This is a genomic window from Paenibacillus mesotrionivorans (assembly GCF_046098205.1).
In the GTDB taxonomy this organism is placed as follows: Bacteria; Bacillota; Bacilli; order Paenibacillales; family NBRC-103111; genus Paenibacillus_AR; species Paenibacillus_AR mesotrionivorans.
The window spans coordinates 345,726-403,396 of the sequence record NZ_JBJURJ010000004.1; the positions used below are offsets into that span (position 1 = coordinate 345,726).

Sequence of the window (57,671 nt, forward strand, 5' to 3'; positions counted from 1 at the left end):
CACCAACGCCACCAACGCTACCATTGCCAACATATCGCTCACATCCCATCACCAACCCCACCACCCTTAGCTCTTATCACTCACACTATCGCCCAATACCGCCCAATATCGCTCCCACAGCCAACAAACCTCCATCCCATCCTCCCTGTCCTTCGGTGATCGCGTAAACGAAACTGCATCTGCTCCCTCACAACAGCCTTTACGAAGCTGACGACGGGTTGGAGGCTTTGCCCGCTCCTTCCTGCAATCGGATATTTACAGCCCCGCCCGGATGCGGAATAATGAAGAGGCGGAACCTGCAGTCAAGAAAGGGGCGACCTGCACATGATGCATTCCCTGCTGGAAAAGCTACTGCCCAACAGCCTGAAGAACCGGCTGGTTTCAGTTTTCCTGCTGTGCATTCTTTTGCCGCTGATTATGTTAAGCGTTTACATGTTCAACTCCGTGGAGCGGGTGCTCCAGGATAAGGCCAACGAGCGGGACCGGGAGCAGCTGTTTTCCCTGCGCCAGCGGCTGGAGGATCAAAGCGGTATCCTCGTCAAAACCTGGACGCTCATGGACCAGGATCCGGGTCTGGAGGACATGCTCCTGCACCCGGATAGCTACGAATGGAGCGAGCTCAAGAAACGGATTGAAGGCAAGTTTTACAGCATCTCCAACAGTTTTTTTCTCACCGGCTCCCAGGTGTATTACACGCTGCTGGACCGGAAGGGGAATATTTATACCTCGTTTTATCCTGAGGAGCCCATCCATTACGACAGGCAGATGAGCGAACCCGGCTTCCAGGGAGTGCTCCGGGGGAATCAGCGGTATCTTTGGGTTACCAACGATACCAACTACGTCAAGCGGGATGTGAACCGCAGCGCCAGAATGGTCTCCCTGTACACTGCCCTAACCAATGACTATGAAGAGCTATTCGCGGTGCTCCGCATCAGCATGGACTATGAGGAATGGTTCCAGCGGGCCATTGAAGCTTCGGACCATAATGCCGGAGGGGTGTATTACGCCATCGCCGACGGAAGCGGCAGCACGGTGTTGTCCTCGCTCCCCGACAAGAGCCTGCCGCAGGAAAGCTTCCTCCGGGCCACCGCCCGCACCGGGGAAGAATCCGGCATCAGCTGGCGGGATGAACAAGAGGGCATTCTCTACACCGCCGCCTATATTCCCTCCTTGGACTGGTACGTGGTCAAGGGCACCCCGCTTTCTCTTTTGTTCGCCGAGATTAACCAGATGAAGGGCCGGTTTTTTGTGCTTTTCGCAGTGTTCATGGGCCTGGCCATTGGGGTAACCGTGGTTCTGTCCTCAGGCATAACCCGTCCCTTGTTCCGGCTTCAGCGGAAAATGGAGATTGTGGCGGGAAGCGATCTGAAGGCGGTGCTGCCCGAAAGCAAAAGCACGGAGGAGGTCCAGTCTCTGACCCGCAGCTTCAACCGGATGGTCAAGGATATCCACGATCTGGTCAACCGGCTCAAGCTGGAGGAGCGGCAGAAGCAGGCGATCCGGTTCCAGGTGCTGCTGTCCCAGATGAACCCGCATTTTTTGCTGAATACGCTGAATACCATAAAAAGCATTGCCATGCAGCGGGACCAGGACGATATCCACGATATCTGTGTATCCTTGGGGAAACTCCTGGAATCCGGCCTGAATCTGGATGTGGATCTGATCCATCTCAAGGAGGAGCTGGGGCTGGTCAGCGCATATATGCAGATCCAGAACTCCCGGTTCGGCCACCGTTTCGGGATGGACCATGAGATGGATCCGTCCTTGCATTACGCTCTGATCCCGAAATCCTCTCTCCAGCCTCTGGTGGAAAATGCCATTGTACATGGCTTCGGACATTCTGCAGCGGAGTCGGGGAATATCCGCATCCGGGCTTACCGGGATGGGGAGCGGCTTGTTATTGAGGTGGCGGATGATGGAATCGGCCTGGAGGCGGCTGGAGCAAGACCTAAGCGCCGGGCCAATGCCGGGGTAGGTCTCTCCAACCTGAGAGAGCGCTTGAGTCTGCTGTACCAGGACAGGGCGGCGCTGTCCCTAGAGCCGCTCGAAGCAGGCACATTGGCGAAGCTGGAGCTGCCCCTGCTAATGGCTACACCATACCGGAAGGAGGACGAAGCCCATGCGGACCGTGCTGTTGGTGGAGGATGAGGATCAGGCCCGGGGGTATGTGCGCAAGGTTCTGGAAAAGCTGGACGCGGGTTTTGTGGTGGCCGGTGAGGCGGTGAACGGGCAGGAGGGACTGCGGCTTATCGGCAGTCTGCAGCCGGATCTGGTCATTGCGGATATCGACATGCCGGTGATGGATGGGGTGGAGCTTTTGAAGGCTGCCCGCCGTGAGGGGTTTCAGGGGCGTTTCCTGATGCTGACATGCCTCAGCGATTTCGAATATGCCCGGCAGGCGTTGGAATTCGGCGCATCCGGATATCTGTTGAAGCTGTCCATGGATCCTGAGGCGCTGAGGGCCAATCTGGACCGCATCGAGGCGGAGCTGGCCAGCCGGGACCAGCTGAAGAAGCTGGACCGGGTCTGGTCCACCCTCCCTGCCAAGGACCCCGGCCAAGGGGCAACGGACCATCCCGATATCAACAGGGTGATCGTGTATCTGGAGGAGCATTACCGGGAGGAATTCAGTCTGAAGCGGCTGGCGGAATTGGCCTGTATGGAAGCCAGCTACCTGAGCGATCTGTTCAAGAAAAAAACAGGCGCCACCCTGACCCAATACCACCAGCGACTGCGGGTGGAGGCTGCCGCTTTAATGCTGCGGGAAACTGCCCTGCCCGTGACCGAGATCGGGGAGCGGGTGGGTTTTTCCGGGGACAGCTATTTTATCAAAATCTTCAAACGCTGGACCGGCAAAACCCCCGCCGATTACCGCAGGAGCGCGGAGGTCTGAGCTTCCGTTATTTCACCCTTACTACATCCAAATATCGTTGCATCATTCTCCAAACCCCGTATCTGCCCTTCGTGTGGGGACAGATGATAAGATGAACTCAAGATGACCGAACCAAAAGGGGATGAAACCATGATAAAAGCAAAATGGTTGGCGGGTGGAATGGGTTTGGTAATGGTGTTGGGCATGGCGGCAGGATGCGGTGGAAGCGGGGACAGCAGCAGCAGCGGCGGGAAACAGTCGGCTCCAGCGGCAACGACAGGTGCCTCCCAAGCACCGGCGGCCTCCACCGCCTCCGGTAAAACCGTGAAGCTGAAGATGTGGGGAGGCGTGCCGGCGGAGTCTGGTCCCCAAGCAGTGGTAGAGGCATGGAACAAGCAGAATCCGGATATCCAGGTGACCTATGAGCGTTTTGTCAACGACGATCCGGGGAACCTGAAGCTGGATACGGCCCTGATGACCGGCCAGGATGCCGACCTCTTCGTCAACTATTCCTACTCCCGCCTGCAGAAGCGGAAGGATGCTGGGCTGGCCTTGGATTTAAGCGCTTACAGTGATTATAACGTGGATGACAAAATGGGTCCTGACGCCAAGCTATGGCAGATTAACGGCAAATATTACGGCATTCCCACCAAGAAGAATATGTCCTTCGTTTGGCTGAACAAGGATGCGCTGGATGCGGCAGGTCTTGCCGTTCCGGCTCTGGACTGGACCTGGGACGACATGAAGGAGTATGCCGCCAAGCTCAAAACCGACAAACGCTGGGGGCTCCTCCAGCATGAGGCCAACTACATGGAGCAGGTGGATTCCGGTACGGCTGCGCTTGGTTTCGTGAAGCCGGACGGCACCTCCAACCTGAACAATCCGCTGGCCGCCAAGGGGTATGAGGTGGCCTACGAGATGCAAAAGGCCAAAACCATGCCTGCCTACGGGGAGCAAATGACCTCCAAAATGCCCACGGATACCATGTTCCTGAAGGGTGAAACAGGGATGCTGTACGCAGGGGAGTATATTTTCCGCAACGCCAATAATCTCAAGGATAATCCCCGCAGCTTCAAAATCGCCTTCGCCACGGTGCCGAAGCTGAGCAAAAACGCCAATGAATTCAAATATCCGGCCGGTCTTGGGGACGTGGTGTCCGTCAATGCCAAATCCCCCAACAAGGAAGCCGCCTGGAAGTTCCTGAAGTGGTACGCCGACGGCGGAATGATGCCGATGGCCTCAGGGGGACGGATTCCCTCCTCCAAGGCGGTGAATGCCGATGACGCCATCAAGCTTCTCCTGAGCGGCGTGGACAGCACCTATGACCTGGATTCGCTGAAAAAGGTTGTCTTTGGCACCTTCCCCACCTATGTATCCAGCCTGGAGCAGCAGGTCATCGATCTGCGCAAGGAGGAGTACGAGAAGTACCTCCTGGGCAAGCAGGATCTGAAGACCACTCTTGAGACCATGGCCAAACGGCATAACGATTTCCTCAAACAAAACAAAAAATAAACCGGTTATCGCGTTAGGGAGGGCGTTCCCAGGTGGACCCTCCCTTTCCTTTACTCAAAAACCGGCTGCGGATGGAGGAGTTTCCCAATGGGTGGAAATTGGATGAAGCGGCAGCAGAGAATGGGATACCTGTTTATTCTGCCGAACATGCTGGGCATTATCGTGTTTTTTCTGATTCCGGCAGTGTTTTCCTTGGGTTTGACCATGACCAATTATCAGTTTGCCAACCCCAACTACCGGTTTATCGGCTTGGACAACTTCACGCGCTTGTTCCAGGACGAGAAGTTCATCATAGCCATCAAGAATACACTGCTTTATCTGGCGGCGGTACCGGTTTCCCTGATCGGGGCCTTCCTGGTGGCAGTGGCGCTGAACCGGAGCGTTTATTTGAAAAGTATGCTGCGCTCCATGTACTTCATGCCCTATATCACCAGCGGGGTAGCCGTAGGCTTCGTCTGGATGCTGCTGTTCCAGCCCAGCCAGGGCCCTATCAACGGGGTGCTGCGGGCATTGGGGATGACGAATCCGCCGGGCTGGTTTGCCTCCACGGATACGGCCATGCTGGCGCTGAACATCATCGCCGTGTGGGCCACTCTGGGCTACAACATGATCATCTACATGGCGGCTCTCCAGGAAATCTCGCCTGAGCTTTTGGAAGCGGCCCGGATGGACGGGGCCCGCACCTGGACCCTGGTCCGCCGGATCATCTGGCCTCTGGTCAGCCCTACCACCTTTCTTTTGCTCATCACCGGATTGATCGGCGCCATTAAATCCTTCGGGATTATCCAGGCGATTACCGGAGGGGGACCCGGCAGCAGCACCACCGTGATGTCCCTGTTCATCTATAAAACCGCCTTCAGCTATTATGAAATGGGCTATGCCTCCGCCATCTCCTGGATGCTATTCGCCTTCGTGCTGGTGATTACGCTTGTCCAGTGGTATGGCCAAAAAAAATGGGTCCATTATTAGGAGGGATGAGTTCATGACAAAGCAGGCTTCTTTGGCCAAAAAACTGGTGTTTACGCTGCTTCTGAGCATCCTGGGCCTGGGCATGGTGCTCCCTTTCCTGTGGATGATCAGCACCTCCTTCAAAACGCCCAATGAGGTGTTCGACTACAGCCGCTGGCTGCCCTCCACGCTGGAGCTGAAGCATCATATCAAGGTGTGGACCGGCGCCAACAGCTTCGGCACGTACTATCTGAACTCTCTGAAGATCGCTTCTATCAATACAGTAGGGGCCACCTTTCTGTCAGCCTTAGCCGCTTACGGTTTTTCACGCATCGAATTCAAGGGGCGCGATACACTGTTTCTGCTGTACCTGTCCATGATGATGATTCCGCCTCAGGTGCTGTTTGTGCCCAAGTTCATCATGTTCGATTGGATGGGCATCTACAACACCCATTGGGCGCTGATTCTGCCCGGCCTGTTCACCATCTTCGGCGTGTTTATGCTGCGGCAGTTTTTTATGGGCATTCCCAAGGAAATTACCGAGTCGGCTTTTATCGATGGGGCGGGGCATGGGCGGATCTTCTTCCGGCTGATGCTGCCTCTGGCCAAACCGGCGCTGGCGACGCTAGCCATACTGGACTTCTCGTGGAACTGGAACGACTTCGAGAATGCGCTGGTGTTCCTCACGGACCGCAGGCTGTACACCGTACCCCTGGGCCTGCAAAACTTCGTGCTGGAGTACAATGTAGATTACAACGGTATGATGGCGGCGGCTTCGGCGGGAATTCTGCCTATGCTGCTGGTGTTCCTGGCCGGGCAGCGATTCATTATCCAGGGGCTGTCGGGTACGGCGGTGAAGGGGTAGGGGGAGTAGCAGGAAGAAACGGGATTCTAACGGAAGCAGGAGCCGTTATTATGCCTGATTTTGGTCCTCTCCAGTTCTAACGGCGGTGAGCGCTCTTATTGATGGGCATTTTGGTCAAAACATACCGTTTTGCGCGAAATAGCGTCTCTCAACGCCGTTAGAATCTGGAAGCCCCGCTTTTGGAGGCAAATAGCGTCTCCTGCCGCCGTTAGATCTGGCGGTTTTTTTGTTTGTTGCTTTGCTGCGAGTAACAGCTCTAATTATTTTCAGTACCGAATTACAACTGTAGGGTGATAGAATGGGGGAAAGCATCATGCGTAAGACTCTCTGCTAAAGGAGGTGCCTGCAATGGCCGGCAGTTGTGCTGCTGAGTTTCAAACCAAGGACATCGGAGTCATGTGGAAGACCGTCTCGGAGGCGTGCAACCTGGCTTGCGATTATTGCTATTACAGCACCTGCGGCGGCAAGCCGGGGGCGGTAAACCGCATCGACTCCGCGCTTTTGGAGCGGTTTATAAGCCAATTTATGGCCCGGTCTAACGGCCAAGCTTCCTTTGCCTGGCAGGGAGGGGAGCCCTTACTGGCCGGATTGGATTTTTTTAGGGAGGTGGTATCCCTCCAGGCCAAATACGCTCCACCCGGCACCGTCATCAGCAATTCGCTGCAAACCAATGCCACATTAATCACGCCGGAATGGGCGCAATTTTTCAAACGCTATCACTTTCTGGTAGGGGTCAGTCTGGATGGGCCGCGGGAGATTCATGACGCCCGCAGGGTATATGCCTCCGGTGGGGGGAGCTTCGACCGGGTGATGCAGGGAATCGCTCATCTGCGGCGGGAGCAGGTGGATTTCAACATTTTGACGGTGATTCATGAGGGCAATGTAGACAAGGGCAAGGAACTGATGGACTTCTACAGGGAGCTTGGTTTTGGCTATGTTCAGTTTATCCCGGGCATGGATTTCCGGGCCCAGCAGGCGGACAAGCCGCCGTCCTTCCTGGTTACGCCGCAGCAGTATGGGCGGTTCCTGTGCCAGGTATTCGATCTGTGGTATAACGGAGGCCAGCCGGTGATTTCCGAGCGGTTTATGGACAATACCATGAGCGTTCACCTGGGTCGGCAGGCGGAGATGTGCACCCACAGCGCCACCTGCTCCAAAACGCTGATCCTCGAGCAGAATGGGGATGCGTATCCCTGCGATTTTTACATTCATGAGGATTACAAGCTGGGCAATGTGGGTACCCACTCTCTGGAGGAGCTGCTGGCAAGCCCGGTCTATCGGAGCTTTGCCACGTTGAAGCCCGAGCTGCCGGAGTCCTGCAAAAGCTGCGAATATCTGAGCTTCTGCTATGGAGGCTGTCCCCGGAACCGGCGGTGGGAGAAGGCGGACCCGGAGGGGCGGGGTGTGCCGCATCCGGATTATTTCTGCGCCAGCTACAAGGCCTTCTACCGACACTCCTTCCCGCGGATGGAGGAGTTGGCCCTTCAGCTGCGGAGGCAGTGGGCCAGGGAGTATGCGCAGACGGGCCTGAAGCTTCCCGGCCGCAACGACCTGTGCTTCTGCGGCAGCGGCAGGAAGTTCAAGGCCTGCTGCCAGCCGGCACTGGCCGGGGCGTAGCGGACGCGAAAAAACACTTCACCGTGCTGTGCGCAGGTGAAGTGTTTGTTGTGTGCGGGTGTGTGGATGTGCGGGGCGTCCATGCCGCTGGGGGGCGTGGTGAGCTGCCATATCCCTCGGTTTACCGCGTAACGGAACCCAGCGCCACTTAGAAGCTCAAAACCGGCGTTTTGGATTTGTAACGGAACTGGGCGACTCTTAGCAGGAGTTTTGGAGCGATAACGGCGCATTGTCCGCCTCTAAGCGACATATAGTTCCATTACATTTACCTGAGCCGCGTTTTGCGAGTTTAAGGGCTTCTGAGTTCCGTTACAGCAAAACGGCCCCTGTGCTGGCGCTGCCCACTCGTCTCCTCACTACTCCCCGATACTCACCGTCTTGCCGGTGGCCGCCGACAGGTTGGCCGCCTCCATCAGCTGGGTCAAGGCCCGGCCTTGGCCGATGCTGATGGTTGTCGGCGTGCCGTTTACCATATGATCGATCCATTGATCCACAGGCCGCGGCGGTGCCGGAGGAAGCTTGGCCGGGGACACCCAGCCCTCCTGGGCGCCAAGGCCCAACTTGGCGGAGCGGAAGCGGAACTGGAAGTCGTCCAGCATCAGGCAGCCCTCGGTGCCGCACACCTCCAGCGTAAAGGGACTGAGACGGCTGGCAAAACCCGCCTCCACCACAGCCAATGCGCCGTCCGGATACCGCAGCGTAACCACTGCGTTGTCCTCTACCTCCCGGCCGGTGACAAAGCCGAACTGGGCGCTGACCGCTTCCGGCATACCCAAGTAATAGTGGGCCAGGTACATGGGATGGCAGCCCAAATCAATCAGCGCGCCGCCGCCGCATTGCTCCTTATTGTAGAAATGGGGCGGAAGCCAGCCCTCCGCGGATTTTTGGTTAGGCAGACCGCCGTCATGGGCCAGTCTCACCCGCAGATACGTAATGTCGCCCAGCAGTCCGGCGTCGATGATATCCTTAACCTGCAAATTCGCTGCATGGGTAAGCCGGGGCAGAGAGATCATGAACGATTTGCCGGATTCCTCCACGGCTTGAATGATGCGGTCCGCCGCCTCCGTGGTAATGGCCAGAACCTTTTCGGTGAAAATATGCTTACCCGCCTTCGCGGCGGCGGTTAACACTTCCTCATGCATGGAGGACGGGGCATCCACGACAACAGCATCAATATCCGGATTGGCCAAAAGCGCTTCCAAGTCCTCATAAAAAGGCACTCCCAGCTTCTCCGCCTGCGCTCTGCCCCTCTCCGGAAGCTCATCCCACACGGCGGCAATGCGGCACTCGGGCCGGGCTTGTACCTGACGGGCGTAATCCTCCGCATGGACATGCCAATAGGACAGCATAGCAACTTGAATGGTCATAATTCCCTTTCCACCTTCCATTGATTATAGGCTGATTTTATCTTACCATGGGTGTTGCGGGGCGCACTATGACAGATGAAGTCTCATTTGTATGCGATCTTGCAACATGCTATGATATAGAGCGACAAAGCCGATGTACGTCGGACATTATCTGCAGGGAGTGTATACAAATGTGGAGTTGGATCATTCCAATCCTGACATTGATTGTAGGGGGAGCCGGAGGATTTGCCGGCGGTGTTTTTTATTTGAAGCGCCAAATGGAAAAAATGCAGTCGAACCCCGACATGCTGGCCAAAATGGCCAAGCAAATGGGCTATAACCTGAACAAGCAGCAGATGAACAAGGTCCAAAACATGATGAAGAACCAAAAATTCAGATAAATGAAATAGGACGGCACACAGCATGCCGCCGGCAAGACGGGAGAGTAAGCCTATGTCCACTGAATACAGAAATAAGAAGGTTGAGGAAAACCGCGAGCAGCTGGAGCACCATGTCCGGGAAATCCTGCGCCTGATTGGGGAGGATGTAGAACGGGAAGGACTTCTCGATACACCCGCCCGGGTGGTGCGGATGTATGAGGAAATCTTCGCCGGTTATTCCGCCGATCCTGCGGAGGTACTGGGTGTTACCTTCGACGAGCGCCACGAAGAGCTGGTTATCGTTAAGGACATTGTGTTTTACAGCCAATGCGAGCATCATATGGCGCCATTTTTCGGCAAAATCCATATCGGTTATATCCCCAGCGGCAAAATCGCAGGTTTGAGCAAATTTGCCCGTCTGGTGGAGGCGGTGTCCCGCAAGCTGCAGGTTCAGGAGCGGATCACCTCTGAAATCGCGGATGTGTTAAACCGGGAGCTGAAGCCCCATGGTGTGATGGTGGTGGTGGAGGCCGAGCATCTGTGTATGTGTGCGCGGGGCGTCAAAAAACCGGGCAGCAAAACCGTGACCTCTGCGGTCCGCGGTTATTTCCGCAACGATGCGCCTCTCCGGGCCGAATTTATGGCATTAATCAAGGAATAACACCACAGCTTTAGCGAGCTTCAGATGAGTCCAGGGGAGAGTGATCTCCTTCTGGGCTTTTTTTGATCCATCTGGGAAGATTTCCGACAAATTCCGACTTCCCTAGAAGGAAAATGGCCTGTATAATTAACAATCATTTATGCATTCTTGAACGAATCCGATAATCCGCAGAAGGGTGGGAGCTTAGTGACTGAATTGTCGAAGTCTGCAGCAGGCCAAAAGAAGACAAAGCTGCTGGAGCTGGACATTGTACGGGCCTTGGCTATTCTGGCGGTGGTGCTGATCCATGGCACATCCAGCGCAACGGTGGAGCCGACAGAAGGCAGTGCCTCACAGATTTTATTTTATATTCTGAACGTAGGCAGCTCGTTTGCGGTTCCGTTGTTTATTATGCTCAGCGGCATCGTGCTGTTTTATAGCTATGACGGCAGATGGAACGCCAGGACGGCTCTGGTTTTTTACCGGAGGCGGACCATCAGCCTGGTGATTCCGTATTTTATATGGGCCTTCTTCTATTATGGATTTAACCAATACATTAATACCGGGAAGATCGAGATGAATTGGCCGGATTTTTGGGGCAAAATAGGCTGGGCACAGTGGTCGTACCATTCCTATTTTATGCTGATTATTTTTCAGCTGTATCTTCTGTTCCCTCTATTTATGACTCTGGTAAACCGGGTGTCCTGGTTCCGGAAGTGGCTGCTTCCTTGTGGGCTTCTGATTCAGGAAGGGTTCTATGTGTACCGGCACTGGTTTAGTGATGGGGTTCCTTATTCCGACCGGATTGCGCCTACCTATATGGCATATTTCCTGATCGGCGGCGCCATCGGACTTTATTATCCCGTGGTCAAAAAATGGGTGGAGGAGCATAAGCTTCTGACGGGTGCCGCGTGGCTGCTTGCCGGCGTTTCCTATGTAAGCCTGTTTCTCTTCAGCCGGTATAAGCATATGTATGCGGAGAATACCTGGTATGAGGTGCTGTGGATGCTTTATGTTACGGCAGCGGCTTTATTCTTTATGCAGGTTGGCCGGTTTCTGCTGGCCCGGTTTCCCCGGTTGTCCAAGCCGATTGTGTCTATTGGGGTGTGCTCCTTCGGCATTTATCTGATCCATCCCGCTTTCCTGACACTTTTTACGGTGCATTGGAGCCATCCTACCACTATCCTGATGTATGATCTGTATACCTTCGGGCGGTACGCCGCCGTATTCGGTTCGTCTTGGCTGATTGTATATACGTATGGCAAGGTGGCGGGCCTATTCAAGCGGAGTCCGGAGGAGCAGGTAAACAAGGCTTATACACGCGGCAAGGCAACGGGATTATAAGCATCAAATTTTTTGGAGAAAAGGGTTGTCAAATGCTGGGGTAATTTAGTATAGTAAGACAAGGAAATATGCGGAAGAACCGCTCCGACGCAGCAGCAGGCTGCCAGGGGCGGTTTTTATTTTTTTATGGCATATTGGACGCTGTAAAAAGGTAGAAATATGGCGAAATATTGTCGGTTTGCATGAGACTGTAGACAACTCTCAGGATAAACGTGTCCAATAGAAAGAAGGGTTTACTGGGAAGAGATAAGGGAGGAATACATAGTGGAGCATGTGGGCAAATGGGCCGCGGGAATGACGGTTGCAGCGTTGTTGGCTGGAGGAAGTGCGGGGATTTGGCTGGGTAAGGATGCCGGAACCGCAACTGCGGCTGCTGCTGTGGCTGTGGAAGCTGCGGCTAACGTTGAGCTGCGGGATATCGCGGGACATTGGGCGGAAACGGCTATCCGCGGAGCGGTGAGCAAACAGTATGTGGATGGCTACCAGGACGGCAGCTTCTTGCCGGGCAGGGAGGTCAGCAGGGCGGAGTTCGTAAAGATGGCAGCAGCAGCGTTGAAGCTGTCTGTGGCCGAAAGCGCGGGCGGCAGTGATTGGTATCAGGTTTATGTAAACGCGGCTGTAGGGGCAGGGGTTCACCAATGGAGCGATTTTACCAGCGGGGACTGGAACACCCCCATGAAACGCTCCGAAATGGCCAGAATGGCCGTCCGCGCGTCGGGCCAGGACACGGAGGATAATCTGGAGTGGATGTACCTGGCCACCAAAGCCGGGCTCATCCAGGGAGTAGACGCAACAGGCAGCCTGGATGTAGACGGCACGACCACAAGGGCGCAGGCCGTGACCATCATCGAGCGCATACTGGCCGTCAAGGATGGCCGCGGCGACGAGATTGCGGCGCAGACTGATAAGCATGCGGTGAACCGGGCAGCGGTTCTGTGGCGGAAGACCAATATTTTTGAGGTGATGCCGCAATACTTCGGCAAGCTGCACCCCAGTAGCCAATGGGATCCGGACGATCTCTTTATTGAATCCGGAGACGGATTGTACCGGGCCGAACTGGACGCGATTTTGGCCATTGATCTGGAGGACACGGACGCGCCTTTCCTGGAGGAGCTACCGCCGGTGGAGACGCTGAAGTGGTACAACTACGAGACTTCGGCTAGCAGCCCGTATTTGACGAAGGGAATGCCTGCTTATCTTGTTTACTTTAAGGGTCGAACTGTATTCAATAAAGACCAGCATATTTATTACACACCGCTTGGTGATTTTGCATATGTAAGTGTTCTTGGTGCAGTTACAGATGATTTGGAAGCACGAAGCGCTGGCAATTTAGTCGGTTTGTCGAAAGTATTCAAAACCAAGTCAGGGGATATGCCGATTTCCATATTCCCTAAGAAGATGAAGACTGATGGAGGTCTTGAATTAAGGCTATACACGCCCAGTATTCCAGGTAATAAGGAATACCGGAAACAACTTCTATGGGCCGTGACGCCCGAATGGATAGGGCAATAGGAGGATATAGCATGCTTAGACGGGTGAAAAAGCATCCGAAAAAAGCAACGGCTCTTCTGGTTGTAGTGCTAGTGGTGACAATGCTGTCAGGCATTTTATGGCCCTCCGGCAGTGGCATTGTCCATGCCGAGAGCATCACCCTTGCGTACAGTGCCGACAGCTATTGGGATGGCTACGCCTACAGTAAATATTCTACCTTGGTCCCAAGCAATACTGTAGCCAAGGCTGGATATAAGATCAAATCCCTGAAAGTAATTAACTATCTAAATAGTCAGGTTGAGCAAACCCTCAGCCAAGCTGTTGGACAGAGCTCCTATATCCTCACCGAAAATCTTTTTGGCATCCGAACGAAGGTGACTTCTGTCCGGAATGAAACAACTAAGGGCTATTATGCTTGGTATCGGTATGCCAAGAGCGCCAACGGAGATAATTGGCATGCTAATTTTGCCCGGGTGGACGACAGCTACAACGAGTACGGAGACTCACGGACCAGTAAATCCACCGAACTGGATAGCTATGGGATGCCTAAGCATCCTGGTACAACGGATACAAACCTGAGCCTGACAGGCAGCCGAGAGAAGTCATTTTACACCGAAAGTGGCCAATGGGTGGACACGCCCTATATCAGCCATGAGGAGCTGACGGGGAAAGCTACGGTAAATGAAAACATTACCATTCCTGGTCCCGATGGAGAAGGTATTGTGGGGGAAGCAAAAGCAAATAAAATCTCCAACTATATTGTAGACGCCTTCCCAGATCTGAACCGGATCATTGTCCGGTTCGCCCAGGACTTCAATTACGTAGAAGACAACTTCAAACCTCTGGCCGCATACGGTGCAGCTCTCATGGTCTACTTCTCCGCCTTCACGGTAGACCTAGAGTCGTACACGTATCACTACCCGTACAAGCTGGACGTAGAATGGGAACCGATTGGTTCACCCACACCCAGCTCAAGTGCGACACCCACACCGACAACAGCGCCTACGCTGGATGATCTGGAAGTGGTATCTTTGTCATACGCTCCGACGGCCTTCACTGCCCGGGATGATGTGACTTTCACCTATGTTTTCAGAAACAACAGCAATCGGGGCTGGTCCAATTTTTACTATAGCATCAACGGAACTCATTATCTCTTTACCGGCACGTTGCCTGTGGGAAGCAGCCACACCGGTTCGCTCACCCGGAAAATAGACTCTCCCTTTACACTAACCGTGAAAATAGACAGCCGGAATGAAATCCCGGAATTTAACGAAACCAACAACGAAAAGACGGTAACGGCTGTTCCGAATGCGGTCGCGGATAATGATCCTCCCGAAGGCCGGCTCAAATGGTTTTACCAGGGGACGGACAGGGTTGCAGATACGGTGGTAGAGGGCACACCGGTTGATCTTAAGTATGTGGATGTGAAGGATCCGGATAATGATCCTGTTGGTTACCGGATGAACTTTAGCGACTGGAATTCGACCTTCTACAAAACGTATATGACCAATCGTTATACCTCGGGGGACGGCTACGATGTGTTCACCAATATCAGTACCGTTGGAGCAGTTGGTTATCATATTGCCCGCGGGCGGTTGGTGGATCCCTATGGGGGCTATACGGATCTAAGTGCCTCCTTGACGGTCATACCGCCGAATCCGGTTGCTATGTGTGAGGTACCATCCACGACGAAGTCCCGAAGGCCGCTGGCGGCTGGAGCCATTAACGCTAACAAGAGCTATAGCCCGTTAAACAGAACCATTGACCACAGCCGGGATGAATGGACCAACAACCTTCCCTTTTACATCAATGATACGGAAAGCGATACGATAGAGACCGTCATTCTGGAAAAGGTCTTTGACAATACCGGCTTGGCCTCCTTGAACCGTGATGCCTGCTCCATTACCGTAAAACCGGATCTGCCGCCCATTGCCAAGGTGGTTGCTCCCGCACTGGGGATTCGGGGTGAGGACTTTGAAATCATGAGCGAATCCCACAGTCCGGACGGAGATCCCATTGTGGAAGTGCTCTGGTATATGCGGTACGATGCCAATAATGACGGGGTGTTTAACAACAACACTGAACCCTGGACAGCCATCACCGGCACACCATCCAAATACATATTCCGCCCGACCAAAATCGGGAAGTACCAATTCAAGATTAAGGTGAAGGAGGATTATGGCAAGGAAGCCGAAGCGGTTTCGGGGATCATGGATGTGATTAACCTTGCTCCGGAGGTTAGCTTTGACTTAACCGGCTCTAATCCCAATCCGGACCAAAACATGCCGCAGGTGTTTACAGGGGACACCATCAAGAACACCTGGGAGCTATACCGCACCAACACCAATGTCCGGGTGAACCGGATTCCCACGTATCGGTGGCAAACTGCGAACGGTGCGCTTGTATCGGGAGCCGGCAAGAATAACGAGTCGTACAAATCGGATTATAATTTTGTGAATAATCCCAATGGTCCCGGAACCTATCAAAACTACACGACACCTTTGAATGATAATGGCTGGGGGCGAAATGGTCTATCCATTTATAAGGCTTTTACAGCACCCGAAAATGGGTATTCACAGCCCTTGTGGCTGCCGGATGCCAATGGAAAACCATCCACGTGGGTAGATGCGAAAACCACTCCCATTGTGAGCGATAAAACGTACCTGTTTGTCGGTAACACATTGGAGAAGCTGTATGCCCTGAACAAAAGTAAAATTGGCCGGTACGAAAGTAAATTGGAGATGGATTTTCAGTACAATACCGGTACCTACAAGGCGTACTGGCTGGATGGCAACCCGTATGATTATGTCATTGACCTTTCTAAAGTACCATCCTCCAGTATTGTCCAGACACGCACCATCCCCTTTTATAGGGATAGCGTCTATAGGTGGGAAACCACGGCCATGGATGCAATTCAAGCAGGGAATGCTTATGTGGCAGGTCCCTATATTTACTATGTATTTACAGTGAAAAAACCATATAAGGTGGTAGAGTCTGAGGATAGTGACGGATACTCCTATACGAATACGTTTTATGAGATCCAGCCCTACGGATGTTCCTTTAAGGCAGCCAATGCTGAACTGATCAGCTGCTTCCCGATGCCAGGTGAAACCTCGAATGGATCTTATGTATATAAACCCAAGGTAATCGTGAAGGGGCATAATCTGGTCACCCTTTTAAGCAATCCAACGGATGCAGCGGCAGTCCTTAATGGGTATTTCGGGCTCATTCAGCAAGAAACCGATGTAAAGGGGAACACGGTATCCACTACCTATAGTGATGGAAGCAATAACCCCACGGTGATGACGCCATACGAAAAGAAGACGGTACGTTGGCCAGCCACCGATACACCGGTCAGCTTTATCCCTCCGCAATATTCGGTAGCGGCTTGCAGCTTTACGGCAAAATTCGAAGATCCTTTCCGGGATGCCGAAGGAAATTTTTATATGTATGAAACAAAGTCATGTAGAGATGGAGATTCGGCAATTACACCCTTCGATTACAACATGCGGGCATATCCGGAATTGGGGTTGGGCTCGTATGTGGCGAAGTATGACCAGAATTACAAGCTGGTATGGCGGGCCCGGACCCGCGGCAATTTGTTCTCCTATACCCTCGTGGGATATGTCACGGATTACAGAGATAACGTCAGTACGATGGTGGTTAACTCCCTGAACCGGACTCTGGTGGCGAAAACGTTATATGTAACACCGGGTTCGTGGGGGGATAGCTACAGTGTCATTAATGATCTGATCGACTTGGATACGGGGGTTGTACAACCGTGGACCGGCCCCGTGTTAAATGGCATGTCCAGTACCCTGAAGGTGGACGCGTGGGGGAATTATACCTCTGCTAATGGCGCGTTCAATATTTTTGGTCAAAATGTGAATCTCAATCGGGCAGGGGGATCTAAATTAGCCGGGAATGTCAACCCATTTGCTCAGTCGTGGACGGAAATTGTGAGCCTCTCCAAATTTTATGAGGAGTTTGTAGGGGATGGATTGCTTCTTAGCGCCCATCAGACCAATAATTTAAGCTCCATGGGCTATAACAACCCGCCCAGCGGTTCAAGTGTATATTGGATCGACAAAGGGCCGGTTGCAGAGGCGGCAGCCATCCAGCCCCGGTACGATTACGGCCAGTTTATGTCCCCGGTTACCGCTGCGGATGCCGAGTTTTCGTTTGGCTTTACGACCGAACAAGTCAAGGTAGACAGCAGCCAGTTCGGATTTTCATTCCGGATGCAGGATCCTACCAATCGGCTTACGGTTGAGTTTGACGGGAACACGGTTTCCCTGAGTAAATACCAATGGGGGAACCGGTATGTACTCGCTTCTAATTCCTACAGCCTCCAGGATAACAAGGATTACAGCGTGAAGATCCGAACGGTGGGGAATAAGGTGAGTGTATGGGTGAACAAGGTGCCCTATTTCGTCGATGTGGCCGACAGTTCATTTTCTAGCGGGCGGTTTGGCCCCTTTTCGGATAAGTCCTTTGTCACGTTCCGGGGGATCTCCCATAAGGTTTACCAGGAAGCCAGCATCTGGGGATCGGACTTTGCGATTCTGGATGAAGCCGCCGGAGTGGCCCAACTGAACTATGACAACATTAACTTCATGGATCCGGAGCATGATCCCATGTCGGGCTCCTTCTTTTGGCAATACACCCATTCGCCGATGTTCTTGAATAATGGAGGCGTGTCGCCGTTAAATGGAAGCAGCTACAGCAGCGGTTTGCCCACTTTTGACCGGGTGGGACGTTGGGAGGTCAGTTTGATGGCCAAGGATGATCCGGCGCCTGAGCCGGGATATCGGTACCCGGACATGACCTTTGACGGCTACCGGAAAAACTCCAACAGCTTCAAACGAACCATCACCGTACACCGCAGACCTGTTAGTGTTCTCAACACGGCTCTAAATGGGAATACGGTGACCTGGAACGACAGCAGCTATGATCCGGACCGGTTCGATATCAACACGGGATATGCGGAGCCGGGGTATGCAGCCAACCGGGGGATTTTTGAAAGAAGGCATATTGCTATCTCTCCAAGTGGGGTCCAGTACAATTATATGGTGACCTCGTTGGATGAAAAGGGTACATGGACATTGGGGCTGCAGGTGAAGGATGAATTCGGGGCCTGGTCTTTCCTCGAAACAGCGCAAGTGGAGGTTGCCAAGAATGCCAACCGGAAACCGTCCGTTATTTTGACCAATCCAGCCGGTACGGAAGACTCGCCCACCTATCTGCCCGTAAATGTAAACCCCACGATCACGTGGACCCGGTCGGATTCGGACCCGGATACCTTGTATACGGCTTATGAGCTCGTAGCGGAAGCTATCTACACCGGAGGTTGGGGAGGGGTAAGCATCAGTGAGCGCATATCCGGTGCAAAAGCGGAGCTGACAAGAGAGGTTAATGGAAGCTTTTTTGCGTCACAGATCTGGGGGAATACGGCCACCAAGTATAGGGTGAAAATTCGGGTGAAGGACGAAACGGAATGGTCAGATTGGAGTAATGTGGGGTGGTTCAGCAGCATTCTGCCACCATCTGCTACCCTGACGTTCCCGTTGGGTACACAAGACAATCCCACTTACGTCCCCACCTTGAGGCCCACGATAACCTGGGACCAAAAAGACCCCAACTCCAACCAGGTTGTGGCACAAGAAATAAATGTATGGAATGAGAACGGGACGTTGTATTCCAATCAGGTGAGGAATGTAGCTTATGCGGATTATGCCAAAACCGCAGACAGCTGGCAGTTGAACACGGATGTACCCATGGGTGCAAAAATGCGTGTAACCGTGAGGGTGAAGAATTCCGCCAATGTGTGGTCGCCATGGTCCAATTCGGGATGGTTTATCACCAACCGGCCACCAGCCGCAAGTATGGCTGTGCCGGATGGATCGGAACATGCGCCGACGATGTTCAATACGCTGCGGCCAACCTTTGTCTGGTACCAAACCGATCCGGACCCGGGAACAGTGTTCACCTACTTCCAGATCCAGGTGACGAATGCGGCGAATACCGTTACGCTTTTGGACTCGGGTGAGTTTTGGCAAAATACATCCGCTGCAACCGGCAGCTGGCAAGCTTCAGCCGATTTACCAGCGGGGCAAAAGCTCCGGGTGCGGGTGAGGGTGTTTGATGGTCATGTGTGGTCGGATTGGTCTGCACAGACGTGGTTTTACATTAACCGGGCGCCGGTTGCAGATTTCGATTGGTCTCCTAAGCCGGTGTGGGAGGGGGATGCTGTCCGGCTGACCAGCCTCTCCTATGATCCCGACGGTGATGCTCTCACCTACCTGTGGCATATTGTGGGTCCGTCGGGCCAGGAGTTAACAGGCAGCTTGCCGGAATGGACAGGGGTGTGGACGGAGCCGGGAGGCTACAGGATAACCCTGACTGTGTCTGATGGCCTTGCGGAAGCATCAGCGCAGAAGACGGTGGAGGTGCTGCCCTTAACCATCGGAGCGGATATTCTTCATACCCCGGAGTGGCTTCAGTACCATGTGGAGCGGGGGCATGAGACTGCACATGCGCCTAAGGATTTTTATGCGGGGGAGAAGCTGCTGCTTCATGTCACCAGCGCTCCGGCGCCTGTCCGCATAGCGGAGGCGTACCTGGAAGCCACGGGGATCGGGGGAGACAGCATCCGGGTAGAGGTCCTGCTGGCCGCTGGGAGCACGCCTGTGTTGTTCCAGGGGGAGCTGTACGATCCGGTGATGGGTTCCTTGGATAACCGGCTGCCCGATGGTTTGCATGAGGTACATTTCCGCCTGGTTTACAGCAATGGAGTCGTGAAGGAAACCGCGGTGCCCTTCCGGATTATCGGGTCGGCATTGGGAGCAGTGGGGGTTCACCGGGTGCAATAAGCGGGTTGTAATTTCAGCACCAACCCTAAAACAAAACCATAAAAAAGGCCAGACCCTTACTTTCAGGGCCTGGCCTTTTTTACGATCCTATGCGGGTGTTTCGTCAATGTCCCATAGCCGGCATACCGTTGTCCTGGCCGTCCTTGGTGACCCGTAGGGTGGCTACTGCGCCTTTGGAGGCATGGTTGAACTGGTGGGTTACAATGGGGTAATCCCCTTCTTCCGTTACGGTTACCTCTACGACAGCTCCGCCACTGGCGGGAAGCATCACGGTTTGCATACCGTATTGGATGTTCCGCGGGTTGCCGTCCAGGTAGACGGTATCGAACATGGTGCCGACGATGTGGAAGGAGGAAACCTCATTAGGTCCGGCGTTGGAGACATAGAAGCGGACCTTGTCGCCTACCTTGGCCAGGAATGGCTTTTCCATCAACCCGTAGTCGTTGCCGTTGAATACCACATACGAAGGCACGCCGTCCTGCATATCGGTGAAGTCATGCTCCTTGTAGAACTCGCTTTGCACAATGGTGTAAGAGCGGTCGATTTCCTGATCCGTAGGATATCCGTCAGTGGGCTCCACGATAATGGTGCCGTACATGCCGTTGGCGATATGGGCCAGCACCGGCTTGGTGCCGCAGTGGTACATGAACACGCCGGGATTATTGGCCGGATAGGAGAAGCTGCCGGTTTCCCCGGGCATCACATCCACAAATTTGGAGCTGGGCGCCGCATGTACAGCATGATAATCCATGGAGTGGGCCAGGGAGGGGTCCAGGTTTTTCAGAGTCAAGTGGAGCATGTCACCCTGCTTGACCCGGAGCACCGGGCCGGGAACCGTTCCGTTGAAGGTCCAGGCATTGTAGTTTACACCCTTGGAGATTTCCACGTTGGTTACCTGGGTGGTCATTTCGATATAAACATCCTTGCCCTCACGGCGGATTACCGGCTCTACCGGAGGCTGGTTCACCTGGGCAGGCTCGACGTCCTGGGAATCGGAGGTGTCCGGGTCTGCGGACAGCCCGGGCCCGCCGACAATGGTGTACAGTCCCACCGACATAAGCAGCAGTCCCGCGGCAAGAAATAGGATTATGGGTTTCATGATTCGGCACATCCTTCCCAATGCCGCCTGTTTATGAGGCAGCCTGATACCTAGAATGTACGCTATTGGGGGCTCCGGCTTTGTGATTCGGGTCACAAGCCGGATAAAATTCTACTTTTCCCGGTCAGGTCTGCCCCATTGCCGCAGCGCCTCCGGATCAGGCAGCAGAAAACCCTTGCGGTCCGCCTCTAGCAGCCCTTCCTTTTTTAGCTGGGCCAGAAGCCGTGTGACGGTTTCACGGGTGGTGCCGATGGTATTGGCCAGCTCCTGATGGGTTACCGGCAGGGAGACGCGGATGCTTCCGTCGGGATGCTCCGCCCCCTGCTTCATGGCGATGCCGAACAGGAAGGAGGTCAGCCGCACTTGGATGTCCTGGCCCGTCAGCTCCTGGAGTTTGGTCTGCAGCTCCTGGATGGTCTGGCTCATCACCCGCAGTACCTTGATTGCCATAGCTGGGGTAGAGGCAATGACCTGCTCGAAGGAGGAGAGGGGCATGGCCAATACCCGGGTATCCATCACAGCCTCCGTTGTAGCCGGGTAGGTAGATAGCAAAAAGAACCCGGTATGCGGGAACATACTGCCGGGCCCCAAAAAATTCACGATCTGCTCGTGTCCCTCCGCATCCGTTTTGAAGGCTTTGACCAGCCCCTCCTGGATGATATAGATGCTTTCCCTGTCACTGCCCTCGTGGAAGATAATCGATTTTTTCTTGAAAAACCGGGGGATCAACAGCTCATCCAACAGACGCAGCTCGGCGTCATCCAATCCACGGAACAGCGGCACATCGGCCAGCTTACGGCGAGACGTTTCCATTACGCATGAACACTCCTTAGGTCCCCTAGAAACCGAGTTGTTGTTTTGCTTCCGGTTTCATTTTATCAGGTGTCCAGGCTGGTGACCAGACCAGATCCACATTTACGTCCGTTACACCGGGCAAACGGGATACGGCATTGCGCACGCCGCCTACGATGGTGTCATGCAGCGGGCAGCCTTGAGTGGTCAGGGTCATCTGGATATGGACCACACCGGCCTCATCCTGCTTCAAGTCATAGATCAGGCCCAAATCCAGCACGTTCACACCAAGCTCCGGATCATAAACGGTGCGAAGCGTCTCTTCTAGCGTTTCCAATGTTGTCATTTGTAAACCCTCCTTAAGGTTAAGATGGTGAACCATTTATCTGGTAAATACCCGCGCCAGGAGCAGCATATATCCCAGGGACAGCACGGACCATACACCTGCGGCAATCTGAACGGCCAGCTCGGAGCCGACGGCAGTACAGCCAAGCAGAGCCAAAGCGGCGGCGACCCAAAGGGATAGGAGTACCTTTACATGGTTTTCCTTCACCAGATCGGCCATCACCGGCGTTTTTTCCTTGCCGACCTTGTCCCCGTATTTCAGCGTCCACCAGAGGAACGGAACAATCTTGGACATATACCCGAGAATCACGGGAGCCAGCCAGTTCCACAGGTACAAGGAAATGACGAAGGCGTAGACGGACTGCTCGGACAGAACAGCCGGATTCCAGATGGCGAATGCCACAAAGGCTAGTGCCGCGCCAGTCAGCAGATAGGTGGACCACACCGCCACCAGAATGCCGTAGCCGGGTGTTTTTTTATGCTTTTTCCGGATAATAAAATGAATCTGCACACAATAGGCGGCCAAGGCCAGCGTCAACAGAACGAGCGCGATCCACTGCATCCATTTGGACAGACCCAAGAGGGAGGAGACCGCTCCGGTCACCACCGCCGCACTCCAGAGGATAAGGGTAAGGCGTGCAGGCTTTTCATTATGTCCGTGGGACAGGAAGAACATGGGCAGCATTTTGTAGCTGAAGCCGGTGATCAGGAGCCCAAACCAGCCAAACAGTCCGAACCACAGGTGGGCTCCCAGCCATTGGTCATGGCTCATACCCAGGAAAGCGAAACGGAAGTTCAAGCCCATACCCAAGCCTGTTAGTCCGGTGAAAAAAAGGAAGGTTACTGCTGCCAACGCACTTAGGGTAATAGGGTTCCACATTTTGACCGTAATCAGGGTAGCAGCGATGTTCCATACGAACAGAATAATGCCGGTAAAAGCAATGGTGGCAAACAAAGCGATCAGGGCCACATTGCCCAGGAAAAAGCCTACCGTTAAACCGGAGAGCCCGGTGAGGAAAAAGGCGTAATGCCATTTTCCCAGCCTTTCGCTGTAAATACTGTGCTGGACGACGACGAATATCAGCTGATAAACCGCCCCCATGGCGATCATGGCGGCAAAGCCCAGCAGCATCAGGTGTGCGGCAGACCAGCCCTCCGGATTCCGCGGGGACAGCCCCGTCCAGCCGGCTCCGGTTGCGACGGATGCAATTTGGAACAGAAGAAACATGGCAATGCCGGTTAAGAGAAACCGCAGAGGGAGCCGGGACGGGCCGGCGGCGGACGGGTTGGATATCACAGGTCTTGCACCTCCTGATAAGCGGAATTATTGCTTGTGGATGGTAACAATGGCGCTGCCGTCAGGCTGGGGCTCGATCTCATGGGGGTAACCCAGGGTTTTGATTTCCTCCAGCAAAAAGGCCGGCACCCGGTCATTATGGATGGTGATGGTATCCCCGGGCCGTGCTTTTTCCAGGGCGTCCATGGTACGGATCATCGGCTTGGGCGGCTCCAATCCCCGGTTATCCAGATGGATGGAGCGGGGGGAACCCCCGGTTTCGTCAGGCAGACTGTCTGCCGACGCAGGACAGCCTTCGTGGGCCTCATCATGCCCGCCGGCTCCCGTTTCCGGAAGCTCATCCTGCTCACCCTCCAGCACAGCGGCATATTCCTTGCGGACAAAGGTAGTGATCCAATGCTCATGCCCGGCTCTGGAGGTGGTGGAGACATATCCCTTCAGCTTCATCAGCCCCAGGAGCGGCAACGGCTTCAGTGTGGCGTGGAGCACCAGCATATCCTGCTTGCCCAGCTCCTTGACAGTTTTCATAATGATGGCGAAAGGGTCGCGTTTATTCTGCAGCTCCTCCCGCACATCCAGCTCAACGCGGTTCAGCTGCGGGAGCTCCTCGGTTTTTTTGGACTTCCAGAAGAACATGGCCTTCAGCTCCCTTAGTTCAGCTTGGTAATGGCAACCCGGTAGGTCTCCGGGCCTTCCTCAACATATTCCCAAACGAAGTCTCCCGGACGTTCAGCCTGGAACTGGTAATAGAGCGGCCGCGGCTCATGGTCGTTGACCAACAGCATGACTTCTCCGGCATCCAAGCCGTCGAAGCATTCAAAAATAGCTTGGTGGCGGATACGCGGCGGGTAGTCAGGGGCGTTGATTATAGCGGCAAAAGAACTCATTGTGAAGTTCCTCCTATCGTTTGGTTGTTGAGGCCAGTATAAGCCGCGGGAGAGGGTGGCTTTGTGATGGGGGTCACAAAGGCGGAAAAACCCACTGCCCCGTTAACTTTTCCTTTTGGCCCAAAAAAGAACCCCTCCCCGCACAAATGGCGGAGAAGGGTCTTGTGTATTGCCCTAGGGTGTGTTTAGCTGCACACCTTAACCCCGGGCGGGGGATTGCCGGCATCAGTAGGGCTGCCACATCAGTTTGCGGGCGGCTGCCAGCCGTTCATTAACCTGCTTCCAGTTCACCACGTTCCACCAATCCTTGATGTAATCGGCCCGTTTATTCTGGTGCTTCAGGTAATAGGCATGCTCCCACACATCCAAGGCCAGAAGGGGGACCACATCCCACTGGGAAAGGTTCTGGTGCTTCTCCGCAGTGAGGATCTCCGTGCGCTGGCTGCGGGGACTCCATACCCAAATGGCCCAGCCGCCGCCCTCCACCTTATCCGCCGCTTCACTGAACTGCTTCTTGAAGGCCTCAAAGCTGCCGAAGTCGGCGCGGATTTGCTCGGCGGCCAGACCTGCCGGCGGACCTCCGGCACCGGGGGCCATAACGGTCCAGAACAGAGTGTGCAAATAATGGCCTGCCCCGTGAAAAGCCAGCTCCCGCTCCCAATGCTTCACCAAACTGAAATCCCCGGAGCGGCGGGCTTCAGCCAGCTTATTCTCGGCATTGTTCAGTCCGTCCACATAGGATTGATGATGCTTGTCGTGGTGAATCCGCATGGTAGCTTCGTCAATATAGGGCTCAAGGGCGTTGTAGGCATACGGAAGCGGAGGCAGGGTGTGTTTGCCGATGGGGACAGGAGCAGCTGCAGGTTCGGCCGGCTGTGATTGCGGGCGCTCGACGGACTGGGGGTCGGAGGCGGTCAAGGCTTCCGACCAGGTTGTGACCCTCTCGGCGTCCTGCCGGAAGGAGAAGGCCGGTGCTGTTTGCCCGGTATAAAATGACTCGGCAGAGCCGGTTAGCTGCTCCGGTGGCGTGGATTGGATAATGTGGCGGATCAGCTGACCCGCGGCCGGGTTGGCCTGAATGGCAGGGTGATACGCCTGCAGTGCCGACAACTGCCCGGTAAAGGTTTCAGTCTGTTCTTGGGCATACCGGTTAAGCTGGCTGATGGTCTCCTGTGCGTAGGGGATGCTGTTCCCCGGAGCATATAACAGCGCCTCCGCCCATTGGGCAGCGGCATATTCCGTCTGGCCCAGCACCGGCTCCCAGCTTCTCAGCCAACTGGCATATTCCGCTTCCAGTCCCGGCGCCAGCTCACGGATTCTCGCGGCATATTCCCGCTCCTTTATTTTGGTGAACCGGATGTCCTCCAGCAGGTAGAGAAAATTCAGATTGTCATCGCTCATGCTCCGCAGCCCTCCCATAATTATGGTTCCTCTTACCAGACTATGTATGGTCATGGTTGGCCTATACTCTCTAGCCGAAGCCTTTACGGGGGGTGGCAGATTGGATATACTTGAAAAAGAAACTGTGTTTCGTATGATGAAACTAGGTGCGGAGTAACAGGCTGTTTCATGTCTGGCTGCGGCTTGTGCATATAGGGGGAGAAGGGTTATGGAGGACAACAAGCTGACCGTCCGCGCAGTGGAGCGGGCGTTGGATATATTGCTTTGTTTTACAGATACGCCGGAGCTCAGTCTAACGGAGATTGCCGCCAGAGCGGGGCTGCACAAAAGCACCGTTCACCGGCTGTTGGCCTCTCTGGAGAACAAGGGCTTTTTGCTGCGTAATCCTTCATCGGAAAAATATCGCCTGGGCTTCCGGCTCTGGGAGCTGTCCGCCAATTTGTCGGCCAGCGACGATCCCGAGGTGGTGCTGCTGCCGGAGCTGGAGCATCTTCGGGATGTGCTGGAGGAGACCGTCAGCCTGTATGTGCGCGACGGGTTGGAGCGGATCCGCATCCAGGCGGTTCAGAGCAACCAGGCCATCCGCCGGGTAGCCCAGGTAGGGGCGCGGCTCCCCTTGTTTGTGGGAGCCTCCAGTAAGGTGCTGGTGGCGTTTGCGGAGCCTGAGGTGCAGGCTCAGGTGCTGTCGTCGCCCACGTGGCCGCCCTCCCTGGACAAAGCCGTTTTCACGGCCCAGTTGGAGGAGGTCCGCAGACAGGGTTATGCCACCAGTGTGGAGGAACGTGAGGTGGGAGCGGCGGCCGTGTCCGTGCCCGTCTACAACCGCTCCCACCGGTTGGTGGCCGCGCTGGCCATCTCCGGCCCCGCTAACCGGCTCCCGCTGGAGAAGATGCGGGAGCAAGCGCCGGTGCTGTTGGAGTTTGCCGCCCGTATGGGCAAGATGCTCAAGTAGCCGCACGGGTGCAGAATAATAACGACATCAGATGTCTGTTATTCTGGTGAAGTCGTCTGGTTTTGGTGAGATACCGACATATTTTGTCTGCTATTTGGGCCGATCCGCCAATTTTACCTGTTATATAAGGCCTTAGCAGACATTTTATGTCGTTATTTCGAGTAAATGAGGCCATGCGAGCATGTTAGCAGACATTTTTTGCCGCTTACACATGCCCTCTCGGATCCCGTTCTATCCAACCAAAGCCCTATATCCTGAAAAAACACCTGCCCCGGCATCTCGCCCCGGAGCAGGTGTTTCTTGATTCACCGCCTGATTTCCGGCGGCGTTATCCTTTACTTCAAATCCTCGATGGAACCGATCTCCATGTAGGAGGGAACCACCAGGCCCAGCTTGGTGCCCTTCAGGTTCACGCCCAGGTCCTCCACCTTGTCCTTATACTTGTCCAGATAGTCCTGGTGGGTGGTGGGCAGCCAGGCTGCGACCATCGCGTCCGCACTGCCGTCGGAGACACCCGCCCACATGGGGCCGGCCTCCACCTGCAGCATTTCGGCCTTAATCCCCAGCCGCTCCTGCAGCACCTGCCGCACCACATTGGTGCTGGCAATCTCCGAATCCCATGCCACGTAAGCCAGCGTCAGCTTTTTGCCGTCTTCCTTAGCCAGGTCCTTGGTCCACACGTCTACCTTGGCAGCGTTATTCTTCACCCAATCCGCCGCGGCTTCCTCCGGCTTTTTACCGTCAATAATCGCGGACATCACCACCGCCATGTCTTCCGCGGTCCACTCGAACCGGTCCAGCACCGCATATGCCGAAGGCAGAGAATCCTTCAGCCCCTTGCGGACAATGGTACGGATTTCCTCATCCTTGCCGAAGGTGCCCTTGGGGTCTTCCAGATACTTCAGCTCATACTTGGCGAACATCCAGTGGGGCGTCCAGCCGGTGACGATAATCGGCTTTTTGTCCTTGTAGGCTTTGTCAAGAGCCGCGGCCATAGCGGCCCCGGAGCCTTCCACCAGCTTCCAATCCTTCAGCTCGTAATCCGTCAGCACCTGGGCGGCCTGCTTCATAATACCGGCTCCCGGATCGATGCCGATAATCTGGTGCTGCACCTGGTCGCCTATGCTTTTGTCACCGGAGGCAGAGCTGTTATCCGAGCAGCCTGCCAGCAGGGCGGCGCCTAATACACCGGCCAGGCAAGCGGTCATCCATTTTCGCGGAAATAAGTTAGTCATCGTTTCTCTCTCCTTTTTGTTCAGAATATCGTTATGCAGATTTTTCGTGAGAAGGCCGTTTTTTGCGTTTCATCAAATATTGAGTCATCCGATCCAGCAAAATCGCCAGCACCACAATGGCTAATCCGGCTTCAAAGCCCTGACCGGTTTTCACCTGGGTCACCGCACGGTACACATCCGCACCGATGCCCTGGGCGCCGATCATGGAGGAGATGACCACCATAGACAAAGCCAGCATGATGGTCTGGTTAACGCCCGCCATAATGGAGGGCAGCGCCATAGGCAGCTGCAGCTTCACCAGCACCTGGGAGGGGCTGGAGCCGAAGGCATTGGCCGCCTCTACCAGCTCCGGGGCTACCTGCCTGATCCCCAGCTCCGTCAGACGGATGGTAGGGGGGACGGCGAAAATCACCGACGCGATAACCCCGGGCACCACACCCAGCCCGAAGAAGGTAACCGCGGGGATCAGATAAACGAAAGCAGGCATCGTCTGCATAAAATCCAGCACCGGCGTCAGAATGCGGCGGACCCGTTTATTTTGGGCACACCAAATCCCCAAAGGAATGCCGCTTATTATGGACAAAAGGGCGGATGTCAGTACCAGCGCCAGCGTATCCATGGTATGGTCCCAATAGCCCAGGTTATAAATTAGAAGAAGACCAAGAAGGGCGAACACGGCGAAGGCCCATTTGCCCAAGTAATAAGCCAGGACAACGACCAGCGCAATCAGGACAAGTGCGGGGGTAAGATGGAGCAAATAGGAGATTCCAGTCACAATTCCTTTGATCAGCCCGGATATGATCGCGAATAATCCAGAGACATGATCGTCCAAAAAAGCCACAAGCGTTTCAATCCATTCATCCAGCGGCAATTTCGGCATGGGCCGTCACCTCCCTGTCTGCGGCAGTCTGTCTGGCCAAGGCTCCAAGCACCGCTCCACGAACAATCACGCCGAGAATTCGTCCGGTTTCATCCACAACCGCTACCGGATATTTTGAGCTGCTGCAAATATCGAACAAATCGTACAGCAGCTGGTCGGGCGCCACTACAGGCACGTCCCGGACTACAATATCCTCCAGCGTGCGCCCGTCCGAAGCGGCATCCGAGGAATCCTCGGCGGTAATCACCCCGATGAGCTTCTTGCCCCGGTCCACGACGAACAAGTTGGAGATGCCCGCTTCCTTCATCAGCTGCAGGCCTACCCGCGGCCCTCTGTCGAGGCCGATGGTTTCCGCACGCCGCATTACCGAGGAGGCGGTCAGCACCTTGGACAGGTTCACATCCTCCACGAACCGCTCCACATAGTCATTGGCGGGGCTCATGAGAATTTCCTCGGGCGTTCCGATCTGCACTACGCTGCCATCCTTCATAAGGGCGATTCGATCCCCGATCCGCAGCGCCTCGTCCAGATCATGGGTAATGAAGATAATCGTTTTATTCATCTTGTTCTGAAGCTCTAGGAGCTCATCCTGCATATCCTTGCGGATCAACGGATCCAATGCGCTAAAGGCTTCATCCATCAGCAGAATGTCCGGATCATTGGCCAAAGCCCGCGCCAGCCCGACCCGCTGCTGCATCCCGCCGCTCAGGGCATCCGGCAGACTGTTGGACCAGGCTTCCAGTCCGACTAACTTAAGCGCTTCCAATGCTTTTTCCCGCCGGGCCTTTTTATCCATCCCTTGGACTTCCAGTCCGTACTCCGCATTCTCCGCCACAGTGCGGTGGGGAAACAGGGCGAATTTCTGGAAGACCATGGCGATCTTCTCCCGCCGGACCCGGCGCAGCTCTTCTGCTCCCATACCCACAATATCTCTGCCGTGAATGCTGACCGTACCCGATGTGGGCTCGATCAACCGGTTTAGAAGCCGGACCAGGGTGGATTTCCCGCTGCCGGAGAGTCCCATGATCACGAAGATTTCCCCTTCGTTCACATCGAAGCTGACTCCGTTCACCCCGACCGTGTGCCCTGTCTCCTTATAGATCCGGTCCTTGGACCATTGCTGATCCAGGAGGGGAAGGGCGGACGCCGGATTTGGGCCGAACACCTTGGTTACATCCCGAACCTCAATAATAGGCAAAAAGCCTCACTCCTTTCCTTCGCGCTTCATGCACATCTCTAAGTGTAAGGAAATTCAAAGGGGTATGTCAACATAAATTTCTGCCAAAACAGTTCATACAGAAAAAACTGTACGGAATAAACTCCTGATTGCTCGGTTATGCTCTATGATCCTCTGGCTGCTGCATCTTTACTTTATGCGGAAGGTTCCATACAATAAGGGTCAGTGAAAGACCGCATTCATGAATTTCGCAGGATAGGGTGACAGTGGCATGGAGCAAGCGGAGGGGCTGCCCCGGGAGCAGCAGGATATTGTCCTTAAGGCCAGGAAGCGGGTTATCGAATCTATCGGCCAGAATATGGATTTATACGGTATCAATCTGTCCATCGGGCATTTGTACGGGCTATTATTCTTTCAGAATAAACCTATGACCTTAGATGAGATGACGGAAGCCATGAAAATGAGCAAAACCAGCATGAGCACCGGTGTCAGGACGCTGGTGGATTTGAAGATGGTGAATAAGGTGTGGGAAAAAGGGGCCCGCAAGGATCTCTATGAGGTGGAGATGGACTGGTTCCAGACCTTCGCCGACTTTTTCTCGCTGAAGTGGCGTAAAGCTGTGGAAATCAACATGCAGGCCCTGCGCAAATCCAGAATAGAGCTGCAGGAGCTGGCCCGGACCAACCCGGGGCAGGAGGAGCTGGAGCGGCTGGTGGAGGAGGACCTGGCCAAAATCAATGAGGCCATCCGTTATTATCTCTGGCTGGACCGGTTTATCGAGGTGCTGGAGACAGGGGCGATCTTTGACCTGGTGCCCAAGGACCTTCCGCAGGAATCATAATATAGAGCACAGCAGCGTTTCGCGGTTACGCGGACGCTGTTTTTTTGTGCTAACGGTCGGCCAATATTCCCGCGCGGTATGTAAAAAATCCGTTTCCGGACAGCGTGGTATGCCATGCACAGGCTACAATGCGGTTATTGCACCGCCATGTCCCTGTATGCGGCCTCCAACATTGCCGGAGTGGTTAGCAGCATGGGCAAACGGGGATACGCCTCCTTAAAAGCCTGATTCTCAATGCCAAAAATATTGAGAACGAGCAGGAGCTGGCCAAGCTGCTTCTTGCATAACTTTACTCCATTTGCCAATAATACCGTAGCGGGAAACACAGGCGGATTGGAGCCATCTATGGAAAAAATAAGCCCATATCAATTGGGAGTTATGATCATCATGTTCGAAATCGGCAGCTCCCCGTTGTTTCTTCTGGCCAGCGAAGCCAAACGGGATGCATGGATTTCCGTGCTGATTGCCATGGTTTGCGGCATGCTGCTGCTTGTTTTCGTCACTCTTCCGATTCAGCGCCGGGAGCCGGATCTGAACCTGATAGACATTTTGTTCCGCTATGGGGGCAAGTGGGTGGGCCATCTTTTTGCGTGGCCGTATGTGATTTATTTTTTGTACAAGTCCGTTCGAAACGTGCGGGAATTCGGGGATTTGATGAATCTTTACCTGCTGCCCCAGTCCCCCCTGGTTGTGGTTATCATCATCATTATGCTCGTGTCTACTTATGCCGTGTATATGGGAGTAGAGGTGTTTTTCCGGGTGACGGAGGTGCTGCTGCCTGTCATTACGGTGATCTATTTTTTTCTGCTGTTTCTCCTTTGGATCGTGGGGGTGATCCAGGTGGACAACCTGCTTCCCATTATGGAGGAGGGCCTCCGCCCGGTTGTGGACGCGGCACTTCCCGAGGTGGTGTCTTTTCCATTCGGCGAAATGGTGCTGTTTCTGATGTACTGGCGGTTCGTCAATGAGAAAAAAAAAATAATTCCGGCCACGTTGATTTCGTACAGCATGGCCGGGTTGTTTCTGGTGTTTACCAATGCATTGATTTTAAGTATCCTGGGTCCGGAATTGGCTGGAATTGGGGGAATTCCTCTCATGATAGTGGCCAGCCTAATCCGCATCACTCAATTTTTGGAGCGGATGGACCCCCTTGTGGCCATTTTGCTGTTTATCGGGGTTTGGGTAAAACAAACTGCTTATTACTTCGGGGCGGCTATGGCCTTGGCCTCAATCTTCAAAACGTCTTACAAACGCATGACTCTCCCTGCAGGTGTGGTCATCTTCATCGGCTCATTACTATTTGGCTCCTTTATGGAGCAAATCCGCTTCGGCTTTGAATACAACGTCAAATACCATTTTCCCATTTTTCAAATCGTGCTGCCGTCGCTGCTGCTGCTTTTTATGCTCATCCGCAAAAAGGGAAAAAAGGATACTACCATAGCCGGTCAGTCTTAACCTCCAGCCGTACGGAAAAAAGGCCTCTTATCATTGCGCTGGGCAATGGCAAGAGGCCTGTTGGCATTGAATAGTTCTAGTCTGCATGCTGAGCAGTGACGGCGGTAAAGTCCGAAGCGAGGTATGTCGCCAGCTCTACCTTAGAAATCACCATCGGATACATCATGTCGGGATTGGGCGGGGTCAGCTTGTAGCGGATGACCGCTTCCTTGTCCCCGGTAAAATCAATGCTGGTAATCACAGCTCCATAACCCGGATGGGGTACTTGGATCGTGACGGTGGCCTTGTTTACGCCATCAGCGGCCTTCTCCAGGGCTACGGAAGCTTCGCTCCATACAACAGGAGTATCCACGGCCGGAGCAGAGGTCGCTCCAGGAACGGGAGTAGCCCCAGGCACGGAGGCCGGAGTGCCGGCAGGTGTGGCTGCCGGAGTAGGCTCAGGCGAAGAGGTGTGATCCGTATGTTTGGCTACGAAGGCTCTTGCCTCGTACAACCAATCCGCCGCTTCGGAACGGGTAATGCCCGCCTTCGGCCGGAACTGGGATTTGTCATCCAGCTTGGTGATCTTCATGTTCAAAAGCGTCTGAATGCTGCCGGATGCAGCCGGGTCAACGGCATTCTCATCCGCCAGGATGTTGTACAGCTCAATGACCGCATAATCCCCCTTCTGCTGCAGGGCTTTATGAAGAAGCACGGCAAATTGCTCACGGGTCAGCTGGCTGGACGGGTCCACGTTTTGGGGAACCTCCAGTTTATTGTACTGGGCGATAATGAAATCCTCGGCGTACCAAGCATCATCCGGCACTTGGGTGTAATAATCGCTGGCCTTGGGAGCCTTGAAGAAGCTGATATGGGCAAGGCTCAGATCCAAACCCTTCACCAGGAGCCGGATGCCCTGATCATAAGTTAAGACTTCCTTAGGCGCGAAACGGTCGCCGTCCATTCCGGAAAGAACACCATCCTTACGCAGGGATTCAATCTTGGTTTGGGCGGGATCCTGGGCAATATCGCTGAAAGCAAGAGCGGCAGACCCTCCCAGCATAGCGGCAGCCAACACAACAACGGAAATTCGTTTGGTTAATTTATTCAAGGGAATCACCTCCAGCCTTACAGACGCCTTCAAGCTCAAAAAGGTTGCAGCAGCGGCCCTGCCTGCCAAACCGACTCATCCATGCCAACTCGTCGATACCGACCCATACATGCCAACTCGTCGATACCGACCCATACATGCCAACTCGTCGATACCGACTCATTCATGCTGAATTCATTCATACCAGATTACCTATTCTGCAGTTGCAATCTTTTTAGCTATTCCCTTTTTTCTGCGAATGCCACCAGATGGCCGTCGGGATCAGTTCCGTACGCCACATAGTCCCCCCAGTTTCGGACCGCGCCTGCACTCACCTGCCTGCCTCCAGCAGCTTCCAAGCGGTCATAATAGGCATCAGGTTGTTCCACATACAAATATACTTCACTCCGCGGCGCCCCACCTGCATGTTGCGGATGCGGAATCCGTCCTTCAAGAATTCTCGAGATTCCCTCCTCCGGCATAAGCCCGAGCCGGGCCGTTTCGGAAATCGCAAACTCCGTCATCCCCGGCACATCCAAAGAAGGCTCAATACCCAGAAGCTCCCGGTAAAAACTCCGAGACTTCCCCTGATCTTTAACAAACAGAATAAAAATCGCATGTGTATCCCGCAAAATCCCCACCGTTCCATCCTCCAATATATTTAATGATTAACTTCTACGTAGTTCTATTCTACAAAGATAGTATAGAGGCTGTCCCCACTTTCTTCCATCCACCACCAGCCCCAAGGAAATCTCAAAATGAATCCAACCTTCGGTCTCCAATCTTCCCCCTTTCTTGAATATCACTTGCACCTCCTTATCGTCCACTCTCCCCTTCGCTCAGGAAACAGGAATGTAAAGTGGGAGGAAGCATAAAACAGGGGGAGGAGTATTAAACACCGGATTCATCCATGCTGGTCTGGACAAATATGGGGAAGCTTGATGTATGACAAAATAAATGAACCTATGTAAATAGGAAATGTGCAAATGATTATGTGAAGGCTTCGTGATTGCGTGTTTAGGAAAGCTTTGTATCATTCATGCTAACCTGGCCTCTTTAATGTGAATTGGAAGTAGCAAAGAAGTTGCCTGCGCCGTTTTCGCACATCAAGGCGTGGACCGTACCCGCTGAAAGTGGAAAGATAGCCGATTTCAATCAATGAGGGACAGGATAGATGGCAGAGAGGGATTAGGCAGTCTTCGCAGAGCGGTAAATGATTTAGTAGGAATAGCAGATCGGGCGGGCACACATAAGGCTGATTTCATGGAATGGGTTGCGTCCTGCCAGTACCAAATTCATGCGGCAGCAAAATTCATTCAAGTACCGCTGCCTGTACTTGGAGCCTATTCCATGGAAGGTGCTGTTCAGCCATTCTGCGGTCTGACGCACTAGAGACCAGCCCTTTTTTAGCTTGCGGGGACCATAACGTTTGCATTCGAGAGAGGAAATCTGATCCTCTGGTGCGAGATGAAAGCTGCGAAAGTCCGCAAAGGTTTCAGCGGAGGGCTGGCCGCCTTCATAATTACTGGAAGATATGGCTTGCATGCGTACACGTGCCGGCTTGCCCTCCGGTGTAAGGGAAAGACCAACAAGAACGGATGGGGTAGTGGGAGCAACAAAAAAGCCGATGCCCGCCTCCCAAAGAGTCAAGGTGGCGCCGTGAATCTGTACCTGTCCGGAAAGCGGAGGCAGATTCTCGTCATGGGACATGGCTTGCCGAATCGCATGCAGCATACTCCATGCGGTTTTGTAGGTAACATGAAGAAGATGCTGCAAAGCAACGGCGTTGATACCTCTGTGCGGGTTAGATATATAGTAAATGGCTGTAAACCATTTGGTTAAAGGGGTGCGGGATCGTTCCATGAGGGTGCCTGCGGTCAGCGAGGTCTGATGCTTGCAGCATGAGCATTCATAGAGAGGCTGCCTCCGCGTATTGATGGTATATGCATGTCCATGACCGCAATATGGGCATCGGAATCCCTTGGGCCATTTAAGTTGAAAAAGGTACTCTGAACATTCCTGCTCCGATGATAGAAGCTGCTCCCAAAACACCTGATCCTCTGATGGAACTGGTTGAGGAGTGATATGCAAAGCATTGTTTGGTTCCGGTATCACAACGCTGCAGGAACACATCCGGCCGTCCCTCCTTCCTTCAGATGGAACTTATAACCATATTATAACGAACATTTGTTCTTATTTCAAGCATTTTTTGGAGTGTGATTCTATTAGTTTTCTGGTAGTTGGAGCCTTTTAAAGTAGAGTGAGGTGGATATGAAGCAGTAGTTCAAAAAAAGGAGCGGATTCCAAGTAAGGAGAGATTTAAAGCATAATGCGATTAAAGTAAGATGTGATTCAAAACAAGAGGCGATTCAAAACAAGGTGCGATCAAAGTAATTGCGATCAATGTAAGTTGTGATTTGAGGTAAGATGCGGTTCAAGGTGAGATAATTCATATTAAGTGCGATTCGAGCAAGGTTGATTCGAGTAAGGGGCGATTCGAGTAAGGGGTGATTCTAGGCAAGCTAAGATTCAGAGTTGATGTGGTTCAGCAGTGATATTTTTTGAGATCCTGAGGGAAGGGGATAGTGGACGATAAGGAGGCTAAAAGCAATATGGGGCGTGCCGAAGGGTGTGGGGAGACCCAAAAAATCTGGTAAGCCTTCACAAAAGTGCCTTGCTTGGAACGAACATTCACAGTTAGGTGACGGATCAGTGGAGACGGTGTGGCGGTGTGGCGGTGTGGCGATGTAGCGATGGATTGATAGTTTGATGGTTGGTAAGCAGTGGGGAGCGACGGATTGAGATAAGCGGGTATGAATAAACCGACCCCCACTAGAGAGTGGAGGCCGGTTGATGAAAAGATGCAATTTGTTTACGCCATTAATTGACGAAGGACGGTTTGAAGGATACCGCCGTTGCGGTAGTAGTCCACGTCCACCAGACTGTCCAGGCGGACGGCCGCGGGGAAGGTGAAGCTGCTGCCGTCGGTGCGGACCGCGGTAACAGTGACCTGCTGGCCGGGCTGGATATCATCGCTTAACCCGGACACGGAGAAGGCTTCGGTGCCCGTGATGCCGAGGCTCTTCCAGTCGGCTCCTTCCACAAATTGCAGAGGCAGCACACCCATACCTACCAGATTGCTCCGGTGGATCCGCTCGTAGCTTTCCGTGATGACGGCCTTGACACCGAGGAGCAGGGTGCCCTTGGCGGCCCAGTCCCGGGAGCTGCCGGTGCCGTATTCCTTGCCGGCAATAACCACCAGATTGGTGCCGGTTTCCTGATATTTCATGGAGGCGTCATAGATGGACTCCACCTCGCCTGTTGGCAGATAGGTGGTAACGCCGCCCTCTGTGCCCGGGGCTACGGCATTGCGGATGCGGATGTTGGCAAAGGTGCCCCGCATCATCACCTCATGGTTGCCGCGGCGGGAGCCGTAGGAGTTGAAGTCCTCCCGCTTGACGCCATGGCTGATGAGATATTTGCCCGCGGGAGAATCCGCCTTGATGTTCCCTGCCGGGGAAATATGGTCGGTGGTGACGGAGTCGCCCAGCAGCGCCAATACCCGTGCGCCTCCGATATCCTCGATATGACCCGGCTCAGCGGCCAGATCCTTGAAGAAGGGAGGCTCTTGGATATAGGTGGAGGAATCATCCCATTCGTAAAGCTCGCCCTCTGGCACCTCGATGGCATTCCAGCGCTCGTTGGCATTGAAGACGTTCTTATATTTATCCCGGAACATGGCAGGATTGAGAGCAGTCTTTACCGCTGCCTGGATTTCCTCATTGGTGGGCCAGATGTCCTTCAGGAACACCGGGGTGTTGCTTTTATCGTAGCCGATGGGCTCGTTTGTAAGATCGATGTTTACGGTTCCCGCCAGGGCATACGCTACAACCAAAGGCGGAGAAGCCAGGTAGTTGGCCTTCACCTGGGCGTGGACCCGGCCCTCGAAGTTCCGGTTGCCGGAGAGGACGGCGGCTACTGTCATGTCGTTGTCAGCGATGGCCTTGGATACTTCATCCGGCAAGGGTCCGCTGTTGCCGATACAGGTGCCGCAGCCGTAGCCGGTCACGTGGAAGCCAAGCTCCTCCAGGGCAGGAAGCAGTCCGGCGTTTTTCAGGTATTCGGTGACCACCAGGGAGCCGGGGGTCAGGCTGCTTTTGACGTAAGCGGGTTTGGTCAAACCGCGCTCCACGGCTTTTTTGGCGACGAGGCCTGCGCCCAGCATCACGCTGGGGTTGGAGGTATTGGTACAGCTGGTGATGGCGGCGATGACGACGGCGCCGTTGCGCATGAGGGAGCTTTTGCCGTCCGGGGAATAGATGGTAGCTTCTTCCTCAATCAGCTTTTTCTCCGGCAAGCCGTAGCCGCCCTTATCTACAGGCGCCCGTACGATGGCGTTGTATGCTTCCTTCATGCGGGACAGCTCCACACGGTCCTGAGGACGTTTGGGTCCGGCAAGGCTAGGCACCACGGTAGACAAATCCAGCTCGATGGTGTCGCTGAACACCGGGTCGGGCGTGCTGTCCGTGCGGAACATGCCTTGTGCCTTGTAATAGGCCTCCACGAGGGCGATTTGCTCCTCGTCCCGGCCGGTCAGGCGCAGGTAGTTCAGGGTTTCGTCGTCCACCGGGAAGAAGCCGACGGTGGCTCCGTATTCCGGGCTCATATTGGCCACGGTAGCGCGGTCCGCCAGGCTCATGCCGGATAAGCCGGGGCCGTAATATTCCACAAATTTGCCTACGACGCCTTTTCTGCGGAGCATCTGGGTGACGGTCAGCGCCAGGTCTGTGGCGGTGGCGCCTTCAGGCAGGCTGCCGGTGAGCTTGAAGCCGATGACATCCGGTGTGACGAAGTAGAGAGGCTGGCCGAGCATGCAGGCCTCCGCCTCGATACCGCCTACGCCCCAGCCGACGACACCCAAGCCGTTGATCATGGTGGTGTGGGAATCGGTGCCCACCAGGGAGTCGGGATAAGCGACCAGCTCGCCGTCCACATTCTTCACGGCGGTGACGGACGCCAGGTATTCCAAATTGACCTGATGGACAATTCCGGTACCCGGAGGCACGGCGCGGAAGTTATCAAAGGCGGTTTGCGCCCAGCGGAGGAACCGGTAACGCTCTTCATTGCGCTCAAACTCCACCTTGGTATTATATTCCTCCGCTTCCTTCGAGCCGAAGGCATCCACCATGATGGAGTGGTCGATGACCAGATCGACAGGAACTAACGGGTTGATTTTCCTCGGGTCGCCGCCGGAGGCCTTCATGGCTGAACGCATGGCTGCCAGATCCACAACAACAGGCACGCCGGTAAAGTCCTGCAGCACGATACGCGCCGGGATGAAGGGGATTTCCTTATTGGCATCACGTCCCTCCGCCCAACCGGCGATTTGCTTCACATGCTCTTCTGTAATGGCGCGCCCGTCAAATTGGCGGACAGCGGCCTCCAGCAGCACCTTGATGGAGAAGGGGAGACGGTCGATGCTTCCGAATTGTGCGGTTAAGGCGGGCAGATCGTAGTAAGCGTATTCCTTGCCACCTGCGCTGAGCTTCTTTTTGACGGAATAACGGTCCTGATAAGCCATGATAGTTAACCTCCTTAGTTTCATCTAATGAAACTTTATTTCAAAATTTCGTTACCTTTAGTATAGCTGGTTTCCTGCGGTTCGTAAATGCCAAATTGCCCCGTTTCCGATTCATGAACCCTCTCCAACTGTCATATATTGTACCTGACAACTTTCAAGACAGGAGGAGACCGGCATGAGCTGGAAGCTGGCGTTATACGATTTCATTCATGCGCGCAATCAGGCGGAAACGGACTATGACACCGGTCCGCTGCGTCAATTGACGGCAGACGGAGAATTCCTGCGGCGGATGGAAGCGCGGCAGGAGCGCCGCAGGTTTCAGCATCTGATCCGGGGGTTTGTGCCGGTCCGCTCCGAGATCCGGTTGGCGGTGAAACGGGTGGAAACCTCGGACCGGGAAGCAGTTCTCCATATCCGTCTCTCCCAATCCTTCCAGGGGAGCGTGGGCAGCCGGACCTTGACAGAGAACAGCTGGTGGACGGAGTGTCTGACGTTTGCTTTTGCACGGGAGGGTATCGCCGTATTGCAGCGTGTGGAGCAGTCCGCCCTTGACGACCGTGACGACCGGCTGGGGTTGTTGCCCGAGATGGCCGAGGAAATCCGGCAGAAGGTTCCGCCTCCTTTTCTCAAACAAGGCCTGCAAACCTCTCCCCGCAGCAAAGGCACCTATAACCGGCAGTTGGCCGTGGAATATGCCGAGAAGTTCTGGGAAACTCCCAACCCCGCTTATTTAGCCTTTGAAGTGGACTGCTCCAATTATGTCTCCCAGTGCATTCTGGCGGGAGGCCACTATATGGATTATACCGGACGCCGGGAGGCGGGATGGTGGTACCGGGGCAGAAGCGGCAGCCAGGAGCTGTGGAGCTACAGCTGGGCGGTAGCCAATGCCCTGCAGCTGTATCTGGGTGGCAAACGGAGCACCGGCCTCCGTGCGGAGGAGGTGGGTTCCCCCAAGGATCTGGAGCCGGGGGATGTAATCTGCTACAGCTGGAACGGGGACGGCCGTTACGGGCACAGCACCGTGGTGACGGATTTTGATCCCGACGGCATGCCGCTGGTGAATGCCCATACGGTTAACTGCCGCCACCGCTATTGGGACTATAGCGATTCCTATGCATGGACCGAAGCAACCAAATACCGGTTCTTTCATATCCTGGGACCGTGAGCCGTTTCATATCCAGCCTGAACGAAAGAAGGGTCGGCCTTGAGTGATGCAATGCGTATCGGAGTGATCTATATCCGCAGTCCGGATAAAGCGGAGCGGCGGCTGCGCAAGCTGGCGGCCAAAAATATGGCAGAGCTTTTCCAGGCGGAGGGGTATGCCGCGGTAATAAAAGAGCTCCCCGCCGAACATGCGCAAGCCGGAACCGGAAGCTGCTCCGAGGCGGATGTGCTGGTGGCTGCAGGCGCCCACAGCAAGCGGGAGCTGTGCCGTTTAGCGGCTTATGCGGAGCTTCTGGGTTTGGTTGCGGCGGGGTTGGACCCGACGGGGGCAGTTCTGGGGGCCGACCGGGTGCTTCTGCGCAGGCTGCTGGCGGGGGAACGGGTTCCCCAAAGCCTCTTCCGCACTTTTACCCGTTCCCAATGGGAGCAGGATTCCGCTTATTTTCTCATCGAAATAGAAATGACTCTCGGTTATCCCTGCCGGATTGGGCCTCCGGAGACCAGCTGCGGCCGGGATGCGGTGCTGGTCGCTACCCGCGAGGAGCTGCAGGCGGCAGTGGAGGAGGTATTCCGCAAAGCCGATCGGCTTTTGGCGGAGGAAACCGTTAAGGGACGGGTATATGCTGCCGCCTTAGGCGGAGGTAAGGAGGCAGCGGATATAGCCGTGATGGAGCTGGGCGGGGTTGTGCCCCCCGCGGAGACGGGATATAAGCCTCCCGCCGGAAGCCAGTTAGAGACGGAGGTAAGAAACGCTTCCCGGCGCGCTTTTGCCGCATTGCAGGCCAAGGGACCGGCAGTGCTTTACTTTGTAACGCCTGATGGACATAGCAATGTGCTGCTGACGGATGCGGATTTATGCCCGGAGCTGGGACCGGAGGGTGTTCATGCTGCCGTCTGGCGGGATGTCGGTACTCCCGACGGAGAGAGGCTAAAGCGGCTGGTCCATGCTGCCTGGAAGCAAGCGGCCAAACCGGCCGGCTTGACTGGGGATTAAGCAGGATCTGCGAGAGGCCAGGCCGGGTAATTGCCTGCAAATTATGGTATTCTTAAAGGAAAACCCCCTTTAGGAGGAGCACGATATGGGATTCTCTACGGAATTTAACTCGGTATGTAAATTTAAAAATGAGCAGGAGCTTCACGATTTGCTGGAATATGGCAAGTGCAAGATGGTGAAAACCGGCTTCCGCGTGTACCCTACCGGCCAGAAGGTGATTGCCTATACCCCCCAGAACCAGGCTATCGCCATTGTGAAAATTACAGCCTCCATTGCCGAAATTAATTTTCAGGGCAAAGAGGTGACGCTGGTAGAGATGGATCTGCTCCGCAAGCTGACGGAGGAGGAGGCCAGAGTGCAGACCGCGCTGGCTTACGAAATGTTTTTTGGAGATAAACAATAAGGATGATTTCGGCAGGTGGAGGGAAGGCTATCCATATATGGAAACCGACTATTTGCCGGGAGTGAATCGCTTGTGATTGTTCGTTTTGGTTATGTGGCCATGTCCACTGTTGTATCCCAGGCTTCCCCCTCCAAAACAATGACCGCCACCGTCTTCGCTAAGTTGGGTGACCGGGAAGCCGCCGTCCGCAAGCTGGAGCGTATCGCTGCGGAGAATCTGCACAATACCCTTCGGCTGCTCCGGCATAACCGGGCCAGCGATATTCATCTGTACCGGTTTTCCTCCAAGCTGATCCCGCTTGTGGGCCATGGGCTGCTTGCGGGCTGGGATCCCTTCGCGGCATTGTCGGAGTCCTTCGCCGAGGTAGGGGAATATGTCCGTTTGCACCGGATGCGGACAAGCTTTCATCCCGATCATTTTACGGTGCTGTCCACCCCGCGGCAGGATGTGCTGGACAATTCGGTAGCCGATCTGATGCGGCATCATACCATGCTGGAGGCCATGGGCCTAAACCGCAACGCCAAGTGCAACATCCACGTGGGCGGCAGCTACGGGGACAAGCAGGCGGCGGGGCAGCGGTTCACGCGCAATTTTCTTGCTCTCCCGCAGCAGGTGCGGGAGCGGGTCACCCTGGAGAATGATGATAAAACCTTCACCGCGGAGGAAACCCTGGCCATTTGCGAGGAGGTGGGGGCCCCCATGGTGCTGGATCTGCATCATCACATGGTGAACAATGACGGGGAGAAAGCAGCTTCCCTGTGGCCCAGAATCCTGCGGACATGGGAGGGTGCAGGGACACAGGAGCAGGATGCGCTGGGTTTGCCTGCTCTTCCGCCGAAGATCCACGTGTCCAGCCCCCGCGAGGGCAAGGATATCCGCGCTCATGCGGATTATGTGGAACGTGGTCCGCTGCTGGAATTCATGCGGGAGATTGCACAGGACACACCTGCCTTGGATGTGATGCTGGAGGCCAAGATGAAGGACGGGGCGCTGTTCCGTCTTATGGAGGATCTGGCAGGAGTGCAGGGAGTCCGGCAGGTGGATCAGGCCACTGTGGAGCTGTGAAAAAAGGAATACGGGATAAACGCTTGGCCGGACGCGGTCAGGCGTTTTGCTTTTGGGCCGGCAATAAATCTCAAAAAAAGTGTTAGCGCTTCCGTGCAGATATAATACAGAAGTTTTAAAAAGGTATAACAGTTATAGTGGATAGGAGTTATGTGCATTTTTTCACAAGTAAAAACCAGCCTTTTTAGTTAAAAGTGACAAATTTTTGACGGAAACAAGAAATTTTAATCAGTATAACAAATGAATTTTTTCACAATGTAGGAAAACGGTTCAACTTGTGGAATTGGTGAAATATGGTGATAGCGGGGGAGAATTTCAGATGTGAAAATCAGCGTTGGCTACTATTGCAAGCGCTATCATTTTTGGAATGATTCTAATCGGAGGTGCGTCAGATTGCTTCATGTGGTGGTTTGTGTCAAGCAGGTGCCCGACAGCAGGGAAATCCGGATTGATCCCAAGAACAATACCCTGATCCGCCAGGGAGTGCCGAGCATTGTGAATTTCTATGATATGCACGGGCTGGAGGAAGCGCTGCGGATTAAGGATGAGCTGGGGGCACGGGTAACGGTGGTGACCATGGGTCCGCCCCAGGCAGAGAAGGGCTTGAAGGAATGTATTTCTCTCGGAGCCGATGAGGCTGTGCTGGTGACGGACCGGGCTTTCGCCGGGGCGGATACGCTGGCTACCTCCTATGTGCTGGGAGCGGCCATCCGGAAGATTGAGACGGCTTGGGGACCGGTGCACATGGTGTTCTGCGGCAAGCAGACTTTGGACGGAGATACGGGGCAGGTGGGGCCGGGTGTGGCATGCCGGTTGGATATGGACCAGCTCACTTATGTCTGCAAGGTGGATAAGGTGGATGAGGAAGCGGGACGGGTGCGTGTCCACCGGCAAATGGAGGATGGTGTTGAGGTGGCGGAAACCTCCATGCCCGTGCTTTTTACAGTGCTTAAGGAGCTGAACCGCATCCGCCGGGCGACGCTGCCGGGTATGGTCCGGGCGGCGCGATATAAGCCCGTAATGTGGACCATGGCGGATTTTCCGGAGATGGACCGGACCAAAATCGGACTAAAGGGGTCGCCCACCATTGTGGGCCGCACCTGGGTTCCGGAGATCAAGAAGGCCAATACGGTGCAGATTGGCGGCGCTACACCGGAAGCCCAGGCGGAGGAAGTGGCCGGGAAGCTGTGGGAGGGCGAGCTGCCCCGCAGGCTGGGATGGATATAAACATCCCCCAAAAGTGAAGGGATGCTCTGATGCTGATTCCGGGTACTTTTGGGGGAGCCCCCATTAAAAAGCGTAAAAGAGATTTATGCTCCGGCCACGGGGCAAGAGGAGGCATGAAGAATGAGTGAGGAACGCAAAGCCGCCCAGGAGCAGGATTGGTCTGCCTACCGGGGCGTTATGATCGTCATCGAGCACCGGCGCGGTGAGGCTAAGAAGGTCTCCTGGCAGCTGCTAGGGGAAGGGCGGAAGCTCGCTGATAAGCTGGAGACTTCGTTGTTGGCGCTGGTCATCGGCCATGATGTGGAGCATCTGGCGGCGGAATCCATCCGCTACGGAGCCGACCGTGTCTACCTGTGCCAGGCGCCAGAGCTGCTGGATTACCGGACCCGCCCGTACAGCCGGGTGTGCTTGTCGGCTATCCACGAGATCAAGCCGGAGATCGTGCTGTACGGCGCCACCGCCACCGGCCGGGACCTGGCGGGAGCCATCGCCACCCATCTGCCCACAGGGCTGACGGCAGATTGCACGGAGCTGGATGTGGAGCCCCATCCCTCCCGGCTTCTGATGGCAAGCCGTCCGGCATTTTCGGAGAAGATGATGGCCACCATCCTCTGCAAGCAGTACCGGCCCCAGATGGCCACCGCCCGGGCGGGGGTGTTCCAGGCCTTGGCGCCGGACCCGGAGCGGACGGGCGAGGTGGTGCATCTGGAGGTGCGGGAGGATTATTCCAATACAGCCGCCCAGGTCATCGCCTTCCTGGAGGAGAAGAGCAGCGTCAATCTGGAGGAGGCGGACATTATCGTGGCTGGCGGCCGGGGACTGGGCGGAGCAGAGGGTTTCAGCCTTCTGCGGGAGCTGGCAGAGGTGCTGGGCGGAGAGGTTGGCGCTACCCGTGCCGCAGTGGACGCGGGCTGGATCACCCATGAGCACCAGATCGGGCAGACGGGGCATACCGTGCGTCCCAAGCTGTACATTGCAGCAGGGATCTCGGGAGCAGTTCAGCATACGGTGGGTATGCAGGGCTCCGACGTGATTATCGCCGTGAACAAGGATCCTCAGGCGCCGATATTCCAGATTGCACACTATGCCATGGCAGGGGATCTGTTCCAGATCATCCCGGCGCTGATCCGGGAGTTCGCCAAACGCCGGGGTGCGGTGCTGACGTCAACGGATGCAGCCGCTTCGCCGCAGAGTGTGGCGGCCCCGGAAGCAGGCATCCCGGATGAAGCAATGACCCAAACAGCAGCGGGAAGAGGGGTATAGGCGGCCATGAACGAAAAATTCGATGCGATAGTGGTCGGCGCAGGACCGGCCGGGAGTTCGGCGGCGCTGACGCTGGCCAGAGCGGGGCTGAAGGTTGTACTTCTGGAGCGGGGCGAATACCCCGGCGCCAAGAATGTATTCGGAGGCGTTCTGTACCGGCAGCAGATTGAAGAATTGGTGCCAGGTTTCCTGAACGAAAAGAATCCGCCTGTGGAGCGGCATATTGTGGAGCAGCGGATTTGGATGATGGGCAAGGAATCAGCCGTCACCCTGGGCCACCGGAATGAGGCATACAAGACGCCCTTTAACTGTTTTACCGGCATTCGTGCCAAGTTTGACCAATGGCTGGCGGAGAAAGCGGTGGAGGCGGGGGCCATTCCCGTCTACGAAACAGCAGCGGTAGATGTGATCCGCCAGGGCGATAAGGTGGTAGGCGTCCGCACCGACCGGGAGGACGGGGACCTGTATGCGGATGCGGTGATTATTGCCGACGGCGTGAACTCCCTTTTGGGCAAAGCGATGGGTGTGCACCGGGAATGGAATCCCGATGAGGTTTCACTGGCGGTGAAAGAAATTATCATGCTCCCCCGCGAAAAAATCGAGGACCGCTTCGGTCTCGAAGGAGACGAAGGAGTCACTGTGGAGTTTATGGGCGAAACCTCCCGGGGCATGGCGGGAATGGGCTTCATGTATACCAACAAGGAGTCCATCTCCATTGGCATCGGCGTGATGGTGAACCACCTGCGGCAAAGCGGCGCCAAGCCCCATGAGCTGCTGGAGGAGGTCAAGCGTCATCCCTCCATTCGCAAACTGATTCAGGGCGGGGAAGTGAAGGAATATGCGGCTCATCTGATTCCCGAAGGCGGTTACCATTCCATCCCCCCGCTCTCCGGCAGCGGCTGGTGCATTACCGGCGACGCCGCCCAACTGGTGAATTTTGTCCATCGGGAGGGAACCAACCTGGCTATGGTCTCCGGCAGGCTGGCGGCGGAGACCGTCATCAAGGCCAAGGAGAAAGGGGATTTCTCTGCTGCTTCCTTAAAGCAGTACGACAATGCCATGAAGAGCAGCTTCCTCATGAACGACCTCAAAAAGTACAAGGGTATGCACAGCCTGCTGAAGGATTTTGACCCGTCGCTTCTGTTTGGGGACCTGCCTCGGGCCATCAACGAGGCTGCTTACGAGATGTTTCTGGTGAACGGGGTTACCAAGGCGGAAAAACAAAAGAAAGCCATCCGTCTGGTGAAGCAGGCGGCAGGCGGCACAATGAATCTGATGAAGCTGGGAGCCAAAGGCTGGAGGGCGATAAACGGATGAGCACCCAAACCATGACCGATAAGCTGTTTACAATCCGCTACAAATGCGATGATGTATCCCACTTAGCCATCAAGGATGAGGCAGTCTGCGCCAGATGCGCCGGCAAAAGCTGCAACAGCTTCTGTCCGGCGGAGGTATACAGCTGGGATGAGGCAGCCAAGACCAATCACGTGGCCTATGAAAATTGTGTGGAATGCGGCACCTGCCGGATTGCCTGCGCCTCGGACAATGTGGCTTGGGTTTATCCGAAGGGAGGATATGGGATATCATACCGGTTCGGCTAAATAAAGTTAATTATACGCTATGAAAAAGAGGCTGCTCCGCTGGCAGGTAATCCTGCCTTGGAACAGCCTCTTTGTTCATCCAGTCTATGTTTTCACATTACTGGATAAAGCCTGTTTTTTCCAAGATGCGCTTCAGAATCACAGCTGCTTCTGCGCGGTTGGCGCTTGCTGCCGGATCCAGCTTGTTGGAATCTGCGCCTTGGGACAGACCCAGCTTAATGACAGCTCCTGTTTCAAGCTGTGCCCAAACCAGATCCTCGGCATCCTCGAAGCGGGACAGGGTTGTAGCCAGCTCGATGACGCTGAAGTCTGCTTGGCCGCCTGCAAACCGGTAAGCGCGGTAGGCCAAGGCCAGCAGCTCCTCGCGGTTGATGAAGCGGTCCGGACGGAAGGTGCCGTCCTCGTAGCCTTCGATCAGACCGGCATTTTTGGCGGCGAAGATATATACCGCATGCCATGCCTCGGGGTCCACGTCAGGGAACTCGCCTACGGCAGTCTTCGGAGGTACGGTCAGGCCAAGGCCTTTCACCAGGAGGGCTGCGAACTCAGCGCGGGTCACCCCGCGGTTGGGCTCGAAGCTGTTGGCGGCGGTGCCTTCAACAATTTCTCTGCCGTTCAGCAGCTTGCTGGCCAGCAGTTCAATGTCCGTTTCCGCCCAGTGACCATTCAGGTCAGCGAAGACGGTATTGCGCTCCAGCACCAGGTAGATGCTGTTGCCGGGACGTTGGAAGGTGGCGGAGGTGCCGTTAATGACCGACGGTACGAAGGTCAATGCATCGGTAGCCGGCAGATATTGAACCACCGTAGCCTTACCATTGCTTTCGCGGGTCATAGTAATGGTGCGTTTTACATAAGTGCTGCCGAAGTTATCCAGAGCCAGCTTTTTGCCGTCAGCGCCAATAGCCAGAAGCTCAAAGCGCACAGGATCGGACAATGCGGTTCCGTTGGCCTTCGCTACAGCCGCTGCAACCTGCGCCGCTTCATCACCGGTTACCTTGGTGACGGTCAGCTTCAAGGTCAGTCCGGCTGCGCCGGTGTTCAGCATGCTGCTGATTTGCGTCAGGTTCAAGACGGAGAGCGGAAGCTCGTAGGTCCCATGATCCCCTGTCAGAGAAAGGACAGTGCCGGTGCGTGTCATGGCCTCAGTGAGTCCGGAGAAGGGGATCTCTACGGATTCTGCGAACCGCAGAGTTACCTTGTCGGAGCCATGGAAGGCATCCTTCAGATCATCGGCCTTAATGACCGTTACATCCGGATCAGTTTCCGTTCCGGGTGTAGGGGATGGCGACGGTGAAGGCGTATATGTACCGGAGCCTGAACCTGATCCAGAACCGCCAGAGCCGGAATCACCACCGGAACCGGAGTCTGTCTCACGGTAAACGGCATTGGATACGGTGGAGTAATTCAATGCTTCATTTTGATACTTGATGACGATGGGATTATGCTGGGAATAGTTCGGAATGACCTTTGGGTTGAAGGAGTAGTAGTATTTTCCATCGCCATAAGTTGTGTACGTTGCTGTCACCGGCGTGATGAATGTCCCCGCGTTATCATAAACGGACAGGGTGACCGGTTGTCCCGATGCGTAAACGCTCGTCCCTACCGTACCGTCAAAGTAAACCTGCCCGGTTACGGTGCCGTTGGCTTGGTAACGCACATCCTTAAAGTAAGCGTCAGCCAAAGCCAGAACAGGGCTAAGCAGGGAAACAACAAGCATGACCGCCGTGACGGTAGCCAGTTTTTTCATAACCGCTCCTCGCATGCCTTTTCCTCCTGTTAGTAGAATAATAGAACAATACGCCTGGCCCGGCGGCCTCACCACCTTTCATAGGGTATAAAAAGGAGAATGAAAAAAGTTGGATGGCGCTGACAGTTAGCCAGCAGTTCGGAGTAAATTTCCAAATGTAAGCATATTTACCCGGCGTCACAATTTTGAAACAACTATTTTTGAAAAGGAAATGTAAGCGTTTATTGTACATTGTTACGAGTTTTTTTGGTGCATTCGCAAGTAGCTTTTAAGACAGAGATTGACTATACTGAAGGTATCTAAAAGTAAGCAAAGAAGAGAGTTGATGACAATGTCCAGTGAGCAAAAAGAACCTTTTACCGTAGGCAGTAAAAGTTTTACGGCAGTTGCCATCAATACGGCAGCCAAGGCCGGCGAATGGATCAAGAGCAAGCTGGGGGACTTCTCCAGCCTTACTATAAAAACCTCCCCCCACGATCTTGTCACGGAAGTAGATAAAGGCTCCGAGATGATGATCCGTAATCTGATCATGACGCATTTTCCCACCCATTCCATTCTGGGTGAAGAAGGCGTGGAGCCGGGCGCAGCTGCTTCTATTAAGGCGCTGCAGGAGGCAAGTGACGCGGAATATCTGTGGATTGTGGACCCGGTGGACGGGACAACCAACTTTATCCACGGCTTCCCATTCTTCAGCGTATCCATCGCTCTTGCCCATAAGGGTGAGATTATTGTAGGCGTTGTGTATGACCCGAACCGGGATGAATTGTTTGTTGCCGAAAAGGGCAAGGGGGCATATGTTCATGGCCGGCGCACCATGGTATCCGGTGAGGAGCGGCTTCTGGACAGCCTCGTGGCAACGGGCTTTCCAACTGACCGCGGGCCGAATATCGCGGGCAACATGAGAGGACTGGAAGCAGTGGTGCCCCGGGTGCGCAATGTCCGTTCCGGCGGGTCCGCTGCACTTCATCTGGCTTACGTAGCGGCCGGACGGCTTTCCGGCTATTGGGAGCTGGGTTTGAATGCCTGGGATATTGCCGCGGGTATGCTGCTGGTGAAGGAATCCGGCGGCCATGTAACGGATACCAAGGGCAACCCGTATCATCTTGAAGTGCGCAACATTGTGGCCACCAACGGCCGCATCCATGATGAGCTGGCACAGCTGCTGCAGGAATCGGACGCAGCAGGAAATTAATCCGCAAGAAAATAGCCGTTCGGACCTTGAGCCGGGCGGCTTTTTGCTTTTTGTTCCGTCGCGTAAAGTGACCCCTTAGTCAAAGATGCTGCGGACCAGGCGGAGCATACCTTTGAAGAGTGCAGGGATCAGCTCCAAAATGACCTCGGGGAAAATCTCCCACCAGTCGCCGGAGCGGCGCCGTTTTTTTTCATGGGACATAGGGATAACTCCTTTTGGAAAAACCGATATGCTTTTTATACGCGGTGAATGGAAAAAAGTCACCAAACTTGGGTGAGGAGTTGAGGTTATGTTTGATTGGTTTGCCTTTGCCGATTATTCCGGGGCAAGGGATGCAGCGGCCCAAAGGAAGGCTATTGTTTGGGTTCGACCATAACTATGGGTTTCTGGCGGGATTTTACGAGGCGTTATGGGGAGTGTAGCCGGACAGCTGGGAGCAGGTTCTTGAAGAATATTATAGGAGCGTTGAACAGTTTGCAGGGTGGGAAAAAGAAAGCTTCGGCATGAGGAGCGATCCGATGGATGAGGCTGCGCCCACAGCTGCTGGGCACGTCCGGAACGGGGCTGATTGGTTACAGCTGGAGCAGTGGGCGCCCCGGGAATGGGCGAGAGAGGCGAATATGCAAATCAGCTGTTTGTGGGATATAAAGAAAGGGTCGTTTTGGGGCAGCCGTTTTGGACCAAAGCCGGATGCCGGAATGTTCCGGACCTATCCCCTCCCGGATGGTCGGTCCTTTGCACTCCATGACCGCAGGCTGGTGGAAATGCGCTACCGCCGCCTCCAACCTCGGCATAAATGGGCGCTTGGCCCCTGGCCTATTCCCCAGACTTATCCCTCCCGACTTATGCCCCCAGCTTAGTTAGCCTAGCCAGTTACTGCGCTTCCCCGTGGACTCAAGCATGCTTAGGGAGGAAACTCTTGAGAAAGGCCCTTGTCGTCCACTATCCCATTGGCTCAGGTAAGGACGAGAGGGTCAGATGGCAAAGTGTCTTGTCGCTCATTATCCCCTTAACTCAGGGCAAACGCCACCAACGGAGTACAAGTAAAAGCCCTTGTTATCCATTATCCCCTTAACTCAGGTAAGGCTGAGAGGGTAAATGGTAGAGAGTCTTGTCGTGCATTGTCCCCGTAACTCAGGATAGTTAACAGATGGAGTACGAGTCGCAGTTCTTATCGTCTATTATCCCATTGGCTCAGGTAAGAGTTGAGAGAGGACGGACCGATAACTAGAAGCTTGTCGCGCATTATCCCCATAATTCAGGATAGTTAACAGATGGAGTGCAAGTAGGCGTCCTTATTGTTCATTATCCCATTGGCTCAGGTAGAAAAGTGAGGGGATGGGTAGGAGTGTTCCTGTCTAGCTTGATATTTGCCAATTCTGATTCTGAAAATCTTGTTGTTCCCTGAGTAAAGGGGATAATGAACGACAAGGGTGTTAATGCAGCTTAAGCTTCCTTTGGCATGGATTTGCTGTACCTGGATTTGCGATTTTTGAGCCTTTGTAGCTTCGAGAGCTTCGTGAGCTTCGTTATTCCTGAGTGGAGGGGATAATGGGCAACAAGGCAAAGATGTGAAGTGCAAAGGGATAGTGGGCGACAAAGGCGACTAGAATGTCCTGAGTAACGGGGATAGTGGGAGACAAGGGGTGTGAGGGTGACCTGCACCGAATAACGGAATGCAATGTTTCGACTATTTGGGGCGGTTCACTAGTTTGGGGAGGATAGGGGAAGGGGAGTTTCCCTTATCATGCCGGAATGTATGGGTGTTGTGAGGAAAGTGCCGGATTAGCGCAAGTAGGAAGGGTTCTATTGTATGCTTGGCCATCATTTATGCTGAGATAGCGGAAGTTTGCCTTCCGTTATTTTGGTTGGCAATTGTTTGAGGACGATGCTGGGGCTGATGGGGATAAGAAAATCCCCCTAGTGCCGTATGTCGGGACCAGGGGGAGGGAGAGTATATATTAGTTCCGCAGAAGGGATAGTTTGCCGGTTTGCGGGTCCTGCAAGATGAGGGTGCCGCTGCCGGCGGTTTCGCTGTAAAAGGAGGTTTGGCCGGTTCGTAACAGGCTGGTTACCATGGTGTCATTGAGGTTCACACCAAAGCCGTTGTCCTTCCACAGCACGAAGGTGCAGCCCTGGCGGAAATGAGTGCAGCCGTAGCCGGTGCTGCCGAAGATGATCCGCCCGCCGCAGCCCGGGCGGGGGCAATGCCCCAGCGCCTCCCGCATAGCGGGGCGGCTGGGGGGGACTTGCGGCGCCGCTGTTCCCGCCCCGGCGGCCGACTGGCCTGCCGCGGCAGCTCCGGCGCCAGTGCCAGTGCCTGCTGCCGATGGTCTGCCGGCAGCTCTCGAACCTGCTGCGCCAGCGTCCGCGGGCAGCGCAAGCTCTACCTGTGTGCCGCCCGCTTGAGCGGCGGCACTTGCACTTGCTCCAGCAGCGTCGGCCTTGCCGCTGCGGCGTTTCCTGGCGGGCGCTGCAGCCGCCGCCACTGTATCCGCGGCGCTGCCGGCTGCCGCGTCCGCCTTGCTGCGCCGCTTGCGCGCCGGCGCAGCGCCTTCTTCGCCGGCAGCGTTCCCGCCGGCGCCAACATCCTTGGCAGCGCTGCTGCGCCTGCTGCCCTTGCCTGCGCCAGCCGCCGGCTCCGGTTTGGCGAAGTGCGCCTTGTCCGCCCGCGCCTGCAGGCGGACCTTGTCCACGATCAGGCGCGCGAAGGCCCGCACCTTGTCCATAAAGGCATCCTTCGACGCCTGGCCTCTGGCGATTTCGTTCAACCGCCGCTCCCACTGGCCCGTCATCTCCGGCGAAGCCAGCAGCTCCACGCCCGCTCCGCGGACCAGTTCCACGGCGGCCCGGCCTTTGGGAGTGATGCTGATCCGTTTGCCCTGCATGGCCACATACCCCACCTGCTTCAGCCGTTCGATGGTGGCCGCCCGGGTGGCGGGTGTGCCCAGGCCGGAATCCTTCATTACATCCCGCAGTTCGTCGTCCTCAATGGACTTGCCCGCACTTTCCATTGCCTTCAACAGAGTGCCCTCCGTAAAAGCCTTGGGCGGCTGGGTTTCCTTTTCCTTGACCTCCGCATCAGAGCAGAGCACACCTGCCTGCGGATTCACAGAGAAGGGAGTATCCGTCTCCACCTCCAGCTCGGAGGGACCGTTGTTTTCGTCCTTATCCCCATCCTTGTCGGAGCCCGCATTTTCCCCGTCTCCGGCTTTGCCGGTTTTGCCCTTGCCGCCTTTAGCACCGGCGCTTTTCTTCTGGTCCGGGTACAGCACCTTCCAGCCCAGGGAAAGCAGCTCCTTAACCGTGGTTTTGAACCGGTCGGCCGCCTCTCCTTCGCCTACCTCCGTAAACACTGTATGCACCTTGTACTCGGCCGCCGGGTAGAAGTGGGACAGGAAACGCCGTACGATCAGGTCGTAAACCTTGGCTTCATCCGGCGATAAGCCGCTGGCCTTTTTGAAGGTGGGCAGAATGGCGTGGTGATCCTCCACCTTGGCCGGATTACAGACGAACTTGTTGTTTTTGTGCACCAGCTTCTTGTCCGCATTTTGGGCGAAGGAGCCATAGTCCACGGAGCCCTTCAGGGACTCCAGCGTTTTGTGCATGTCCGGAATATTCTCCGGGTTCACATAGTTGGAGTTGGTCCGGGGATAGCTGATGACCTTATGCTTCTCGTACAGGGCCTGGGCCGTATCCAAGGTTTTTTTGGCGGAAAAACCCAGCTTGCCGTTGGCCTCCCGCTGCAGCAGGGTCAAATCATACAGCTTGAAGGGAAACTCCTTGGTATCCTTCACTTCATAAGAAGCAATCCGTCCCGGTTTGCCCTTGACCCGGGTGACCACTGCCTCGGCCTTGTCCTTGGCCTTGAACCGGTCTCCCTGCCACATGCCCCGGTAGGCGGTGTCCCCCTGCTGGAAGGATCCCTCCACCTCGAAGAATTTCTCCGAATCAAACGCCTCGATCTGCTTTTGGCGGTCATAAATCAAAGCTAATACGGGCGTCTGCACCCGTCCGACAGACAAAAGCTCATTATGCCGGGTGGTAAACGCCCTTGACCCGTTCATTCCGATGAGCCAGTCGGCCTCACTGCGGGCTCTGGCCGCCTGGGTCAAATTTTCGTATTCGCTGCCGTCCTTCAGCTCGGCAAAGCCCCGGCGAATGGTTTCCGCCGTCAAGTCCGAAATCCACAGCCGCTGCACCGGCTGGCGAAGCTTCAGATGCTGCTGGATATAAGAGAAAATCAGCTGCCCTTCACGTCCGGCGTCACAGGCATTGACGATCCGGTCGCATTCTTTGGCCACCTGGGCGATGACCTTCAGCTGATCCCGGGTTTTTACATTGGGTAAAAGTTTGAAGGTATCGGGAATAATAGGCAGGTCGCCAAGATTCCACTTTTTATACCGGTCGTCGTAATGGTCCGGCTCCGCCAGCCCGATGAGGTGCCCGATGGCCCAGGTTATGATGTAGCGTTCGCCTTCAAGGTGGGTCCGCTTGTTGGAGGCCTTCGGCTCCAGTACAGCGGCGATGTTCCGGCCCATATCGGGCTTTTCCGCAATCACAAGGGTTTTCAATGGTCAAAATCCTTTCACGGGAGAATCGGTGCGCCCCCGGTAGAGGCGCAGCAGGCCCTTAACGATATAAGGGGCAATAAACAAAATGAACAGCAGCCGAAACATCTGGTAGGCCACAATAATAGATAGATCGGCACCCAACGCTGCTCCGGTGACACCCATTTCTGTCATGCCCCCGGGGGCCGATCCCAAAAAGGCGGTTAACAGCGACATGGGATGCCACAAGGTCAAGAGATAGCCAGTACCCAGGGAAAACAGCACAATCCCGATGGCCCCGAAAAGTGCGTAGGGCAAAAGCTTCTTCCAATTGTCCAGGGAGGAAAGACTTGTGGTTACCCCCATATGGGCACCCACCAGTACCTGGGCGGTCAGCACCGACCAGTGGGGCAGAGACGGCGCCTCAAGCCCCGCCACCGACAATAACGCGGCGCCCAGCATCGGCCCCAGCATGTAAGGGGTGGGCAAATGGAGCTTGGGACCCAGCACCAACATGATGGCTACGGCCAGTACAAACCACAGGGTGTTGGAGGACATCCAGGAAACAGATGACACTGCCGAGGCCACAGCTGTTACCGCAGATCCGGCTTCTGTCCCGCCGGAGGACAAGCCGTGGAAGGCCAGGAAGGGCACAATAAACACCACGGCCATAACCCGGATGGTTTGCATGAAGGTCACCACCGTCATGTCCGCATCCTCCACCTCGTCGCAGAGGACGGCCATCTGAGAGAGGCCGCCGGGAATACTTCCGAGAAGGCCCGATGCCATGCTGATGCCCGTGCGTTTCACGGTAACCCAGCCGGCCACAAGTCCGAAGGCGACAGTTAAAAGGGTGGCTGCAGCCATGGAGGGCAGCTGCACGGCAATTTGCCCTGCCACCTCCGCGTTAAAGGTGATGCCCATCATGTAGCCCAGCACGCACAAGCCTGCGTTGCGGAAGCCGCGGTGCCATTCGGCCTTCTTTTTGAACACCTCCCGCCACACCAGAAGAATGGTCATCGGCCCCAAAAGCCAGGCCAGAGGAATATGAAGCAGTTGGAAGATTGTGCCCCCAGCCAATGCCAAAATCAGTGTTTTGCCTGTCTGTAAGCCCATGCTGCAAAAACTCCTTTTCCATCAAAAAATCATAAAAAAACCGCTCCGCTCTATACCGGAAAGTGTAGCACCCTTGGCTTCCGAGCGCAATGAAGGGAGTGAAACTGCCTCTTTACCATCTCTTTACCTAAAAAAAATCCAACAAATCGTCGTAGAAATGCCTGCCGCAAAGTCTTGAAAGTATGGTACAATGGAAAACAGGCTATAGCAGGAAACACGGCGCAATCAAGAGCGGAACACGTGTTCAATGGTGAAAATCCGATTATATTCCCGTTTTGGCCATATGAAAAGCGGGAGCAGGTGGAGGCTGAAGAATGACACAGGCAACGAAAGAGCAGCAATACATTCCGGAGGTTCTGACCTTCGGTGAATCCATGGGACTCCTGATGTCCACGGGCAACAAAGGAATTGAATACTCCGCCACCCTGGACAAGTCCTTCGGCGGCGCAGAGAGCAATTTCGCCATCGGCGTGGCCCGTCTGGGACACCGCGTTGGCTGGTTCGGCCGCTTGGGCAAGGACCCGTTGGGTCTCATGATCCAGAAGCGCATCCGCGGCGAGGGCGTTGACGTCTCCCGTGTGGAATTGACTGACGAGGCTCCTACCGGACTGATGCTGAAGGAAGCCATCTCCGGCAAGTCCTTCGTGTATTATTACCGCAAAAATTCCGCAGCCAGCCTGATGCGTCCCGAGCACCTGGACGAGGAGTACATCAAGCAGGCCAAAATTTTGCATGTTACCGGCATTACCGCAGCTCTTTCCGAAAGCTGCCGGGAAACCCTCTGGGCTGCTATCCGCATGGCCAAGAAGCATGGTGTCAAGGTTTGCTTTGACCCCAACCTGCGTCTGAAGCTATGGACCCTGGAGGAAGCCAGAGAGGTGCTTTTGCCAATGGCTGAGGAAGCCGACTACTTCCTGCCCGGTCTGGACGAGCTGAAGCTGATGTACGAAACCGAGGACTTCGACGAAATCGTAGCCCGTCTGTCCAAGCTGCGCGCCGTTTCCATCGTGAAGGGCGGAGATGACGAAACCTACCTGATCGAAAACGGCAAGGTTACCGCCATCCCCTTCTTCAAGGCTGAACGCGTAGTGGATACTGTAGGCGCCGGCGACGGCTTCTGCGCAGGCTTCATCGTAGGTGTGCTGAAGGGGTATGACCTGGCTGAGGCTGTCCGTCTCGGCAGCCTGATGGGCTCCCTCGCGGTACAGATGGAAGGCGACTGGGAAGCTTTGCCCACTTGGGAAAAAGCCCAGGCGGTGCTCCAGAACAAGAAGAGCGTGGAGCGCTAAGCTGGATTTACTGCGTTAACCATTAACGTCCTTGACCATTAACGGGACGAAGAAAAGGAATGTGGAGAACCATGAAAAAAATTAAAGTTATTCAACAAATCGCCGAGCAAGGCGTTGTGGCCGTTCTGCGTGCCGATACTGCTGAGGATGTTGTACGTATGGCTGAGCAAGCCATCGAAGGCGGCATCAAGGTTATTGAAATCACCATGACTGTACCGGGCGCTCTGCGTGCCATCGAAACTCTGGCTGCCAAGTATTCCAGCACCGCCAAGGACCCGGCCCGCTTTGCCATCATCGGCGTAGGCACTGTGCTTGATCCGGAAACCGCCCGCGCCGCTATCCTGGCCGGCTCCGAATTTGTTGTAGGCCCGAGCCTCAACCCCGAAACCGTAATGCTGTGCAACCGGTACCGCATTCCCGTTATGCCGGGCTGCATGACCATCAAGGAAATCCAACAGGCTCTTGAGCTGGGCGTAGACGTAGTGAAGCTCTTCCCGGGCAACGCCTTCGCTCCTTCCATGATCAAGGCGATCAAGGGTCCTTTGCCGCAAGCCAACATTATGCCGACCGGCGGCGTATCCCTGTCCAACCTGGGCGAGTGGATCAAAGCCGGCGCTACTGCCGTAGGCATCGGCGGCGACCTGACTGCAGACGCCGTGAAGACCGGCGACTACAGCATCATTGCCAAAAAAGCGGCTGAATACGTAGCTGCCTTCAAGGCTGCCAAGGCGTAAGCGAGCATAGAGTATAGTACAGAAGAACCGCAAGGGGCCAGTGCCTCCCTGCGGTTCTTTTTTTAACCGGCCAACAGCACGGCAGCGATAAAAATAAGCTGGAGCAGCGTACGCACCGGAAGCTTGGGCACAGGCCGCCCTCCGAGGGTCAAGGATTCGTTGGCCGCTTTTATATTGGCGGGAAACATGGCAACCAGCAGCAGGGCCAAGCAGATCGAGGCAATTCGGGAGGTGACGGGGAACAGAAGCCCGGCTGCTCCGGCAATTTCCAGCAACCCGGTAATGGTAACGATGAGATCAGGCCGGGGAAAGGCTGGGGGCACCATCCGGATTAAATCCCGGCGTTTGGAGCCCCAGTGGGCCGAGGCGGCAACCAGAAGCATAACGGCAACTGCGGCCTGCAGGGAGGATTGCCACTCCGAAAAGTA

The 57,671-nt window shown here is 55.0% G+C and carries 46 protein-coding genes and 1 pseudogene (2 of these 47 cut by a window edge); 25 read left to right on the forward strand and 22 right to left on the reverse strand.

Annotated elements, in window-relative coordinates; all coding sequences use genetic code 11:
- On the reverse strand, positions 1-33 hold the beginning of the coding sequence (locus tag ACI1P1_RS08110; RefSeq protein ID WP_416215863.1) for a hypothetical protein. 234 nt of this gene lie to the left of the window's left edge; 33 of the gene's 267 nt are visible here — the first part of the coding sequence; it begins with the start codon at positions 31-33; its stop codon lies beyond the left edge, outside the window.
- A gap of 291 nt (positions 34-324) precedes the next feature.
- Between ACI1P1_RS08110 and ACI1P1_RS08115 the strand changes: the two genes are divergently transcribed.
- The 6 genes from ACI1P1_RS08115 (at position 325) to ACI1P1_RS08140 (ending at position 7,814) form a co-directional block, all read left to right on the forward strand.
- Entirely contained in the window at positions 325-2,148 is a 1,824-nt protein-coding gene (locus ACI1P1_RS08115) for a sensor histidine kinase (protein ID WP_416215864.1), read from the forward strand.
- The gene (locus tag ACI1P1_RS08120) at positions 2,120-2,893 is read left to right on the forward strand and encodes a helix-turn-helix domain-containing protein (RefSeq protein ID WP_416215865.1); all 774 of its coding nucleotides are present in this window, start codon (positions 2,120-2,122) and stop codon (positions 2,891-2,893) included. The genes ACI1P1_RS08115 and ACI1P1_RS08120 overlap by 29 nt, the downstream gene beginning before the upstream one ends.
- 129 nt (positions 2,894-3,022) lie before the next feature.
- Positions 3,023-4,384: an ABC transporter substrate-binding protein gene (locus ACI1P1_RS08125; protein WP_416215866.1), complete on the forward strand. Its 1,362-nt coding sequence runs from the start codon at positions 3,023-3,025 to the stop codon at positions 4,382-4,384.
- A gap of 87 nt (positions 4,385-4,471) precedes the next feature.
- Positions 4,472-5,353 carry a carbohydrate ABC transporter permease gene (locus tag ACI1P1_RS08130; protein WP_416215867.1) on the forward strand — a complete coding sequence of 294 codons (882 nt, stop codon included), beginning with the start codon at positions 4,472-4,474 and terminating at the stop codon, positions 5,351-5,353.
- 13 nt (positions 5,354-5,366) lie between these two features.
- Complete coding sequence (locus tag ACI1P1_RS08135) at positions 5,367-6,197, forward strand: carbohydrate ABC transporter permease (RefSeq protein ID WP_416215868.1); 831 nt, start codon at positions 5,367-5,369, stop codon at positions 6,195-6,197.
- A gap of 348 nt (positions 6,198-6,545) precedes the next feature.
- Positions 6,546-7,814, forward strand: a complete 1,269-nt coding sequence (locus tag ACI1P1_RS08140; protein WP_416215869.1) for an anaerobic sulfatase maturase — start codon at positions 6,546-6,548, stop codon at positions 7,812-7,814.
- A gap of 356 nt (positions 7,815-8,170) precedes the next feature.
- Here ACI1P1_RS08140 and ACI1P1_RS08145 read toward each other — a convergent pair whose 3' ends face one another.
- The gene (locus ACI1P1_RS08145) at positions 8,171-9,181 is read right to left on the reverse strand and encodes a Gfo/Idh/MocA family protein (RefSeq protein ID WP_416215870.1); all 1,011 of its coding nucleotides are present in this window, start codon (positions 9,179-9,181) and stop codon (positions 8,171-8,173) included.
- Between the two features lie 170 nt (positions 9,182-9,351).
- On the opposite strand from ACI1P1_RS08145, the gene ACI1P1_RS08150 reads away from it, so the two are divergent.
- The 5 genes from ACI1P1_RS08150 to ACI1P1_RS08170 all read left to right on the forward strand — a co-directional run bounded on the left by ACI1P1_RS08150 (position 9,352) and on the right by ACI1P1_RS08170 (position 19,887).
- Entirely contained in the window at positions 9,352-9,561 is a 210-nt protein-coding gene (locus ACI1P1_RS08150) for a YneF family protein (protein WP_416215872.1), read from the forward strand.
- 52 nt (positions 9,562-9,613) lie between these two features.
- Positions 9,614-10,201, forward strand: a complete 588-nt coding sequence (folE, locus tag ACI1P1_RS08155) for a GTP cyclohydrolase I FolE (protein ID WP_416215873.1) — start codon at positions 9,614-9,616, stop codon at positions 10,199-10,201.
- A gap of 186 nt (positions 10,202-10,387) precedes the next feature.
- On the forward strand, positions 10,388-11,524 hold the full coding sequence (locus ACI1P1_RS08160; RefSeq protein ID WP_416215874.1) for an acyltransferase: 1,137 nt from the start codon (positions 10,388-10,390) through the stop codon (positions 11,522-11,524).
- Between the two features lie 264 nt (positions 11,525-11,788).
- Entirely contained in the window at positions 11,789-13,036 is a 1,248-nt protein-coding gene (locus ACI1P1_RS08165) for an S-layer homology domain-containing protein (RefSeq protein ID WP_416215875.1), read from the forward strand.
- 11 nt (positions 13,037-13,047) lie between these two features.
- A complete protein-coding gene (locus tag ACI1P1_RS08170; protein WP_416215876.1) occupies positions 13,048-19,887 on the forward strand; it encodes a glycoside hydrolase family 78 protein in 6,840 nt (2,279 codons plus the stop codon).
- Between the two features lie 103 nt (positions 19,888-19,990).
- Here ACI1P1_RS08170 and ACI1P1_RS08175 read toward each other — a convergent pair whose 3' ends face one another.
- From ACI1P1_RS08175 to ACI1P1_RS08205, 7 genes are all read right to left on the reverse strand, one after another.
- Positions 19,991-20,986, reverse strand: coding sequence for a multicopper oxidase domain-containing protein (locus ACI1P1_RS08175; protein WP_416215877.1), 996 nt, complete (start codon positions 20,984-20,986; stop codon positions 19,991-19,993).
- A gap of 111 nt (positions 20,987-21,097) precedes the next feature.
- Positions 21,098-21,799 carry a Crp/Fnr family transcriptional regulator gene (locus ACI1P1_RS08180; RefSeq protein ID WP_416215878.1) on the reverse strand — a complete coding sequence of 234 codons (702 nt, stop codon included), beginning with the start codon at positions 21,797-21,799 and terminating at the stop codon, positions 21,098-21,100.
- Positions 21,800-21,824: 25 nt separating this feature from the next.
- Positions 21,825-22,124 (reverse strand): metal-sulfur cluster assembly factor, encoded by a 300-nt coding sequence (locus ACI1P1_RS08185; RefSeq protein ID WP_416215879.1) that lies wholly within the window; start codon positions 22,122-22,124, stop codon positions 21,825-21,827.
- Positions 22,125-22,160: 36 nt separating this feature from the next.
- A complete protein-coding gene (locus ACI1P1_RS08190) occupies positions 22,161-23,420 on the reverse strand; it encodes a hypothetical protein (protein WP_416215880.1) in 1,260 nt (419 codons plus the stop codon).
- 27 nt (positions 23,421-23,447) lie between these two features.
- Positions 23,448-24,056, reverse strand: coding sequence for a DUF2249 domain-containing protein (locus ACI1P1_RS08195; protein ID WP_416215881.1), 609 nt, complete (start codon positions 24,054-24,056; stop codon positions 23,448-23,450).
- A gap of 14 nt (positions 24,057-24,070) precedes the next feature.
- The gene (locus ACI1P1_RS08200; protein WP_416215882.1) at positions 24,071-24,307 is read right to left on the reverse strand and encodes a DUF2249 domain-containing protein; all 237 of its coding nucleotides are present in this window, start codon (positions 24,305-24,307) and stop codon (positions 24,071-24,073) included.
- A 225-nt stretch (positions 24,308-24,532) separates the two neighbouring features.
- Positions 24,533-25,708, reverse strand: coding sequence for a superoxide dismutase (locus ACI1P1_RS08205; RefSeq protein WP_416215883.1), 1,176 nt, complete (start codon positions 25,706-25,708; stop codon positions 24,533-24,535).
- 208 nt (positions 25,709-25,916) lie between these two features.
- Between ACI1P1_RS08205 and ACI1P1_RS08210 the strand changes: the two genes are divergently transcribed.
- The gene (locus ACI1P1_RS08210) at positions 25,917-26,660 is read left to right on the forward strand and encodes an IclR family transcriptional regulator (RefSeq protein ID WP_416215884.1); all 744 of its coding nucleotides are present in this window, start codon (positions 25,917-25,919) and stop codon (positions 26,658-26,660) included.
- Positions 26,661-26,995: 335 nt separating this feature from the next.
- Here ACI1P1_RS08210 and ACI1P1_RS08215 read toward each other — a convergent pair whose 3' ends face one another.
- Genes ACI1P1_RS08215 through ACI1P1_RS08225 form a run of 3 tightly spaced genes read right to left on the reverse strand, consistent with a single transcriptional unit; the run spans position 26,996 to position 29,973 of the window.
- Positions 26,996-27,895 carry a glycine betaine ABC transporter substrate-binding protein gene (locus ACI1P1_RS08215; protein WP_416215885.1) on the reverse strand — a complete coding sequence of 300 codons (900 nt, stop codon included), beginning with the start codon at positions 27,893-27,895 and terminating at the stop codon, positions 26,996-26,998.
- Between the two features lie 31 nt (positions 27,896-27,926).
- Positions 27,927-28,775, reverse strand: coding sequence for an ABC transporter permease (locus tag ACI1P1_RS08220; protein WP_416215886.1), 849 nt, complete (start codon positions 28,773-28,775; stop codon positions 27,927-27,929).
- The gene (locus tag ACI1P1_RS08225; RefSeq protein WP_416215887.1) at positions 28,753-29,973 is read right to left on the reverse strand and encodes a quaternary amine ABC transporter ATP-binding protein; all 1,221 of its coding nucleotides are present in this window, start codon (positions 29,971-29,973) and stop codon (positions 28,753-28,755) included. The genes ACI1P1_RS08220 and ACI1P1_RS08225 overlap by 23 nt, the downstream gene beginning before the upstream one ends.
- 250 nt (positions 29,974-30,223) lie before the next feature.
- Between ACI1P1_RS08225 and ACI1P1_RS08230 the strand changes: the two genes are divergently transcribed.
- Positions 30,224-30,793 carry a GbsR/MarR family transcriptional regulator gene (locus ACI1P1_RS08230; protein WP_416215888.1) on the forward strand — a complete coding sequence of 190 codons (570 nt, stop codon included), beginning with the start codon at positions 30,224-30,226 and terminating at the stop codon, positions 30,791-30,793.
- Positions 30,794-31,138: 345 nt separating this feature from the next.
- Positions 31,139-32,248: a GerAB/ArcD/ProY family transporter gene (locus tag ACI1P1_RS08235; protein WP_416215889.1), complete on the forward strand. Its 1,110-nt coding sequence runs from the start codon at positions 31,139-31,141 to the stop codon at positions 32,246-32,248.
- A gap of 76 nt (positions 32,249-32,324) precedes the next feature.
- On the opposite strand, the gene ACI1P1_RS08240 is transcribed toward ACI1P1_RS08235, so the two are convergent.
- The 5 genes and pseudogenes from ACI1P1_RS08240 to acnA form a co-directional block, all read right to left on the reverse strand.
- Positions 32,325-33,338: an S-layer homology domain-containing protein gene (locus ACI1P1_RS08240; protein ID WP_416215890.1), complete on the reverse strand. Its 1,014-nt coding sequence runs from the start codon at positions 33,336-33,338 to the stop codon at positions 32,325-32,327.
- Positions 33,339-33,556: 218 nt separating this feature from the next.
- Positions 33,557-33,958, reverse strand: a complete 402-nt coding sequence (locus ACI1P1_RS08245; RefSeq protein WP_416215891.1) for a VOC family protein — start codon at positions 33,956-33,958, stop codon at positions 33,557-33,559.
- A gap of 577 nt (positions 33,959-34,535) precedes the next feature.
- On the reverse strand, positions 34,536-35,180 hold the full coding sequence (locus ACI1P1_RS08250) for a hypothetical protein (RefSeq protein ID WP_416215951.1): 645 nt from the start codon (positions 35,178-35,180) through the stop codon (positions 34,536-34,538).
- A 36-nt stretch (positions 35,181-35,216) separates the two neighbouring features.
- Positions 35,217-35,450: pseudogene (locus ACI1P1_RS08255) on the reverse strand (transposase); the annotation flags it as partial.
- Positions 35,451-36,189: 739 nt separating this feature from the next.
- Positions 36,190-38,898, reverse strand: coding sequence for an aconitate hydratase AcnA (gene acnA / locus ACI1P1_RS08260; RefSeq protein WP_416215892.1), 2,709 nt, complete (start codon positions 38,896-38,898; stop codon positions 36,190-36,192).
- 175 nt (positions 38,899-39,073) lie between these two features.
- On the opposite strand from acnA, the gene ACI1P1_RS08265 reads away from it, so the two are divergent.
- From ACI1P1_RS08265 to ACI1P1_RS08300, 8 genes are all read left to right on the forward strand, one after another.
- The gene (locus ACI1P1_RS08265; protein ID WP_416215893.1) at positions 39,074-40,063 is read left to right on the forward strand and encodes an amidase domain-containing protein; all 990 of its coding nucleotides are present in this window, start codon (positions 39,074-39,076) and stop codon (positions 40,061-40,063) included.
- Between the two features lie 39 nt (positions 40,064-40,102).
- Complete coding sequence (locus tag ACI1P1_RS08270; protein WP_416215894.1) at positions 40,103-41,056, forward strand: D-alanine--D-alanine ligase family protein; 954 nt, start codon at positions 40,103-40,105, stop codon at positions 41,054-41,056.
- An 85-nt stretch (positions 41,057-41,141) separates the two neighbouring features.
- The gene (locus ACI1P1_RS08275) at positions 41,142-41,459 is read left to right on the forward strand and encodes a hypothetical protein (protein ID WP_416215895.1); all 318 of its coding nucleotides are present in this window, start codon (positions 41,142-41,144) and stop codon (positions 41,457-41,459) included.
- Between the two features lie 72 nt (positions 41,460-41,531).
- The gene (gene uvsE / locus ACI1P1_RS08280) at positions 41,532-42,524 is read left to right on the forward strand and encodes a UV DNA damage repair endonuclease UvsE (protein ID WP_416215896.1); all 993 of its coding nucleotides are present in this window, start codon (positions 41,532-41,534) and stop codon (positions 42,522-42,524) included.
- A 402-nt stretch (positions 42,525-42,926) separates the two neighbouring features.
- Positions 42,927-43,751 carry an electron transfer flavoprotein subunit beta/FixA family protein gene (locus ACI1P1_RS08285; RefSeq protein ID WP_416215948.1) on the forward strand — a complete coding sequence of 275 codons (825 nt, stop codon included), beginning with the start codon at positions 42,927-42,929 and terminating at the stop codon, positions 43,749-43,751.
- A 120-nt stretch (positions 43,752-43,871) separates the two neighbouring features.
- Positions 43,872-45,014: an electron transfer flavoprotein subunit alpha/FixB family protein gene (locus tag ACI1P1_RS08290; RefSeq protein ID WP_416215897.1), complete on the forward strand. Its 1,143-nt coding sequence runs from the start codon at positions 43,872-43,874 to the stop codon at positions 45,012-45,014.
- Positions 45,015-45,020: 6 nt separating this feature from the next.
- Complete coding sequence (locus ACI1P1_RS08295; RefSeq protein ID WP_416215898.1) at positions 45,021-46,331, forward strand: FAD-dependent oxidoreductase; 1,311 nt, start codon at positions 45,021-45,023, stop codon at positions 46,329-46,331.
- Positions 46,328-46,615: a ferredoxin family protein gene (locus ACI1P1_RS08300; protein ID WP_416215899.1), complete on the forward strand. Its 288-nt coding sequence runs from the start codon at positions 46,328-46,330 to the stop codon at positions 46,613-46,615. The genes ACI1P1_RS08295 and ACI1P1_RS08300 overlap by 4 nt, the downstream gene beginning before the upstream one ends.
- A 97-nt stretch (positions 46,616-46,712) precedes the next feature.
- On the opposite strand, the gene ACI1P1_RS08305 is transcribed toward ACI1P1_RS08300, so the two are convergent.
- Positions 46,713-48,377: an S-layer homology domain-containing protein gene (locus tag ACI1P1_RS08305; protein ID WP_416215900.1), complete on the reverse strand. Its 1,665-nt coding sequence runs from the start codon at positions 48,375-48,377 to the stop codon at positions 46,713-46,715.
- 316 nt (positions 48,378-48,693) lie between these two features.
- Here ACI1P1_RS08305 and ACI1P1_RS08310 point away from each other — a divergent pair, with 316 nt between their 5' ends.
- Positions 48,694-49,554 (forward strand): inositol monophosphatase family protein, encoded by an 861-nt coding sequence (locus ACI1P1_RS08310; protein WP_416215949.1) that lies wholly within the window; start codon positions 48,694-48,696, stop codon positions 49,552-49,554.
- A gap of 75 nt (positions 49,555-49,629) precedes the next feature.
- On the opposite strand, the gene ACI1P1_RS08315 is transcribed toward ACI1P1_RS08310, so the two are convergent.
- The 3 genes from ACI1P1_RS08315 to ACI1P1_RS08325 all read right to left on the reverse strand — a co-directional run bounded on the left by ACI1P1_RS08315 (position 49,630) and on the right by ACI1P1_RS08325 (position 55,220).
- Positions 49,630-49,755 carry a hypothetical protein gene (locus ACI1P1_RS08315; RefSeq protein WP_416215901.1) on the reverse strand — a complete coding sequence of 42 codons (126 nt, stop codon included), beginning with the start codon at positions 49,753-49,755 and terminating at the stop codon, positions 49,630-49,632.
- Between the two features lie 1,760 nt (positions 49,756-51,515).
- Entirely contained in the window at positions 51,516-54,128 is a 2,613-nt protein-coding gene (locus tag ACI1P1_RS08320) for a DNA topoisomerase 3 (RefSeq protein WP_416215902.1), read from the reverse strand.
- Between the two features lie 3 nt (positions 54,129-54,131).
- Positions 54,132-55,220, reverse strand: a complete 1,089-nt coding sequence (locus tag ACI1P1_RS08325; protein ID WP_416215903.1) for an AbrB family transcriptional regulator — start codon at positions 55,218-55,220, stop codon at positions 54,132-54,134.
- 314 nt (positions 55,221-55,534) lie between these two features.
- On the opposite strand from ACI1P1_RS08325, the gene ACI1P1_RS08330 reads away from it, so the two are divergent.
- Positions 55,535-56,509 carry a sugar kinase gene (locus tag ACI1P1_RS08330; RefSeq protein ID WP_416215904.1) on the forward strand — a complete coding sequence of 325 codons (975 nt, stop codon included), beginning with the start codon at positions 55,535-55,537 and terminating at the stop codon, positions 56,507-56,509.
- A 71-nt stretch (positions 56,510-56,580) separates the two neighbouring features.
- Positions 56,581-57,243 (forward strand): bifunctional 2-keto-4-hydroxyglutarate aldolase/2-keto-3-deoxy-6-phosphogluconate aldolase, encoded by a 663-nt coding sequence (locus ACI1P1_RS08335; RefSeq protein ID WP_416215905.1) that lies wholly within the window; start codon positions 56,581-56,583, stop codon positions 57,241-57,243.
- 62 nt (positions 57,244-57,305) lie between these two features.
- Here ACI1P1_RS08335 and ACI1P1_RS08340 read toward each other — a convergent pair whose 3' ends face one another.
- Positions 57,306-57,671: the 3' portion of a DoxX family protein gene (locus ACI1P1_RS08340; RefSeq protein WP_416215906.1), read on the reverse strand. 69 nt of this gene lie beyond the right edge of the window; the window shows 366 of its 435 coding nt (coding positions 70-435); the start codon falls outside the window, past its right edge — the gene reads right to left on this strand; its stop codon occupies positions 57,306-57,308.

Bases quoted from the DNA above. Each gene is read 5' to 3' on its own strand.
- ACI1P1_RS08185 (WP_416215879.1), bottom strand. From the start codon at position 22,124: ATGACAACATTGGAAACGCTAGAAGAGACGCTTCGCACCGTTTATGAT.
- ACI1P1_RS08290 (WP_416215897.1), top strand. From the start codon at position 43,872: ATGAGTGAGGAACGCAAAGCCGCCCAGGAGCAGGATTGGTCTGCCTAC.
- ACI1P1_RS08195 (WP_416215881.1), bottom strand. From the start codon at position 24,056: ATGTTCTTCTGGAAGTCCAAAAAAACCGAGGAGCTCCCGCAGCTGAAC.
- ACI1P1_RS08130 (WP_416215867.1), top strand. From the start codon at position 4,472: ATGGGTGGAAATTGGATGAAGCGGCAGCAGAGAATGGGATACCTGTTT.
- ACI1P1_RS08305 (WP_416215900.1), bottom strand. From the start codon at position 48,377: ATGCGAGGAGCGGTTATGAAAAAACTGGCTACCGTCACGGCGGTCATG.
- ACI1P1_RS08135 (WP_416215868.1), top strand. From the start codon at position 5,367: ATGACAAAGCAGGCTTCTTTGGCCAAAAAACTGGTGTTTACGCTGCTT.
- ACI1P1_RS08310 (WP_416215949.1), top strand. From the start codon at position 48,694: ATGTCCAGTGAGCAAAAAGAACCTTTTACCGTAGGCAGTAAAAGTTTT.
- ACI1P1_RS08335 (WP_416215905.1), top strand. From the start codon at position 56,581: ATGAAAAAAATTAAAGTTATTCAACAAATCGCCGAGCAAGGCGTTGTG.
- ACI1P1_RS08180 (WP_416215878.1), bottom strand. From the start codon at position 21,799: ATGGAAACGTCTCGCCGTAAGCTGGCCGATGTGCCGCTGTTCCGTGGA.
- folE (WP_416215873.1), top strand. From the start codon at position 9,614: ATGTCCACTGAATACAGAAATAAGAAGGTTGAGGAAAACCGCGAGCAG.
- ACI1P1_RS08275 (WP_416215895.1), top strand. From the start codon at position 41,142: ATGGGATTCTCTACGGAATTTAACTCGGTATGTAAATTTAAAAATGAG.
- ACI1P1_RS08200 (WP_416215882.1), bottom strand. From the start codon at position 24,307: ATGAGTTCTTTTGCCGCTATAATCAACGCCCCTGACTACCCGCCGCGT.
- ACI1P1_RS08300 (WP_416215899.1), top strand. From the start codon at position 46,328: ATGAGCACCCAAACCATGACCGATAAGCTGTTTACAATCCGCTACAAA.
- ACI1P1_RS08235 (WP_416215889.1), top strand. From the start codon at position 31,139: ATGGAAAAAATAAGCCCATATCAATTGGGAGTTATGATCATCATGTTC.
- ACI1P1_RS08205 (WP_416215883.1), bottom strand. From the start codon at position 25,708: ATGAGCGATGACAATCTGAATTTTCTCTACCTGCTGGAGGACATCCGG.
- ACI1P1_RS08220 (WP_416215886.1), bottom strand. From the start codon at position 28,775: ATGCCGAAATTGCCGCTGGATGAATGGATTGAAACGCTTGTGGCTTTT.
- ACI1P1_RS08150 (WP_416215872.1), top strand. From the start codon at position 9,352: ATGTGGAGTTGGATCATTCCAATCCTGACATTGATTGTAGGGGGAGCC.
- ACI1P1_RS08140 (WP_416215869.1), top strand. From the start codon at position 6,546: ATGGCCGGCAGTTGTGCTGCTGAGTTTCAAACCAAGGACATCGGAGTC.
- ACI1P1_RS08215 (WP_416215885.1), bottom strand. From the start codon at position 27,895: ATGACTAACTTATTTCCGCGAAAATGGATGACCGCTTGCCTGGCCGGT.
- ACI1P1_RS08145 (WP_416215870.1), bottom strand. From the start codon at position 9,181: ATGACCATTCAAGTTGCTATGCTGTCCTATTGGCATGTCCATGCGGAG.
- ACI1P1_RS08295 (WP_416215898.1), top strand. From the start codon at position 45,021: ATGAACGAAAAATTCGATGCGATAGTGGTCGGCGCAGGACCGGCCGGG.
- ACI1P1_RS08120 (WP_416215865.1), top strand. From the start codon at position 2,120: ATGCGGACCGTGCTGTTGGTGGAGGATGAGGATCAGGCCCGGGGGTAT.
- ACI1P1_RS08265 (WP_416215893.1), top strand. From the start codon at position 39,074: ATGAGCTGGAAGCTGGCGTTATACGATTTCATTCATGCGCGCAATCAG.
- ACI1P1_RS08115 (WP_416215864.1), top strand. From the start codon at position 325: ATGATGCATTCCCTGCTGGAAAAGCTACTGCCCAACAGCCTGAAGAAC.
- ACI1P1_RS08175 (WP_416215877.1), bottom strand. From the start codon at position 20,986: ATGAAACCCATAATCCTATTTCTTGCCGCGGGACTGCTGCTTATGTCG.
- ACI1P1_RS08210 (WP_416215884.1), top strand. From the start codon at position 25,917: ATGGAGGACAACAAGCTGACCGTCCGCGCAGTGGAGCGGGCGTTGGAT.
- acnA (WP_416215892.1), bottom strand. From the start codon at position 38,898: ATGGCTTATCAGGACCGTTATTCCGTCAAAAAGAAGCTCAGCGCAGGT.
- ACI1P1_RS08325 (WP_416215903.1), bottom strand. From the start codon at position 55,220: ATGGGCTTACAGACAGGCAAAACACTGATTTTGGCATTGGCTGGGGGC.
- ACI1P1_RS08315 (WP_416215901.1), bottom strand. From the start codon at position 49,755: ATGTCCCATGAAAAAAAACGGCGCCGCTCCGGCGACTGGTGGGAGATT.
- ACI1P1_RS08170 (WP_416215876.1), top strand. From the start codon at position 13,048: ATGCTTAGACGGGTGAAAAAGCATCCGAAAAAAGCAACGGCTCTTCTG.
- ACI1P1_RS08330 (WP_416215904.1), top strand. From the start codon at position 55,535: ATGACACAGGCAACGAAAGAGCAGCAATACATTCCGGAGGTTCTGACC.
- ACI1P1_RS08230 (WP_416215888.1), top strand. From the start codon at position 30,224: ATGGAGCAAGCGGAGGGGCTGCCCCGGGAGCAGCAGGATATTGTCCTT.
- ACI1P1_RS08125 (WP_416215866.1), top strand. From the start codon at position 3,023: ATGATAAAAGCAAAATGGTTGGCGGGTGGAATGGGTTTGGTAATGGTG.
- ACI1P1_RS08250 (WP_416215951.1), bottom strand. From the start codon at position 35,180: ATGGAACGATCCCGCACCCCTTTAACCAAATGGTTTACAGCCATTTAC.